Origin of the sequence: Mycobacterium sp. 1482292.6 (assembly GCF_001672995.1) — a bacterium.
GTDB lineage: Bacteria > Actinomycetota > Actinomycetes > Mycobacteriales > Mycobacteriaceae > Mycobacterium > Mycobacterium europaeum_A.
Window position 1 is genome coordinate 1 of sequence record NZ_LZKV01000099.1, and the last position, 55,785, is coordinate 55,785.

General features: G+C 67.6%; 60 protein-coding genes and 1 pseudogene (1 of these 61 only partly in view). 26 read left to right on the forward strand and 35 right to left on the reverse strand.

Translation table 11 applies throughout. From position 1 onward, the window contains the following. Nucleotides 1-262, reverse strand: a pseudogene (locus A5624_RS09975) (MFS transporter); the annotation flags it as partial. 139 nt (nt 263-401) lie between these two features. Next, nucleotides 402-2,021 carry a DHA2 family efflux MFS transporter permease subunit gene (locus A5624_RS09980; RefSeq protein ID WP_066865394.1) on the reverse strand — a complete coding sequence of 540 codons (1,620 nt, stop codon included), beginning with the start codon at nt 2,019-2,021 and terminating at the stop codon, nt 402-404. 146 nt (nt 2,022-2,167) lie between these two features. Between A5624_RS09980 and A5624_RS09985 the strand changes: the two genes are divergently transcribed. Both A5624_RS09985 and A5624_RS09990 read left to right on the forward strand, forming a co-directional pair. Then, nucleotides 2,168-2,872 (forward strand): DUF2334 domain-containing protein, encoded by a 705-nt coding sequence (locus tag A5624_RS09985; protein ID WP_066865397.1) that lies wholly within the window; start codon nt 2,168-2,170, stop codon nt 2,870-2,872. A gap of 47 nt (nt 2,873-2,919) precedes the next feature. Beyond that, nucleotides 2,920-4,587: an FAD-binding dehydrogenase gene (locus A5624_RS09990; protein ID WP_066865400.1), complete on the forward strand. Its 1,668-nt coding sequence runs from the start codon at nt 2,920-2,922 to the stop codon at nt 4,585-4,587. A 21-nt stretch (nt 4,588-4,608) separates the two neighbouring features. Here A5624_RS09990 and A5624_RS09995 read toward each other — a convergent pair whose 3' ends face one another. Further along, on the reverse strand, nt 4,609-5,247 hold the full coding sequence (locus tag A5624_RS09995; RefSeq protein ID WP_066865403.1) for an MBL fold metallo-hydrolase: 639 nt from the start codon (nt 5,245-5,247) through the stop codon (nt 4,609-4,611). Here A5624_RS09995 and A5624_RS10000 point away from each other — a divergent pair. The 3 genes from A5624_RS10000 (at nt 5,224) to purQ (ending at nt 6,933) form a co-directional block, all read left to right on the forward strand. Beyond that, the gene (locus tag A5624_RS10000) at nt 5,224-5,958 is read left to right on the forward strand and encodes an ATPase (protein WP_197499378.1); all 735 of its coding nucleotides are present in this window, start codon (nt 5,224-5,226) and stop codon (nt 5,956-5,958) included. The genes A5624_RS09995 and A5624_RS10000 overlap by 24 nt on opposite strands. A 64-nt stretch (nt 5,959-6,022) precedes the next feature. Further along, on the forward strand, nt 6,023-6,262 hold the full coding sequence (gene purS, locus A5624_RS10005) for a phosphoribosylformylglycinamidine synthase subunit PurS (protein WP_044487430.1): 240 nt from the start codon (nt 6,023-6,025) through the stop codon (nt 6,260-6,262). Next, a complete protein-coding gene (gene purQ / locus A5624_RS10010; protein ID WP_066865409.1) occupies nt 6,259-6,933 on the forward strand; it encodes a phosphoribosylformylglycinamidine synthase subunit PurQ in 675 nt (224 codons plus the stop codon). Before purS ends, purQ begins: the two co-directional genes overlap by 4 nt. On the opposite strand, the gene A5624_RS10015 is transcribed toward purQ, so the two are convergent. Together A5624_RS10015 and A5624_RS10020 are read right to left on the reverse strand one after the other, a co-directional pair. Next, entirely contained in the window at nt 6,900-8,315 is a 1,416-nt protein-coding gene (locus A5624_RS10015) for a wax ester/triacylglycerol synthase family O-acyltransferase (protein WP_197518941.1), read from the reverse strand. The genes purQ and A5624_RS10015 overlap by 34 nt on opposite strands. 28 nt (nt 8,316-8,343) lie before the next feature. Then, nucleotides 8,344-9,159, reverse strand: coding sequence for a lysophospholipid acyltransferase family protein (locus tag A5624_RS10020; protein WP_066865412.1), 816 nt, complete (start codon nt 9,157-9,159; stop codon nt 8,344-8,346). A 148-nt stretch (nt 9,160-9,307) separates the two neighbouring features. On the opposite strand from A5624_RS10020, the gene A5624_RS10025 reads away from it, so the two are divergent. Beyond that, complete coding sequence (locus A5624_RS10025) at nt 9,308-10,381, forward strand: NAD(P)-dependent oxidoreductase (RefSeq protein ID WP_066865415.1); 1,074 nt, start codon at nt 9,308-9,310, stop codon at nt 10,379-10,381. Nucleotides 10,382-10,393: 12 nt separating this feature from the next. On the opposite strand, the gene A5624_RS10030 is transcribed toward A5624_RS10025, so the two are convergent. The 3 genes from A5624_RS10030 to A5624_RS10040 all read right to left on the reverse strand — a co-directional run bounded on the left by A5624_RS10030 (nt 10,394) and on the right by A5624_RS10040 (nt 12,236). Then, complete coding sequence (locus tag A5624_RS10030) at nt 10,394-10,861, reverse strand: YbjN domain-containing protein (protein ID WP_066865418.1); 468 nt, start codon at nt 10,859-10,861, stop codon at nt 10,394-10,396. Between the two features lie 90 nt (nt 10,862-10,951). Continuing rightward, on the reverse strand, nt 10,952-11,779 hold the full coding sequence (locus tag A5624_RS10035; protein ID WP_066865421.1) for a GntR family transcriptional regulator: 828 nt from the start codon (nt 11,777-11,779) through the stop codon (nt 10,952-10,954). A gap of 55 nt (nt 11,780-11,834) precedes the next feature. Further along, the gene (locus tag A5624_RS10040) at nt 11,835-12,236 is read right to left on the reverse strand and encodes a nitroreductase/quinone reductase family protein (RefSeq protein ID WP_156748971.1); all 402 of its coding nucleotides are present in this window, start codon (nt 12,234-12,236) and stop codon (nt 11,835-11,837) included. Between the two features lie 69 nt (nt 12,237-12,305). On the opposite strand from A5624_RS10040, the gene A5624_RS10045 reads away from it, so the two are divergent. Together A5624_RS10045 and A5624_RS10050 are read left to right on the forward strand one after the other, a co-directional pair. Beyond that, on the forward strand, nt 12,306-12,896 hold the full coding sequence (locus A5624_RS10045) for a TetR/AcrR family transcriptional regulator (RefSeq protein ID WP_066865841.1): 591 nt from the start codon (nt 12,306-12,308) through the stop codon (nt 12,894-12,896). Between the two features lies 1 nt (nt 12,897). Next, on the forward strand, nt 12,898-13,296 hold the full coding sequence (locus tag A5624_RS10050) for a VOC family protein (protein WP_066865424.1): 399 nt from the start codon (nt 12,898-12,900) through the stop codon (nt 13,294-13,296). Here the strand turns inward: A5624_RS10050 and A5624_RS10055 are convergent. From A5624_RS10055 to A5624_RS10100, 10 genes are all read right to left on the reverse strand, one after another. Then, complete coding sequence (locus A5624_RS10055) at nt 13,293-13,757, reverse strand: cupin domain-containing protein (RefSeq protein WP_066865426.1); 465 nt, start codon at nt 13,755-13,757, stop codon at nt 13,293-13,295. The genes A5624_RS10050 and A5624_RS10055 overlap by 4 nt on opposite strands. Before the next feature lie 3 nt (nt 13,758-13,760). Next, a complete protein-coding gene (locus tag A5624_RS10060; protein WP_066865429.1) occupies nt 13,761-15,218 on the reverse strand; it encodes an NAD(P)/FAD-dependent oxidoreductase in 1,458 nt (485 codons plus the stop codon). Between the two features lie 54 nt (nt 15,219-15,272). After that, nucleotides 15,273-15,956, reverse strand: coding sequence for a haloacid dehalogenase type II (locus A5624_RS10065; RefSeq protein ID WP_066865432.1), 684 nt, complete (start codon nt 15,954-15,956; stop codon nt 15,273-15,275). 2 nt (nt 15,957-15,958) lie between these two features. Continuing rightward, the gene (locus A5624_RS10070) at nt 15,959-16,552 is read right to left on the reverse strand and encodes a TMEM175 family protein (RefSeq protein WP_231998426.1); all 594 of its coding nucleotides are present in this window, start codon (nt 16,550-16,552) and stop codon (nt 15,959-15,961) included. A gap of 34 nt (nt 16,553-16,586) precedes the next feature. Beyond that, nucleotides 16,587-17,018, reverse strand: a complete 432-nt coding sequence (locus A5624_RS10075) for a VOC family protein (RefSeq protein ID WP_066865438.1) — start codon at nt 17,016-17,018, stop codon at nt 16,587-16,589. After that, nucleotides 17,015-17,890, reverse strand: coding sequence for a DUF427 domain-containing protein (locus A5624_RS10080; RefSeq protein WP_066865843.1), 876 nt, complete (start codon nt 17,888-17,890; stop codon nt 17,015-17,017). The genes A5624_RS10075 and A5624_RS10080 overlap by 4 nt, the downstream gene beginning before the upstream one ends. A gap of 46 nt (nt 17,891-17,936) precedes the next feature. After that, complete coding sequence (locus tag A5624_RS10085) at nt 17,937-18,983, reverse strand: zinc-binding alcohol dehydrogenase family protein (protein WP_066865441.1); 1,047 nt, start codon at nt 18,981-18,983, stop codon at nt 17,937-17,939. A 120-nt stretch (nt 18,984-19,103) separates the two neighbouring features. Beyond that, entirely contained in the window at nt 19,104-19,775 is a 672-nt protein-coding gene (locus A5624_RS29000; RefSeq protein ID WP_066865445.1) for a TetR/AcrR family transcriptional regulator, read from the reverse strand. A gap of 24 nt (nt 19,776-19,799) precedes the next feature. Beyond that, nucleotides 19,800-20,495 carry a TetR/AcrR family transcriptional regulator gene (locus tag A5624_RS29005; protein WP_066865450.1) on the reverse strand — a complete coding sequence of 232 codons (696 nt, stop codon included), beginning with the start codon at nt 20,493-20,495 and terminating at the stop codon, nt 19,800-19,802. 58 nt (nt 20,496-20,553) lie between these two features. Then, nucleotides 20,554-21,423 (reverse strand): alpha/beta fold hydrolase, encoded by an 870-nt coding sequence (locus A5624_RS10100; protein ID WP_066865453.1) that lies wholly within the window; start codon nt 21,421-21,423, stop codon nt 20,554-20,556. A 229-nt stretch (nt 21,424-21,652) separates the two neighbouring features. On the opposite strand from A5624_RS10100, the gene A5624_RS10105 reads away from it, so the two are divergent. Further along, a complete protein-coding gene (locus A5624_RS10105) occupies nt 21,653-23,368 on the forward strand; it encodes an MOSC and FAD-binding oxidoreductase domain-containing protein (RefSeq protein WP_066865456.1) in 1,716 nt (571 codons plus the stop codon). A gap of 3 nt (nt 23,369-23,371) precedes the next feature. Here A5624_RS10105 and A5624_RS10110 read toward each other — a convergent pair whose 3' ends face one another. The 3 genes from A5624_RS10110 to A5624_RS10120 all read right to left on the reverse strand — a co-directional run bounded on the left by A5624_RS10110 (nt 23,372) and on the right by A5624_RS10120 (nt 25,986). Next, nucleotides 23,372-24,112: an SDR family NAD(P)-dependent oxidoreductase gene (locus tag A5624_RS10110; RefSeq protein ID WP_066865458.1), complete on the reverse strand. Its 741-nt coding sequence runs from the start codon at nt 24,110-24,112 to the stop codon at nt 23,372-23,374. A gap of 69 nt (nt 24,113-24,181) precedes the next feature. Next, nucleotides 24,182-24,979 (reverse strand): family 1 encapsulin nanocompartment shell protein, encoded by a 798-nt coding sequence (locus A5624_RS10115; RefSeq protein WP_066865461.1) that lies wholly within the window; start codon nt 24,977-24,979, stop codon nt 24,182-24,184. Next, nucleotides 24,976-25,986, reverse strand: coding sequence for a Dyp-type peroxidase (locus tag A5624_RS10120; RefSeq protein WP_066865464.1), 1,011 nt, complete (start codon nt 25,984-25,986; stop codon nt 24,976-24,978). Before A5624_RS10120 ends, A5624_RS10115 begins: the two co-directional genes overlap by 4 nt. A gap of 166 nt (nt 25,987-26,152) precedes the next feature. Here A5624_RS10120 and A5624_RS10125 point away from each other — a divergent pair, with 166 nt between their 5' ends. Then, the gene (locus A5624_RS10125; RefSeq protein ID WP_066865846.1) at nt 26,153-27,415 is read left to right on the forward strand and encodes a M18 family aminopeptidase; all 1,263 of its coding nucleotides are present in this window, start codon (nt 26,153-26,155) and stop codon (nt 27,413-27,415) included. Between the two features lie 12 nt (nt 27,416-27,427). Here the strand turns inward: A5624_RS10125 and A5624_RS10130 are convergent, their stop codons facing one another. Next, complete coding sequence (locus A5624_RS10130) at nt 27,428-27,784, reverse strand: DoxX family protein (RefSeq protein WP_066865468.1); 357 nt, start codon at nt 27,782-27,784, stop codon at nt 27,428-27,430. Nucleotides 27,785-28,130: 346 nt separating this feature from the next. On the opposite strand from A5624_RS10130, the gene A5624_RS10135 reads away from it, so the two are divergent. The 3 genes from A5624_RS10135 to A5624_RS10145 are packed head-to-tail and all read left to right on the forward strand — an operon-like array spanning nt 28,131 to nt 30,475. After that, nucleotides 28,131-28,553, forward strand: coding sequence for a hypothetical protein (locus tag A5624_RS10135; protein WP_066865471.1), 423 nt, complete (start codon nt 28,131-28,133; stop codon nt 28,551-28,553). Continuing rightward, on the forward strand, nt 28,550-30,079 hold the full coding sequence (locus tag A5624_RS10140; protein WP_066865474.1) for a multicopper oxidase family protein: 1,530 nt from the start codon (nt 28,550-28,552) through the stop codon (nt 30,077-30,079). Before A5624_RS10135 ends, A5624_RS10140 begins: the two co-directional genes overlap by 4 nt. 48 nt (nt 30,080-30,127) lie before the next feature. Next, nucleotides 30,128-30,475, forward strand: a complete 348-nt coding sequence (locus A5624_RS10145; protein WP_066865477.1) for a VOC family protein — start codon at nt 30,128-30,130, stop codon at nt 30,473-30,475. A 7-nt stretch (nt 30,476-30,482) separates the two neighbouring features. On the opposite strand, the gene A5624_RS10150 is transcribed toward A5624_RS10145, so the two are convergent. Further along, nucleotides 30,483-30,878, reverse strand: a complete 396-nt coding sequence (locus A5624_RS10150; RefSeq protein ID WP_066865480.1) for a nuclear transport factor 2 family protein — start codon at nt 30,876-30,878, stop codon at nt 30,483-30,485. 124 nt (nt 30,879-31,002) lie between these two features. Between A5624_RS10150 and A5624_RS10155 the strand changes: the two genes are divergently transcribed. The 3 genes from A5624_RS10155 to A5624_RS10165 all read left to right on the forward strand — a co-directional run bounded on the left by A5624_RS10155 (nt 31,003) and on the right by A5624_RS10165 (nt 34,799). Then, entirely contained in the window at nt 31,003-31,788 is a 786-nt protein-coding gene (locus A5624_RS10155) for a helix-turn-helix domain-containing protein (protein WP_066865483.1), read from the forward strand. 64 nt (nt 31,789-31,852) lie between these two features. Then, complete coding sequence (purL, locus tag A5624_RS10160) at nt 31,853-34,150, forward strand: phosphoribosylformylglycinamidine synthase subunit PurL (RefSeq protein WP_066865487.1); 2,298 nt, start codon at nt 31,853-31,855, stop codon at nt 34,148-34,150. A gap of 19 nt (nt 34,151-34,169) precedes the next feature. Continuing rightward, nucleotides 34,170-34,799 (forward strand): CPBP family intramembrane glutamic endopeptidase, encoded by a 630-nt coding sequence (locus tag A5624_RS10165; RefSeq protein ID WP_066865490.1) that lies wholly within the window; start codon nt 34,170-34,172, stop codon nt 34,797-34,799. 3 nt (nt 34,800-34,802) lie between these two features. Here the strand turns inward: A5624_RS10165 and A5624_RS10170 are convergent, their stop codons facing one another. Further along, complete coding sequence (locus A5624_RS10170) at nt 34,803-36,017, reverse strand: MCE family protein (protein ID WP_066865493.1); 1,215 nt, start codon at nt 36,015-36,017, stop codon at nt 34,803-34,805. Nucleotides 36,018-36,036: 19 nt separating this feature from the next. Here A5624_RS10170 and A5624_RS10175 point away from each other — a divergent pair, with 19 nt between their 5' ends. The 3 genes from A5624_RS10175 to purM all read left to right on the forward strand — a co-directional run bounded on the left by A5624_RS10175 (nt 36,037) and on the right by purM (nt 39,255). Further along, on the forward strand, nt 36,037-36,426 hold the full coding sequence (locus A5624_RS10175; RefSeq protein WP_066865497.1) for a sterol carrier family protein: 390 nt from the start codon (nt 36,037-36,039) through the stop codon (nt 36,424-36,426). A gap of 137 nt (nt 36,427-36,563) precedes the next feature. Next, a complete protein-coding gene (purF, locus tag A5624_RS10180; protein WP_066865500.1) occupies nt 36,564-38,090 on the forward strand; it encodes an amidophosphoribosyltransferase in 1,527 nt (508 codons plus the stop codon). Nucleotides 38,091-38,160: 70 nt separating this feature from the next. After that, nucleotides 38,161-39,255 carry a phosphoribosylformylglycinamidine cyclo-ligase gene (gene purM / locus A5624_RS10185; protein ID WP_066865503.1) on the forward strand — a complete coding sequence of 365 codons (1,095 nt, stop codon included), beginning with the start codon at nt 38,161-38,163 and terminating at the stop codon, nt 39,253-39,255. A 67-nt stretch (nt 39,256-39,322) separates the two neighbouring features. Here the strand turns inward: purM and A5624_RS10190 are convergent, their stop codons facing one another. Together A5624_RS10190 and A5624_RS10195 are read right to left on the reverse strand one after the other, a co-directional pair. Beyond that, the gene (locus tag A5624_RS10190) at nt 39,323-39,508 is read right to left on the reverse strand and encodes a DUF3073 domain-containing protein (protein WP_066865508.1); all 186 of its coding nucleotides are present in this window, start codon (nt 39,506-39,508) and stop codon (nt 39,323-39,325) included. Nucleotides 39,509-39,654: 146 nt separating this feature from the next. After that, complete coding sequence (locus tag A5624_RS10195) at nt 39,655-40,749, reverse strand: folate-binding protein YgfZ (protein ID WP_066865511.1); 1,095 nt, start codon at nt 40,747-40,749, stop codon at nt 39,655-39,657. Nucleotides 40,750-40,922: 173 nt separating this feature from the next. Between A5624_RS10195 and A5624_RS10200 the strand changes: the two genes are divergently transcribed. Then, on the forward strand, nt 40,923-41,792 hold the full coding sequence (locus A5624_RS10200) for an aminodeoxychorismate lyase (RefSeq protein WP_082990536.1): 870 nt from the start codon (nt 40,923-40,925) through the stop codon (nt 41,790-41,792). Between the two features lie 243 nt (nt 41,793-42,035). On the opposite strand, the gene A5624_RS10205 is transcribed toward A5624_RS10200, so the two are convergent. The 9 genes from A5624_RS10205 to lmeA all read right to left on the reverse strand — a co-directional run bounded on the left by A5624_RS10205 (nt 42,036) and on the right by lmeA (nt 50,182). After that, nucleotides 42,036-43,571: a sensor domain-containing protein gene (locus A5624_RS10205; RefSeq protein ID WP_066865517.1), complete on the reverse strand. Its 1,536-nt coding sequence runs from the start codon at nt 43,569-43,571 to the stop codon at nt 42,036-42,038. 141 nt (nt 43,572-43,712) lie between these two features. Next, nucleotides 43,713-46,088, reverse strand: coding sequence for a hypothetical protein (locus A5624_RS10210; protein ID WP_066865520.1), 2,376 nt, complete (start codon nt 46,086-46,088; stop codon nt 43,713-43,715). 91 nt (nt 46,089-46,179) lie between these two features. Continuing rightward, nucleotides 46,180-46,836 (reverse strand): FABP family protein, encoded by a 657-nt coding sequence (locus tag A5624_RS10215; RefSeq protein WP_066865849.1) that lies wholly within the window; start codon nt 46,834-46,836, stop codon nt 46,180-46,182. Between the two features lie 252 nt (nt 46,837-47,088). After that, nucleotides 47,089-47,391, reverse strand: a complete 303-nt coding sequence (locus tag A5624_RS10220; protein ID WP_066865523.1) for a DUF1416 domain-containing protein — start codon at nt 47,389-47,391, stop codon at nt 47,089-47,091. Nucleotide 47,392: 1 nt separating this feature from the next. Continuing rightward, nucleotides 47,393-48,226, reverse strand: coding sequence for a sulfurtransferase (locus A5624_RS10225; RefSeq protein ID WP_066865526.1), 834 nt, complete (start codon nt 48,224-48,226; stop codon nt 47,393-47,395). Nucleotides 48,227-48,262: 36 nt separating this feature from the next. Continuing rightward, nucleotides 48,263-48,733 (reverse strand): DUF4395 domain-containing protein, encoded by a 471-nt coding sequence (locus tag A5624_RS10230; RefSeq protein WP_066865529.1) that lies wholly within the window; start codon nt 48,731-48,733, stop codon nt 48,263-48,265. 101 nt (nt 48,734-48,834) lie between these two features. Further along, nucleotides 48,835-48,948: a putative leader peptide gene (locus tag A5624_RS29480; protein WP_369827468.1), complete on the reverse strand. Its 114-nt coding sequence runs from the start codon at nt 48,946-48,948 to the stop codon at nt 48,835-48,837. A 5-nt stretch (nt 48,949-48,953) separates the two neighbouring features. Then, entirely contained in the window at nt 48,954-49,373 is a 420-nt protein-coding gene (locus A5624_RS10235) for a thioredoxin family protein (protein ID WP_066865532.1), read from the reverse strand. Next, nucleotides 49,370-50,182 (reverse strand): mannan chain length control protein LmeA, encoded by an 813-nt coding sequence (gene lmeA, locus A5624_RS10240; protein ID WP_066865536.1) that lies wholly within the window; start codon nt 50,180-50,182, stop codon nt 49,370-49,372. The genes A5624_RS10235 and lmeA overlap by 4 nt, the downstream gene beginning before the upstream one ends. Nucleotides 50,183-50,359: 177 nt before the next feature. On the opposite strand from lmeA, the gene A5624_RS10245 reads away from it, so the two are divergent. From A5624_RS10245 to pstB, 6 genes are all read left to right on the forward strand, one after another. Next, nucleotides 50,360-51,136 carry a response regulator transcription factor gene (locus A5624_RS10245; RefSeq protein ID WP_066865540.1) on the forward strand — a complete coding sequence of 259 codons (777 nt, stop codon included), beginning with the start codon at nt 50,360-50,362 and terminating at the stop codon, nt 51,134-51,136. Continuing rightward, on the forward strand, nt 51,133-52,068 hold the full coding sequence (gene mshD / locus A5624_RS10250) for a mycothiol synthase (RefSeq protein WP_066865543.1): 936 nt from the start codon (nt 51,133-51,135) through the stop codon (nt 52,066-52,068). Before A5624_RS10245 ends, mshD begins: the two co-directional genes overlap by 4 nt. 165 nt (nt 52,069-52,233) lie before the next feature. Further along, on the forward strand, nt 52,234-53,358 hold the full coding sequence (gene pstS / locus A5624_RS10255; RefSeq protein ID WP_066865852.1) for a phosphate ABC transporter substrate-binding protein PstS: 1,125 nt from the start codon (nt 52,234-52,236) through the stop codon (nt 53,356-53,358). 51 nt (nt 53,359-53,409) lie between these two features. Next, entirely contained in the window at nt 53,410-54,453 is a 1,044-nt protein-coding gene (gene pstC, locus A5624_RS10260; protein ID WP_066865546.1) for a phosphate ABC transporter permease subunit PstC, read from the forward strand. Further along, a complete protein-coding gene (pstA, locus tag A5624_RS10265) occupies nt 54,450-55,364 on the forward strand; it encodes a phosphate ABC transporter permease PstA (protein WP_066865552.1) in 915 nt (304 codons plus the stop codon). Before pstC ends, pstA begins: the two co-directional genes overlap by 4 nt. Nucleotides 55,365-55,377: 13 nt before the next feature. Continuing rightward, nucleotides 55,378-55,785, forward strand: the 5' portion of a protein-coding gene (gene pstB, locus A5624_RS10270) for a phosphate ABC transporter ATP-binding protein PstB (protein ID WP_066865555.1). The gene runs 369 nt beyond the window's last position; the window shows 408 of its 777 coding nt (coding positions 1-408); it begins with the start codon at nt 55,378-55,380; its stop codon lies beyond the right edge, outside the window.

Below are 55,785 nucleotides of genomic sequence, written 5' to 3' on the forward strand. Positions count from 1 at the left end.
CGAGCATGTAGCCGGCGATCGTCCATGAGACGACGGCCTGCGTGGACCCGAACTGCGCGATGAAGGTGCGCTGCGCGACGGCGACGACGGTGCTGTCGAGGACCGCCATGATGCAGGCGAGCCCACACACCCCGGCGATCCGGAACAGCGCCGCGTCCAGCTTGTCGGGATATTCGTCGGCGCGCAGCGACGGCCCCGGAGCGGTGGGCAACGGGACGTTGAAGGCTGCGGAACGGGTCTTCTGCATGGCGCCGCTGAGCATATCCACAGGGTTGCCCCGGCTGAAGCGTTTTTACGCGTATTCGCCTATTCGCACGGGTGTAATTCGCGGCGCGCGGATTGCGTCGCGACCGTGGTTAAGCGATAAACGGGCTGGTGGCGGTCCTACCTGGGCGAACAGCTTATTCGCCGGCGGTTTCGCTCGCGGGTTTTTTGGGCAGAAACCACGCCGGAATGAAGGTGCAAACCACCAGCACGACGGCAATCACGAATACCGCCGTATACGCGTGGGAAAGGTCGTGAGCCACATTGCTCCAAAAGTCCGGGGCGAGCGCCGCACGGGGTATCGCGGTCTGGTCGACCGGCACCCCGTCGACCGCCGCCTTCTGGTTCAGCGCGGCGAGCTTGTTTGCTGCGCGGATGTCGGGGCTCCGATTGAACTGATTCGTCAGGATCATCGACATCAGCGCCGTTCCCACCGAGCCGCCCACCTGGTGGCTGACGCTCATCAGCGTCGTTCCCCGGGCGATCTGGTGGGGCGCCAGCGCCTGCACCGAGGCCACCGACAGCGGCATCATGGTGCAGCCCATGCCCAGGCCCATGATCGCGAGCCCGACCAGCAGCGTCGGCAGATAGTGGGCCTGGGTGGCCACCCCGAAGGCGAAGGCGCTCAGGCCGGCGGTGATCAGCGCGATGCCGACCAGCACGATCTTGCCGGGGCCCTGCCGGTCCACCAGCGGACCGGTCAGCCGCATGGTCAGCATGGCGCCCAGCCCCTGGGGGATCATGTGCACGCCCGCCTGCATCGGCGTGTGGTGCAGCACCTGTTGAAAATAGCTCGGCAGCAGCAGGCCGGCGCCGAAGAACGCCCCGGCGAACACCAGCATCGTCACGTTGGCGTGGGTGAGCACGGGATTGCGGAACAGCCGCAGGTCGATCAGGGGATGATCGGCGTGCTGCCAGGCGTGCGCGACGAAGCCCGCGATCAACGCCAGGCCGATCGTCGCCGGTATCACCACGTGGCGGTCGGCCACGGTGCCCCGGCCCGGGACGGAGGACACCGCGAACAGGAACATCGCCAGGCCCGGCGACAGCAGCAGCACGCCGATGGCGTCGAAGGTTTCCGAGCGCGCGGGATGATCGCGCGGGAACACGATGGCGGCGAGTGCGACCGTGAGAAATCCGATCGGCACGTTGATCAGAAAGATCCACCGCCAGCTCGACGTGTCGATCAGCCAGCCGCCCAGGATCGGCCCGCCGATCGGGGCGAGCAGCATCGGGATGCTCAGGATCGACATCAGGCGCCCCAGCCGGCCCGGGCCCGCTTCGCGGGTCAGGATCATGAATCCCAACGGCAGCAGCATGCCGCCGCCGATTCCCTGTACCATGCGAAAGACGATGAGCTGCAAGATGTTCGACGCGATCGCGCACAGCAAGGAGCCCAGGATGAAGGCCACCACCGAACCGATGAAGAGGCGCTTGGTGCCGAACCGGTCGGCGGCCCACCCGGTTATCGGGATCACGGTCGCCAGGGCGAGCGTGTAGCCGGTCATCGTCCAGGCCACGACGGCCTGCGAGGAGGCGAACTGATCGATGAAGGTTCGTTGGGCGACGCTGACGACCGTGACGTCCAGGATCGCCATCACCGTGGCCAGGATGCACACGCCGGAGATCCGCAACAGCGCGGCATCGAGCTTGTCGGGATATACCCGTTCCTCGACGCCCGGCTGCCCGGTCGGGTGGTGGGACGGCGGCGTCTTTGCCGCCGCGTACGACGCCTCATCCATGGCGTTGCTTAGCATATCGAACTGATCACCTGGTCCGACGTTTGCGGCCTGCGCGGGTTCGCCCTACCGCCGAATCAGTGAGCACGCATGGGCGCCTGCATATCGCCTGCTGTCTGCGTGTCCTTCACCGTTCCGACACTTGGGATCGGCAAACTGCTGGTGTGTCTGGAAAATTGATCGTCTCGGTCTCGGGGATCGGTGAACGCACCCTGCCCGACGTCGAGGCGTTCTGCACGCAAATGGATGCCCGCAAGGTGCCGGTGTCGTTACTGGTGGCTCCCCGCCTGTCCGGCGACTACCGGCTCGACCGCGACCCGGGAACCGTCGAGTGGCTGACCACCCGTCGCGCGGGCGGCGACGCCATCGTGTTGCACGGCTACGACGACGCGGTCACGAAGAAGCGCCGTGGCGAATTCGCGATCCTGCGGGCGCACGAGGCCAACCTGCGATTGATGGCCGCCGACCGGGTGCTCGAGCACCTCGGGCTGCGCACCCGGCTGTTCGCCGCACCCGGCTGGGTGGTGTCGCCTGGCGTTGTGAAAGCGTTGCCGGACAACGGGTTCCGCTTGCTGGCCGATCTGCACGGGATCACCGACCTGGTCCGTCACAGCACCGTGCGTGCCCGGGTGCTCGGCATCGGCGAAGGCTTCCTCACCGAGCCGTGGTGGTGCCGGATGGTGGTGCTGTCCGCCGAACGGATCGCTCGGCGCGGCGGCGTTGTGCGGGTTGCAGTCGCGGCACGTCACCTTCGCAAACCCGGGCCGCTGCAGGCGATGGTGGACGCGGTCGACCTGGCGTTGATGCACGGCTGCACCCCCGGCGTGTACCGCTGGGATCAGGCCAGGGCCGTGCTCGACGCCGCCTGAGGCAGCGACCGCCTGACCTGCTCGTCGGGGCACTACCCTGGTCCGACATGAGCGATTCTTCGGTTTCGGGGTTCCACGCCGATGCCATCGTCGTCGGGGCGGGACTGGCCGGCCTGGTCGCGGCTTGCGAACTGGTGGATCGCGGCTTGCGGGTGCTCATCGTCGACCAGGAGAGCAGCGCCAACCTGGGCGGGCAGGCGTTCTGGTCTTTCGGTGGGCTGTTCTTCGTCGACAGCCCCGAGCAGCGCCGGTTGGGAATTCGCGACAGCCATGAATTGGCGCTGCAGGACTGGCTGGGCACGGCGGCGTTCGACCGGCCCGAGGATTATTGGCCACGCCAATGGGCGCACGCCTACGTCGATTTCGCCGCGGGGGAGAAGCGCAGTTGGTTGCGTTCGCGGGGGCTCAAGCTTTTCCCGTTGGTGGGCTGGGCGGAGCGCGGCGGGTATGGCGCACAGGGGCACGGCAATTCGGTTCCCCGCTTCCACATCACCTGGGGTACCGGGCCCGCACTGGTGGAGATTTTCGCCCGTCAGTTGCGCGACCGCTCATCCGTGCGGTTCGCGCATCGCCATCAGGTCGACGAGTTGATCGTCGAGGGTGAGGCGGTGACGGGCGTGCGGGGCACCGTGCTGGAGCCCTCCGCCACGCCGAGGGGCGTCGCGTCGTCGCGAAAAGCGTTAGGACAGTTCGAATTCCGTGCCGACGCGGTGATCGTCACCAGTGGCGGCATCGGGGCCAATCACAAACTGGTGCGCAAGAATTGGCCCAAGCGCATGGGCCGCGTCCCCGAGCAACTGCTGAGCGGGGTGCCGGCCCATGTCGACGGCCGAATGATCGGCATTGCGCAGCGGGCCGGGGCGCGGGTGATCAACCCCGACCGCATGTGGCACTACGTCGAGGGCATCACCAACTATGACCCCATCTGGCCGCTGCACGGCATCCGCATCATCCCCGGCCCGTCGTCACTGTGGCTCGATGCGAACGGCAATCGGTTGCCGGTGCCGCTCTATCCGGGCTTCGACACGCTGGGCACCTTGGAATACATCACCCAATCGGGGTTGGACTACACCTGGTTTGTGTTGAACGCCAAGATCATTGAGAAGGAGTTCGCGCTCTCCGGCCAGGAGCAGAATCCCGATCTGACCGGGCAGAGCATAAAGGAGCTGCTGCGCAACCGGGCCAGTTCCGGGCCGCCCGGACCGGTCCAGGCGTTTGTCGACCGGGGCGTGGACTTCGTCAGCGCGAACTCATTGCGCGACTTGGTGTCCGCCATGAACAAGCTGCCCGATGTGCAGCCGCTGGACTACGCGACGGTGGAGGCCGAGGTCACGGCGCGGGACCGGGAGGTCGCCAACAAGTTCAGCAAGGATGGACAGATCACGGCGATCCGCGCCGCCCGAACCTATCTGGGTGATCGGCTGGGACGGGTGGTGGCCCCGCACCGGCTGACCGATCCCAAGGCGGGGCCGATGATCGCGGTCAAGCTGCACATCCTGACCAGAAAAACATTGGGCGGCATCGAAACCGACCTGGCCTCGCGGGTGCTGAAGGCCGACGGCACGCCCCTGACCGGGCTGTACGCCGCCGGCGAGGTGGCCGGATTCGGGGGCGGCGGCGTGCACGGCTACCGCGCGCTGGAGGGCACCTTCCTGGGCGGCTGCATCTTCTCCGGCCGCGCCGCCGGCCGCGGCGCCGCCGACGACATCACCTAGCGGGGCGGCGCCAACCGGCCGCTAGAACGTGACGGCGTCTTCTTCGGGGAGCACCTGGAAGTCGGTGCTGGTCATCTCGGTGAGCCGGCCGTAGTAGATGCCCCGCGCGTCCGGGGCGATGATCCCCTGGTGAATCGGGACGGCGCGCTGGGGGGCCACCGCGCGCAGGTAATCGACCGCCTCGGACACCTTCATCCACGGCGCGGCCGCGGGCGTCGCCAAGACGTCCACCGGTTCGTCGGGCACGAACAGCGCGTCCCCGGGATGCATCAACCGGGCGCGATGGTCGGCATCGCCCACCAAGAACGAAATGTTCTCTATCACAGGGATTTCCGGGTGGATGACCGCGTGCTTGCCGCCGACGGCGCGGACGGTCAGCTCACCGATGTGCAGCTCGTCGCCGACATGGACCTCCCGGCAGGGCGCGCCCAGTTGCGCGGTGGTCTGTGGGTCCGCGTAAAGCGCCGCGTCCGGGTTACCCTCGAGCAACGCCGGCAGCCGTTTGGCATCGACGTGGTCGGGATGCTGATGGGTGATCAAGATGGCGGTCAAGCCGGTGATTCCCTCGAAGCCGTGCGCGAAGGTACCGGGGTCGAAGAGCAGGCGGGTGTGGTCGAACTCGGCAAGTAGGCACGAATGGCCGAAATGCGTCAGTTGCATATCTACGATTGTGCCTTGATGGACAAGCTGCCGATGCGCGTGATCCTGGCCACGATGCTGGTCGCCGGCGGTTTCGCGGTTGCTCTGGTGGTCGTCATTCCTGCGCACGCCGAACCCGAGACTTGCCCGGGGCTGTGCGACCGGATCCCGAACACCGCGTGGATCGATCAGCACGCCGTGCCGCTGGACGCGGTGTATCACTGGCCCGCGCTGGCCGGCCAGGCGGTGCAGACGACCGGTTCGGCGCCGGGGCCCCATTTCCGGTTCGAGGAGCTGTGCGCGGCGCCGGCGATGCCGCAGGACCCCCGCGACTCGGCCGTCGCGGCTCGCGCGACGGTCCAGCATCCCGACGGGCAGTGGCAACTGCAGGCCCAGGTCCTGCACTGGCGTGGGGACACCGCCCGCGGTGGTGCGACCGTGGCCACGGCATTCAGCAATGCCGTCGCCGCGCTGCGGGCCTGCCAGCAGCGCGCACCGCAGGAGTCTCCGTCGCTGACCAGCGACGAAACGACCCGGATGGCCGCCGTGATCAGCGGCCCGGTGGTGATGCACACCTATCTGTTCGCCCACCCGGCCAGCAGCACGATCAGCGAGGTCACGCTCTGGTCAACGGCGCCGCCGCAAGTGTCCTGGCCGGCCATGGGCGACGATGCGGTGCTGGGCGCGATGAGCGCACCGCTGTGCGAGGCCTACATTGCCTCGTGCCCGTAACCCCGAGCTGCGCTTTCGCCGGTAGAGTTGGCGCCGAAACGCCAACTTCTCAGGAGGACCGCCGGTGGCCCGGGTGATCGTGAGCGTGATGCCCAAAGCGGAGATTCTCGACCCGCAGGGTCAGGCGATTGTCGGTGCGCTCGGTCGCCTCGGACATCCGGGAATCTCGGAAGTGCGGCAGGGCAAACGTTTTGAGCTCGAAGTCGACGACAGCGTCGATGATTCGGCGCTCGCCGAGATTGCGGAATCGCTGCTGGCGAACACCGTGATCGAAGACTGGACCATCAGCCGGGAGACACAGTGACGGCACGCATCGGCATCATTACCTTTCCCGGCACGCTCGACGACGTCGACGCCGCCCGGGCCGCGCGCCGCGTCGGGGCGGAGCCGGTCAGCCTCTGGCACGCCGACGCCGATCTCAAGAGCGTCGACGCCGTGGTGGTGCCCGGCGGTTTCTCCTACGGCGACTATCTGCGGGCCGGTGCGATCGCCAGGTTCGCCCCGGTGATGACCGAGGTGGTGGAGGCCGCACGGCGTGGCCTGCCGGTGTTGGGCATTTGCAACGGTTTTCAGGTGCTCTGCGAGGCGGGGCTGTTGCCCGGGGCGCTGACGCGCAACGTGGGTCTGCACTTCATCTGCCGCGACGTGTGGCTGCGGGTGGCTTCGACCTCGACGGCGTGGACGTCGCGCTTCGAGCCCGACGCCGACCTACTGGTCCCGCTGAAATCCGGCGAGGGACGCTACGTGGCGCCCGCCGAGGTGATCGAGGAGCTCGAGGGCGAGGGGCGGGTGGTGTTCCGCTACCACGAAAACGCCAACGGCTCGCTGCACGACATCGCCGGGGTGAGCTCCGCCAACGGCCGCGTGGTGGGTCTGATGCCGCATCCCGAGCACGCCATCGAAGCGCTGACCGGGCCGTCGGATGACGGCCTGGGCCTGTTCTATTCGGTGCTCGACGGCGTGCTCGCCGGCTGAGCGGAAACGCCTGCGGCATCGCGTAATTCGGCAAAGGACGCGCCGATGGCGTCGGTGGCCTCGTGCGGGTCGTGGAAAGTTTGATCGTCGGTGAGCACCGCGACGCCGAGCCGGTCCACGTAACTCCACACGGTGATGTTGACCGGGGCGCCGGGAGACAGCACGCCGGTGGAGTAGATCTCGCTGACGGCCGCGCCACCGAAGTGGCCCCGTTCGCGCGGGCCCACCACGCTGGACACCGCGACGTTCATCAGCTTGTTCGGCGCGTCACGCAGGCCCAGCCATCGAAACGCGGCGGGCGCCAACGCGGTCGGCAGGTAGGCCATCATCTTCCCGTACAGCTCCGGACCCAGGACTTCGTGGTCTTCCTTGGCGATCTTGGTGGCCAGGGCGACCAGTCGGGCCCGTTCCACCGGGTCGGCGACGTGGACCGGCAGCGAGATCATCAGCCCGCTGATCTCGTTACCGGTGATCCGGTCCGACTTGTCGGTGGCCGTCGGCACCGAGGCGATGATGGGGCGATCGGCCGCGCCGTCATAGGCCAGCAGCAGCGTGCGCAACCCGCCGGTCGCCATCGCCAGCACCACGTCGTTCACCGTGATGCCCAAGGCTTTTGCCGTCGCCTTGACCTCGGGCAGCGACAACGAGGTACTGGCGAACCAGCGCCGGGGCGAGACGACGTGGTTGAGGAAGGTCGGCGGTGCGTCGAACGCGTCGGCCAGGTCGGGGTGATCGCCGCGCTCGCGGGACCGGCGGCGCACCCGCATCATCCCGACCGCCGCGTCCCTGAGCAGCCCGGGCAGTTCGCCGATCTGGCGGACGTGGTCGCGCGCCGCCGCGCGCACCAGGTCGGCACTGGACATCGTGACGCCGGCTTCGTCGTTGTCGCGCTCGTCGGTGCGCCCGTCGCGCAGGTCCATCGCGCGGGCCAGCAGGTTGACCGAGGCGACTCCGTCGGCCAGCGCGTGGTGAACCTTGCCGATCAGGGCGAATCGCCCACCGGCCAGCCCCTCGGCGAAATGAAACTCCCACAGCGGACGACTGCGGTCCAGGGGGGTGGATGCCACCTCACCGATCACCTGATCGAGCTCGCGCCGCCCACCCGGGGCGGGCACCCGCACCCGGCGCAGGTGATAGTCGAGGTCGACCTCGCAATTCTCCTGCCACATCGGGTGATGCAGATGCCACGGGATGTCAACGAGCTTGTAGCGCAACGGTTCCAGCAGATGGAGCCGGCGACGCACGTGGCGGCGGAAGGCCTCGAATCCGAATTCGCCGTCGGCGTCGGTCGGGTCGATGACGGCCACCTTGAGGGTGTGCGTGTGCAGGTTGGGCGTCTCGATGTAGAGCAGCATCGCGTCCATGCCGTTGAGTCGCTTCACAGGTCACCTCCAGCGGCCCCGGGCGCCGTCAGCCCAGGATCGGGAACCGGCGCTGCCCGGCCAGCCGCTTGAGCGCGGCCTCCATGACGGCGCGTACGTGGGCGTCGACCTCGTCGACGTCGGGGTCGTCGCCGAACTGGGCGGTGATGTCGATCGGCTCCAGAACCTCGGTGACGATCTTTGCCGGCAGGGGCACGTTGGGCGGGAAGATCACGCTGAGCCCGAACGGGAACCCGACGCTGATCGGCAGGATGTCCATCCGCGCCTTGGTTAGCCCCAGCTTGCGGGCGAACCAGTTGCCCCGGGTGAGGAACAGCTGGGTCTCCTGGGCGCCGATGGACACCGTCGGCACGATGGGCACCCCGGCTTCGATGGCGGTCCGCACGTATCCGGTGCGGCCATTGAAGTCGATCGTGTTCGCGCTGAAGGTCGGCCGGTAGGAGTCGTAGTCGCCGCCCGGGAACACCAGTACCACCGCGCCGGAATGCAGGGCGGTGGCGGCGTTTTCGCGGCTGGCCTCGATGACCCCGAGCCGGCGCAGCCAGCCGTCCAACGGGCCGATGAACAGGCCGTAGTGGCCGAGGGTGTACACCGGCCGGTCGTAGCCGAAGTGTTCGTAGAAGGCGGGGGAGAAGATCAGCACGTCCGGGGTCAGCATTCCCCCCGAGTGGTTGGACACCACCAGGGCGCCACCCGAGGGCGGGACGTTGTCGATGTGTCGCACCTCGGCCCGGTAGTACCGTTTGATGGCCGGCCCGAGCACTCTGGTGACCTGTTCGGTGAAGGCCGGGTCCCATTTGGCGGTTTCGTGGTTGTCCGCCGCGTCCACACCGTTGCCCGTCATGGCTCCCCGCTGTCTGTTCTGCGCTCTTTGCTATTTGTTGCCGGTGTGACGCCGGCCTCAAACCTGGAACCCTGGCTAGCATATGCTACTCTCCATTTAGGAGAATGTCATATCCGTTTGCTGGGGAGCGAGCGAGCAGTGGGGGAGCATGTCCGAAAAGGTTCTGGTAACTGGGGGTTTCGGCCTCGTCGGGTCCCAGACGGTGCGGCGACTGGTTGCCGACGGCCATCGGGTCGTCGCGGCCGACCTCGGCACCGCCGCCCAGCGCAAGGCCGCGAACTCGCTGCCGGTGGGCGCCGAGGCGCACTGGGCCGATCTGACCGACCCGGCTCAGGTTGATCGCCTGCTCGCCGACACGTCGCCCTCCGCCATCGTTCACCTGGCCGCGGTGATCCCGCCGGGAATTTATCGCCAGCCCGCGCTGGGCCGCCGCGTCAACGTCGACGCGACAGTCTCGTTGCTGCGCGCGGCGCAATCGCGGCCGCATCCGGGGCGGTTCATCCAGGCGTCCAGCAACGCCGTCTACGGCGCGCGCAACCCCCACCGCCACGCCGAGCTGCTACGCCCGGATTCGCCGATGAACCCGGCCGACCTCTACGGCGCCCACAAGGCCGAAGCCGAACGCCACATCCGATCCGCGGATCTCGAGTGGGTCATCTTGCGCCTCGGCGGGGTGATGAGCGTGGAACCGGACGCGATGCCGTTCAGCGTCGATGCGTTGTACTTCGAAAGCGCCCTGCCGACCGATGGTCGCATCCACACCGTCGACGTGCGCGACGTCGCGCGCGCGTTCGCCGCGGCCGTCACCGCCGACGTCGCCGGTGAGACGCTGCTGATCGCCGGTGACGAGTCGCACCGCCTTCGGCAGGGTGAGATCGGCAAGGCGCTGGCGGCCGCGCGTGGTCTGGTCGACGTCTTGCCCGGGGGCCGGCCGGGCGATCCGGACAGCGACGACGGCTGGTTCGTCACCGACTGGATGGATACCGCTCGCGCCCAGCAGGTGCTGGAGTTCCAGCACCACTCGTGGCCGGACATGCTCACCGAGATGCGAGCCACCGCGGGGTGGCGGCGCTACCCGATGCGGCTGATCTCCCCCCTGGCGCGGCGGTTCCTCAAGAGCCGTGCGGCCTACCGGGATGCGCCCGGACGCTACGCAGACCCGTGGGGCGCAATACGCGCCAAGCTGGGTGAGCCGCGCCCGGATGCCCCGTCGGCCGACTAGCTCGGCGGAACTTCAGCCGGCCTCGCGCAGCAGTGACCGTTCCGTCGAAGGCAATTCGGCGGACGGACTCAGTTCCTCGAAGAGCTCGGTGGCGTCGGCGATGGTTCGGTCGACGAACGACGCGAAATCGGTGAACGAGACGTCGCTTCGGACCCATTGCGACTTGCGTGCCACCACGCCGATGCGCTGCGGATCCGACGAGCCGTGCACGATCGCGGTGACGTGGCGGTCAAGGCGGTTCCACCTGTCGGCGAAGTAAGTCAGCCAGGGGCGGTCGGCCGCCGGGAAGTAGCACCCCGGGCTGACCCGGATGATCAGCACGTCGTCATGCGCCGGCGAGACCTCGAAGTGAATGTGCAGGCGCCGCGGAGCGCTGGTGACGAAGAAGTATTCGCCGTCGTGGTGGCCACGAAAATAGCGCCGCCCGCGGGTGCGCAAGTAACGTTCGATCAGGTTCGCGCACAGCTGCTCATTCGTCATGAATAGATGTTGCGGCCGACATCTTTGTAGATGCTTGGAGCCAAGCGATGCGGCACCGAAGAATTCGTTGAGAATTCGCTGAGTGGCGGGCTACGCCTGGTCGCGCCGTTCCACGATCCCGGCGCCCGGACCCGGGACCGTACGCGGCAACGTGACCGAAAATCTGTATCGCTCGGGGCGATAGTGGAACTCCACCACCTCGAGCGGCTTGCCATCATGGCCGTAGCTGGTGCGTACGAGGACCAGCACGGGTGAACCCAGCGGCAGGTTGAGGGCGCCGGCCACCTCCAGCGATGCGCCGGCCGCGTGAATCTCATAGTTGGCCCGCGCGACGGGAATCTCGAGTCGGCGCTCCCACATGGTGTAGGTGCTTTCCATCGCCTGCGCGGTCTGCTCGTCGGTCGCGCTCCTCAGCAAGGGCTCCACGGCCTTGCCCAATCCGGTTGGCAGGTAGGCGATCATCAGGGCGAGGGGTTGCTCGCCGTCCCGGAACCGCCTGTGCACACAGAGGACTTTCGACAGGCCGAGAGTTTCCGCGATTCGCTGCGGCGCATCTTCGACGCGGTGCGACAAGACGTCGACGTTCGGTGTGATCCCGGAGCCGGCCAGAACCTCGGTGATGGTCCGCACGCCGGGTCCGAGTTCTTGTTTGACCGGGTTGGCCACGAAGGTGCCCAGGCCCTGCTTTCGCACCAGCCATCCTTGGCGTTCGAGCAGCCCGACGGCCGCGCGCACGGTCACCCGGCTCACGCGGCTGCGGTCGATGAGTTCTCGCTCGGTGGGCAGTCGCGCGCCGCGGGGCAGGCGCTGTTTGACGATCGCCGCCTTGAGGGCCTCGGCGAGCTGGGTGCTGGCCGGCACGCTGCCGCGCGATATCCGCAGATCGGCGGCGTCGAGATCCAGCGCGTCGGGGGCCACGAGATGTATTAAAACGTCTCGTCTCGGCGGGGTAAAGGCGGTACTGATCCGGTCGCTACGGCCGGTCGAGATCGATCCGCAGCGTCAGCAGATCGGTGCCCAATGCGCGCACCAGCGAGCTGTTGAACCGCGGCAGGACGGCCAATCGGGCGACCGGGTCATCCTCGGGTAGCAGCACAGCAGTTCCCGATCGCCAGCGGCCGCGAATTCGGATGCGAATCCGGTTGTCGGCCTTGATGTTTCGGACGTAATCCGAGGAGTCGCCGTGGTCGGATACCAGCCAGAACGTTCCTTTTTCGAGCCGTCCTCCCACCGGGGTGCGCCGTGGCCGTCCGCTGACCCGGCCGGTTGTCTCCAGCAGTACCTGGGTGGGCAGACGCCGGGTGACCGGGTTGGCTACGTACCGATGAAAGCGGCTGACCCAGCGGCGTTTGCGGTCGGGGAGGGGTCCGTTCATGCTCATGGCTCCCAGCATTGCCGAGACTGGCGGTCTCGTCAATAGGAGCGCTAGCCTGCAGCTGTGACGGTGAACCGGCGGGCGCATACGGGCAGCCGACGCAATGAAGCGGCGGAGCGGGCAATCCTGGATGCGGCCGCGGACTTGTTAGCCGCCGCGGGCGGAGACGTTCAGATCACTGTGTCCGCCATCGCCGAGCGGGCAGGCGTAGGCAAACAAACGATCTACCGCTGGTGGCCATCGAAAAGCGCGGTGCTGCTCGATGCGATGGTGCACCGGGCGCAGCAAGCCGCACCGATACCCGACACCGGGCACCTGGACGGCGATCTGCGCGCGTTTCTCAGCTCCACCTTTTCCGCCGCGGCCGTCCATCGCACGCTGCTGATGGGCGCGCTACGCGAGGCGCTGGGCGACGTTGCGACGATGGAGCGGCTGGCGGCCTTCACGGCGACGCGTCGCGAAGAGTTGGCGCGGATAGTGCACCGGGCCGAAACCCGCGGTGAGATCGCACCGATGGACCGGCCCGAAATCGTGGTCGACCAGGTTTTCGGATTACTCTGGTACCGAATGGCTTTCGCTCACCAGCCGCTCGATGAGCAGGCCGCCGATGATCTGGCGGCCGCGGTGGCGGCCCAGCTTCGCACGACCCGGGAGGATTGACGTGCCGTTCGCCGTGGAGAGGTTCGACCACATCGTCTTGAATTGCCGCGACGTCGAAGCCACCGCCGCATGGTACGAGCGGGTGCTGGGCATGCGGCGTGAGACGTTCGGGCCCTCGCGCAGAACGGCGCTGCGCTTCGGGAAGCAGAAGATCAACCTGCGACCGGTCGGGGCGTTGGTCGACGACCCCGACTGGTTCACCGGGTCCGTCGAGGCGGCCGGTTCCGAGGACCTGTGCTTTGTCACGCGCGCCAGTCCGGATGACGTGCGCGCCCATCTCGGCGCGTGTGGGGTGGAGGTGATCGCCGGACCGGTGACCAAAGTAGGGGCCCTGGGCGAGATGACCTCGCACTACTGCCGTGACGTCGACGGAAACCTGATCGAGATCGCCGTCTACTAGGAGTCGGCCAGCGGATACAGCGCGGGAAGGTTGATCACGATCGCTTCCTGGGTGCTGCGGGCGATCACCACCTCGGCGGTGGTGTCGGGGTCGGGGTTTTCCTCCCGGTGGGGCAGGTACGGCGGGATGAAGACGTAATCGCCGGGTGCGGTGGCGATGCGGACTTCCTCGTTGCCATCGTGAAAGACGAACTCCGGGTTGCCACTTCGCACATAGATGGCGGTTTCGGATTCACCGTGGTGGTGGTTGTCCGAGGCCGATCGCGGCGACGCGTGCGTCTCACCCATCCAGAGCTTCTCCGCGCCGACCGACCGGCCGGACAGGGCGGCGAAGCGCCGCAGCCCCTCGGATTGTGCGGTATCGGAGCTGATCTCGGATGCCTTGATGTGGCGTACCCGGTTGCGTGCGACCGGCGTCGCTGTGTCGTCGAAGTCTGGATGGAACCCGTCTGCGGTGGCCATCGGTCAATTATCGTCCGTGGCGTCCCGATACGCCTCGAGCAGTCTGAGCCACAGCTCGCTGATTGTCGGGAAGCACGGCACCGCATGCCACAGCCGGTCGACCGGCACCTGGCCGGCGACGGCGATGGTCGCCGAGTGTAGGAGCTCGGTCACGCCCGGGCCGACGATGGTCATGCCGAGCAGGTGACCGCGATCCGCCTCCACCACCATCCGCGCGCGGCCCGTGTAGCCGTCGGCGTAAAGCTTGGCCCCCATCACCACGTCGCCGATTTCGACGTCCACCGTGCGGACCCGGTGCCCGGCCCGTTCGGCTTGCGCAGCCGTCAGTCCGACGGCGGCGGCTTCGGGATCGGTGAAGAAGGCCTGCGGCACCGCATGATGGTCGGCGGTCGTCACATGCGCGCCCCACGGTTTGGTGTCCAATGGCTTTCCCGCCGCGCGGGCGCCGATGGCCGCACCGGCAATGCGGCCCTGGTACTTGCCCTGGTGGGTGAGTAGGGCCCGGTGGTTGACGTCGCCGGCCGCGTAAAGCCAGCCATCCTCCGCGGCGCCGTGGACCAGGCAGGTGTCGTCCACCTCGAGCCAGCTGCCCGGTGTCAGTCCCACAGTCTCCAAACCGATGTCGTCGGTCAGCGGGGCGCGTCCGGTGGCGAAGAGCACCTCGTTGACCTCCAACCCGGTGCCGTCGTCCAAGTCGAGGACGACGTGGGATTCGTCCGGTCGGCGCAGCGCGCGAACCGACACCCCCACTCGCACGTCGACGCCGCCCTCGGTGAGGCCCCGCCCGATCAGCTCACCCACGAAGGGCTCCATTCGCGGCAGCAGTCCAGAGCCTCGCACCAGCAGGGTCACCTGGGAGCCCAATCCCTGCCACGCCGTGGCCATTTCGACGCCCACGCCGCCGGCGCCGACGACCGCGAGCCGTTCGGGGACCGCGCTGCTATCGGTGGCCCGCCGGTTGGTCCATGGCCTCGCCTCGGCGAGGCCGGGCAAGTCGGGCAGCGCCGACCGGCTTCCGGTGCAGATGACCACCGCATGCCGTGCCGTCAGTGCCAGCCGTTCGCCGGCGCCGTCGGTGACGACGACGCGGCGCGCGCCGTCCAATCGCCCGTGCCCGCGTATCAGGGTCGCGCCGATCCCACTCACCCAGTCGGCCTGGCTGCTGTCGTCCCAGTCGGTCACGTAACGGTTCCTTCGCCCAAAGACGCCCTCGGCGTTCAGCGGCCCGGTGACCGCATCCCGCGCACCGTCGATTCTGCGGGTGTCGGAAAGCGCAATCACCGGGCGCAGCAACGCTTTACTGGGCACGCATGCCCAATACGAGCATTCACCGCCGACTAGTTCCCGCTCGACCAGAGCAACACGCAGTCCTGCGGCGCGGGCGCGTTCGGCGGCGTTCTGGCCGATCGGCCCGGCGCCGAGGACTACGACGTCGAACGCTGCTGCCCCAGCTGCTGCCATGCTCGACGATCCTTTCGCTTGGTGGCCACGGCGCCGAGGGTGCACGCTGTGTTTTCATCGGAGCTCGATCAGCCGCTCGGCGAGCTCGCGTAGATCTCTGACGACGATGTTCGGCTGCGGCAGGCCGTCGACCGGCAGCGGTGCGTTGCCCCGCCGGGTGATCAGAGCCCCACCGAATCCGACACTCTGCGCACCGATGGTGTCCCACACATGTGCGGCGACCATCATGCAGTCAGCCGGGGCGATCCCGATCGTCTCGCATGCGTACTGATACACGGCGGGTGAGGGCTTGAAGACGCTGCGCGCATCGACGCTCAGTTGGTGTTCGAAGTAGCCCGCTAGCCCCGAACTCTGCAGAGCCGTCGGGCCATCCGGGTTGGGCGGGGAATTACTCAGGGTTGCCAGCCGAAAACCGTTGTCACGCAGCGCCGCAAGCCCCTCGGCGACATCGGAGTGTGCCGGCATGGTGAGCAGTCCTACCTTCAGGCGGTCCAGATCGTCGTCGGTGACGTCCACCCGGTGGATGTCGCCCAACATGCGCAGCACCCCCTGGGCGAGCACCGGAAACGTCACGTAGTGGCCAGCCAGCGTGATGGCCGTCGAGTACATGATCAACTGCGCAAACCATTCCCGCAGGACGCCGTCGTCGCCGAACAACTCGCCGAAAAGCGGTGCGATCGACTCGATATCGAGCAACGTCTCGTTGACGTCGAAGATCAGGACGGACGGTGATGCCATCGCTAGCGCTCGACGTTCTTTCGTTGGGGGATGTCCGGTCGGAGATACCCCACGAGGCACAACACAATCAACGACATCGCCGCCACCGGCCACCACAAAGCGAGCAGCGCCGCCGTCACGAACACCCCGAGGGTGATGAACGACCGCATTTGCAGCATGCGGCGCATCCGCGCTGAAACGTCTTGGTGGGAGGGCCGATCCACCGCTTCCCAGCACAGCGCCAGGTAGGTGATGTTGACCAGGACGAAGACCGCGGCGTACAGCGATACCGGCGCCGGCGCCAGCCTGCTGTCGGCTATCCACTCGGTGGTGAACGGGATCAGCGACACCGAAAACAGGTGCGCGAAGTTCGACCACACCAGCCGCGGGGTCGCTACCTGGGCGTAGTTGAACAGGTGGTGATGGTTGACCCAGACGATCGCTATGAACAGATAGCTGACCACGTAGCTCAGCCCGGTGGGCCACAGCGGAAGCAGGGCGCGAAAGCCATGGGCGCTCGGTGGTCTGAGTTCCAACACCAGGATGGTGATGAGCACGGCGAACACGCCGTCGGAGAATCCGCGCAGCCGTTCAGGACTGGAGTCTCGTTCTGCCACCGCTACCTCCCGCTGCCCCATGCCTGAGCCGCTGTCAAGCCGACTGATGGTTCCGCTCCTGCACCACCCAGGCATTGCCGTCGGGATCGCGGAAGTCGGCAAAGCTCGCATAGTCACCCCGATGCGGGTCGGTACCCGGGAGGAATCTGCCGCTCCAGCCGCCGTCGGTGTCCTTGTGACGTATCTCGCCGACGGTTATGCCGCGATCAGTCAATTCCGCGCGGCAGGCCTCGATGTCGGAGACCACGAGATAGAGGCCCCGCACCGAGCCACTCGGCGCATCGGTCAGGCCCACACCGAATTGGATTGAGGTGCCCGAGCCTTCGGGCGTCAATTGGATCACCCGGAACTCGGGGGTGGGTGCGTAATCGACGTCGAGGTTGAAGCCGACCTGGTCGCGGTAGAACCGTAGTGAGCGGTCGGGATCCGCGACGGGCAAGACAACGACTTCCAGGGACGCCCTCATGTGGCGCTCCGGTTCTGTCCTGACACCTCGTCCGTGTCGAGCCCCCGGTCGACGCCATGTGGGATGACCGTCTGCCCGGGTTCGAGCTGAAGTTGCTTGCCGTCGAGGTGCACGTCGATCTTGTCGGGTTCGAAGGACACCAGATTGCGGACCCGCGCGACCTCCGTCCAAGCGTCCACGTAAGACCATGCCGCGCGCTGGTGGGTTCCGATGTCATAGTAGGAACAGATTCCCTTGTACGGGCAAAACGTCTGGATATCAATGGGTCTCAGCGCGGACTCGTCGGTGTCTTCGCGCGGCACGTACCATCTGGGCGCAAAGCCTGACTCGTACAGCGCCAACGGGCGATGAGTGTCGGCGACCACCCGGTCGCCATCGCGGACAACCAGATGCCTTGCGGTAGAACGAATGTCGATACGGTGATAGGCGTCCGCGGCGTGCCCGACGATCCGTTCCTCTTCCTCGTAGAACGCATCCATGGCGCGCCAGGCAAACGCCACCCGGCCCTCGAGAACGGCGGCATACGCCGGTAGCCCGGTGTGTTCCCACGCGCTGTGATTGGTCTCGCGCCCCGATGCGGAGACGGAGAACCACTGGGTGGCCCCGAGATCGCGGTGTTGCGTCACCCGGTCCTCGGCGCGCAGCGTTTCGTCTTCGATGTCAGCGCGGGGAAAGTAGGCGACTGGATATCGGCCCGGTTCGTGTAGCAGGATCACGTCTTCGCTGTCGACTATCCATCTGTCCGCGAAGCGTACTTTCATCCGTCGCCGCAGCGGCTCGGCGAAGAGCAGCCGCGCCGGCAGTGGCTGCTCGGTCAGGAAATGCCCCACCGATCCCGTCGCAAGCGGGCCTTGCTGCCATGCGAGCCCCATGATCGTGTCCCTTCGTCGCGAAAACTTTTCGGCGTCCGCGGTCACGTCACTGCATGACGACGACCATCTTCCCGCCGGCTTCTCCCGCCTCCATCACGCGGTGCGCCTCTCGGATCTGCTCGAAAGAGAAGATGTGTGACGGCTTCGCATCCAGTTCGCCGTCGGCAACCTGCCGGGCGATGTCTTGCAGGGGTACGTCTGAGAGCGGAAAGCCCGGTGTCCCAAAGACGAAGCTCCCGAAGAAGTTCCAGTTCACGCCGCTGGCCATGCGCAGCAGCGGGTTGAAATCGCCAATCGGGTCGAGTCCGCCCAACCATCCGGCCAGGCACGCCGTGCCGCCGCGCCGCAACATGTCGAGGGAGTCGAGGATGGTGCTGTTGCCCACCAGGTCCAGGACCGCGTCAATGTCTTTGGTTTCGGGGATGTGGGAGGCCAGGTCGCGCCTTTCCAGTTCGACGCGCGAAGCGCCTAACTTTTCCAGCATCGGCAAGCGATCGCTGCTTCGCGCCGTGGCGATGACCCGCGCGCCGGCGGTGACCGCCATCTTGAGTGCGGCTTGGCCGAATGAGGAGGTCGCGCCCCGTAAAACCAACGTTTGTCCGGATCTCAGGTCGAGGTTGCGGAACAGGCATGTCCAGGCGACCGCGTAGGTCTCGGGCAGGGCGGCCAAATCCGACCAGGGCAGGTCCGACTCAATGAGGGCGACATTGGCGGCGCGAACCCGCGTGTACTCGGCGTAGCTGCCGTTGATGGTGCGCCCCAGCCCGCCCATCAGCGCCGCCACCTTGGCTCCGACCGGGAATTCGCCGCCCGGGCACGAGTCGACGATGCCGACGCATTCGATCCCGCTGACCTCGGCCGCCTCAGCCCATTCACCGCGACGCATGTGCATCTCGGCGTGGTTGATGCCGAAACCCTTTACCGCAATGACGACTTCGCCATCTTTCGGCAGGGGCTTGGGGATGTCGGTGTAGACCAGACTGTCCAGACCGCCAAACTTTTCCAAGATGATCGCCCGCATGGTTTCGCCGCCGGGTTGCTCGCGTACGACCGCCGGTGCGGTTGGCAGCTGAGGTGACTCGAGCACGGACATCGGCTGCCTCTTTCACCATCGTTGGCGGCGACGGCGCCCGGCGGCGCGACGCAAATATTGGGCCAACTGACCCATTATTATGGGCGTCCACACCGACCATGTCCAGCGAAAGGTCAATACTCAGGCCTCGCGCCGACCGCGAGACGACACGGCTCGACGCTTACGCCGCGGCGGGTGCGCCGCAAAGGAGCGCACATAGTCGACCGCGGCATTGACGGCGACCCGCAGCGGTTGCGGATCGCCGGTGACGTGGGTGAGCATCGCGCCGCCCTGGTGCGCGGCGACCAGCGATACGGCCAGATGCCGCGCGTCGGCCTCCGGGCGCAAATCTCCGCGCTCGCGCATCGACTCCAGTCCGGCCCGAAACAGGTCGATCCATTGGTCGTATCCCGCGGCCAGGTCATCGTGGACCTCGCGGTCGCCCTCGATCAGCTCACCGGCCAGGGACCCATAAACGCAACCGCCGACGCGGTACACGGCGTCGATGTCGGCCACGCAGGCATCGGCCCACGCCCGCAGGGCATCTAGGCTGTCGAGTCCGGCGAACTGTGGCCGAGTGTGAAAGTCCCGCACGTCATTACGGCGCGCATCGATGACGTGGCGGGTCAGGTCGCGCTTATCGCCGAAGTAGTGCGAGATCTGGGATCCACTCACAGCGGCGGCGCGGCGAACCTGGTCGACGCTCGTGTTGGCGACGCCCCGCTCGAACATCAGCCGGGCGGCGACCTCGATGATGCGCGCGCGTGTCGCCAGTCCCTTGCGGGTGAAGCGCGATGGGTTGCGTTCGGTCACTTCACCACCTTCGGCACCAATCGCTCAGCCGGCCCGTCGCGCCGGGCGACGCGCGCTGGACCGGCGCGGCGGACGGGGTGCGCGCTCGGCGGGGTCGGTGGCGAACAGACGCAAATAGTTGATTGCGAAGCGAATGGCGTCGGCGTGGGGCCACTCCTCTCGGTAAGTGAAGGTCAGCACGCCACCGCCCTGGTGCGCGGCGACGATCACCAACGCCAGCTGATGTGGATCGGCATCGCGAACCAGCAATCCGTCGTCTTTCATCCGCGCAATCGCCTGTTCCAGCAAGTCAATCCACTGCCGGTACCCGGCCGCCAACGCCTCGCGCGTGGCGTCGTCTGACTTCGCCAACTGGGCGGTGAGCGCGTGATAGGTGGGGGTGCCGAAATAGCCGATGCGCCGCAGGTAGCGCATGTTCAGGTCGATCCACCGCTCGAAGTCGTCAAACGAACCCAGGCCGCGAAGTGTGGGCTGGCGGTGAAAGTCCAAGACGACGCCGATCTGGCGCCTGATCACCGCGCGGATGAGCGTCGCCTTATCGGCGAAATAGTGGGCGAGCTGTGAGCCGCTGACGGAAGCCGCCCGGCGAACGCCGTCCATGTTGAACGCGGACAGGCCCTTTGTGACGATCAGCTCGGCGGCGGCCTGCACGATCCGGTCGCGGGTGGCACGCCCCTTGGCGGTCAACCGTTGTTCACCATGAACATCGGGATGGGCCATCGCGTCAGGCTAACCTGGTAGCGCCCCCATTTATGGGATCTCCAGCCCATACATCGGCTCAGGCGCGGCCTTGCCTGGCGAGGAAGTTCCGGATCAGGTGCGCGACGTCGTCGCACGCCGACTCCAGCAGAAAGTGTCCGCCGTCGAGCAGATGGATCTCGGCGTCGGGCAGGTCGTCGGCGAACGCCTCGGCGCCGGCCGGGCCGAAGATCTCGTCGCCGCGGCCCCAGACGGCCAGCAGCGGCACCCGGGTGGCCCGGAAGTAGTCGTGCAGGCGCGGATAAAGGGGCGCATTGGTGGCGTAGTCGCGAAACAGCTTGAGCTGCACCAGGTCATTGCCCGGACGGGAGATCAGGGCGTAGTCGTGTTGCCAGGATTCGGGATCGATCAGCGTCTCGTCGGCCACGCCGGTCACGTACTGCCAACGGGTGGCCTCCAGGGTGAGGAACTGGCGCACGGCCGCCTCGGTACCCGCCGTCTGCTCCTGTTGGTATGCCTGCACGACCTTCCAGAAGCTCTCGACGAATCCCGCGTCATACCCATTGCCGTTCTGGCTGATGATCGCGGTGATCGCGGCCGGGTCGCGCAACGCGAGTCGCCAGCCGATCGGCGCGCCGTAGTCCTGGACGTACATGGCGTACCGGTCGACGCCCAGGGTCCGCAGCAGGTTTGCGGTCAGACCGGTCAGCGCGTCGAAGGTGTAGTCGAAGTCGTCGACCGGTGGCGCGTCGGACAGCCCGAAGCCCAAGTGATCCGGCGCGATGACGTGGTAACCGTCGGCCAGGGCCGGGATCAGGTGACGGAACATGTACGAGCTGGTGGGAAAGCCGTGCAGGAGGAGCACCGTGGGACCGGCCGGGTCTCCTGCCTCGCGGTAGAAGAGTCGATGGCCGTCGACCGTGGCGTAGCGATGGTGAACAGCAGGCATGACGTTCCTCCTGACTCAGCGCATTTCACCGTGGTACGCCGCCGCGGCGTCCGACGGAAAATCCGCGAACCCATCTCAAGTTTCTGGGTTATCCGACCCATTATGCACCGCCGCCGAGGTGAGCGACAGCCCTGCGGAGCCGATGTATTGCCGTGCGGACTGGCCTGCCATATTCTGGGCCAATCATCCCAGTTGGGCTCGCTACGGATACGAGCTGGTTCGAGGTGACATGGTCGACAGGCTTGTTTCGGTGAACGTGGGCATGCCCAAGAACGTCGAATGGCGCGACAAAACCGTCTACACGGGGATATGGAAGGCCCCGGTCGAGGGACCGGTCATGGTGCGCCGCCGCAACGTCGACGGTGACGGTCAGGGCGACCTCGCCGGTCACGGCGGTGAACAACGCGCGGTGATGGTGTACCAGAGCGAGTCCTACGACTTCTGGAAGAGCTACCTGAAGCGCGACGACTTGCGAGCCGGGCACTTCGGGGAAAACTTCACCGTCACCGGGCTCGCCGACGACGACGTCTGCATCGGCGACCGCTATCGCATCGGTGACGCCGAGTTCGAGGTGACCCAGCCGCGCGTCACCTGCTTTCGGGTCGGTCTTCGCCTCGACGAGCCCGACATGCCCAATCTGTTGGTGGCCCAGCATCGCCCGGGCTTTTACTTCCGCGTGATCACCGAGGGCCACGTGCGAGCCGGTGACGACATCGTGCGGACCCGCCGCGGCCGCCACGAACTCAGCGTCGCCGCTGTGGACGCGCTGCTTTATCTACCCGACCGCAACGTCGAGACGCTGCGCAAGGCCGTCGACATTCCGGCGCTGAGCCCGGGTTGGCAGCAGTCGTTTCACGAGCTGCTGGCCGCGCACGATGGAGCCACTTCCGCGGTGGCGCCGCCCATCGGAGTCGAACCGGGGTGGCAGGGCTTTCGTAGCTTGCGGGTCACCGAAACATGCTGGGAGAGTCCAGAAGTGCTCTCGATCCGGCTCAAGGCCGACGACCAGGCTCCGCTGCCACCGGCGCTGCCCGGGCAGTACTTGACGATCAAGATCGCCGGCGCCGGCTTGCCCGCGCCGCTGCGCAGCTATTCCCTATCGGACGACTCCTCCGCCGGCTATTACCGCATCAGCGTCAAGCGCGAGGACCACGGCGTGGTGAGCCGGTGGTTGCACACCCACATCAAGCCGGGGTCGGTAATCGCGGCGGCCGCTCCGCGTGGCGACTTCTGCTTGACCGAGGACGAGGGCCCGGTCGTCCTGTTCTCCGCCGGAATAGGCGCGACGCCGGTGCTGGCGATGCTGCACGCCCTGTCCGCGGCCGGAAGCCGGCGCGACATCTGGTGGTTGCACACCACCCGCAACCGGGAAACGCAGGTGTTCGCAGCCGAAGTCGAGACGCTGATCGGATCGTTACCGCACGCCCGGCAGCGGGTCTTCCTTACCGAAACGCAGGGCCGGCTGCGCCGGGAGTCGATCGCGGGACTGGGCCTGCCGACCGACGCCACCGTTTACCTTTGCGGTCCAACCCAATTCATGACGGATATGCGCGACGCCTTGACAGGAATGGGATTCGACCCGTCCCGGATCCACACCGAGCTGTTCGGCGCGCTGCCCGCGATCAACCCGGGGGTGGTCGATGCGGGCGAGCGCAAGCCGCCCCACCTGCCCGCCGGCCCACTGGGTGTCGGACCGGCGATCACCTTCACGCGCAGCGGATTAACGGTCAACTGGTCACCCGCGTACCGCAGCATCCTCGATCTCGCCGAAGCATGCGACGTGCCAACCCGCTTCTCCTGCCGCAGCGGCGTGTGTCACGTGTGCGTCACCGGAATCGTCTCCGGCGCAACCACTTACGTTCAGCGGCCGCTGGATCCGCCGGGTGACGGGTCGGTACTGATCTGCTCGGCGGCGCCGGAAACCGACGTGGTGCTCGATCTGTAGTGCTCAGGCGACGATTGCTTGCTGCCCTCCGGTCGCATGCAAGACTGCGCCGTTGACGTAGCTGGCCTCCGGCGAGGCGAGAAAGACTACGGCACTGGCGATTTCGATCGCGTCGGCCACCCGCTTCAGCGCCGTGATGGCCGCGATGGTCTCGAGGGCGCCCGGAAGCGCCGCGGCCCCAGGCGTTTCCGTCGGCCCCGCGGCCACCGCGTTCACCCGCACGCCCGACTCGCCGAATTCATCGGCCCATACGCGGGTCAGCTGCTCCAAGCCGGCTTTGGTGGCTCCGTAGATCCCCGCCCCGCGCGTTGCGAACGACGCTGCGAGGGTGCTCACGTTCACCACCGCACCGTGGCCCCGGGCGGCCATGGCCGGCACCAACTTCTGCACCAGGATGTAGGGGGCGTGCAGGTTGACGTTCACGTGTTCGTCGAAGGTCGCGTCGTCGGTGTCGGCGGTCGGCCCGAATTCATAGATACCGGCGTTGTTGACCAGGATGTCCACCGGCCCGGCCTCGGTGGCCAATCGCCGCACCTCGTCGGCGACGTTGAGATCCGCCGCGACGAAACGAGCTGTACCACCGGCATTTTCGATGTCGCGGACGGTTTTTGCGCCGCGTTCGGCGTTGCGGCCCTGCACCACGACCTCGGCGCCGCGACGTGCAAGCTGCAGTGCGATTTCCCGGCCGATACCCGATGTAGCACCGGTCACCAACGCGGTCGATCCGGCCAATGATGTTGCCATCGAAATCCTGCCTCCAGGAGAGAAGTTCAATTGCTCTCCCGGTAAGCAGCGGTTGGTCGGCGTTTATTCCTAGGGGTTCAGCGGGACGGACGCCTCGGCGGTGTAGCACAGGAAGGTCAGCGTCTCCTGCAGGTACAGCTGCACGGTGTCCGCGTCGTGGCTGGTGTATCCGATCGACACGTCGGTGCCGAGCTGCAGGTCGAAGTCGCCGCCGCGGGTGGTCAGCACGAACGCGCCGTCGATGGCCGGTGCCCAGATGATGTCTCCGGGAACCAGTCGGTCGATGTGTTCGAGGATCGGATATCCGTGTTCGGTGGTCTCGCTGACCCGGGTGTAGACGTCGGCGGACAGCAGCACCGAGTACGGGCCGTCAACACCGGCCAGCCGGAGTTCGGAGATCGCCTGGGTGATGACGTCGGGGATCTCGCGCGGATCGGCCGGCAGGGTCAGCGATTTGTTCGAGCTGGCCGAGCGGATGCCCTCGATCGACGCCGCGGCGTAGCCCTCGAAGATGGCCCGGTCTTCCACGAACGCCAGCTTCTTGGCGGCCTCCTTGACCGGATCCCAGTCGGAGTCGTTGGCGCCGCGCTCGACGTTGTCGATCTCGTAACGAGACAGGGTGAACGGAACCCGCAGGCGGACAAGGGGTTTGCTCTCCCGCAGATGAGCCTCCACACCCTCGGTGGGCGACGCCACGTTGGCGAGCCGACCGGTGCTGACGGCGGCGGCGACTGGTCCGCCCGGCTCGCTGACGTCGACGACCCGGCGCCCGGCGATGTGTCGCTTGAAGGTGCGGGTCGCCTCCGTTTCGATCTCGTGCCAGGCGGCGTCGGTGACCGGTGCCAGGTCGCGGTAGAGGTTGTTCATAAGGAGGTTCCTTTCAGGCTGCCGATCGAAAGTGAGCCGTTCTGTGCAACAGGCGTTTCCGCCACCGGCGCTGCGGGCAGCGGCGGTGGATCATCGAGAAAGTCCAGGGTGGGGGAGAAGAACATTCCGCCGGTTACGGCGGTGGAGAAGTCGAGGATGCGGTCGGTGTTGCCCGGGGGATCGCCGAGGAACATGTTGCGCAACATTCGTTCGGTGACTTGGGGTGTCCGCGAATAGCCGATGAAGTAGGTGCCGTATTCGCTCTTGCCGAGTTCGCCGAACGGCATGTTGTGGCGCACGATTTTCAGTTCCGTGCCGTCGTCGTCGGTGATCACGTTGAGCGCGATGTGGGAGTTGGCCGGCTTCACATCGTCGTCGAGTTCGATGTCGTCCAGCTTGGTCCGGCCGATCACCCGCTCCTGCTCGGTGACCGAGATCGAATGCCACGACGACATGTCGTGCACGTACTTCTGCACGTGCACATAGCAAGAGCCGGCGAAGTCGGGGTCCTCGTCGCCGATCGCGGTGGCACTTTCGGCCAGCGCGCCGTCCGGGTTCTCGGTGCCGTCAACGAATCCGAGCAAGTCGCGGTTGTCGAAGTAGCGGAAGCCATGCACCTCGTCGACCACGGTGACCGCGCCAGCCATTGATTTGAGGATCCGGTCGGCCAGCTCGAAGCAGACGTCCAAGCTCTCGGCCCTGATATGGAACAACAGGTCCCCGGGGGTGGCGGGGGCGGTGTGCCGCGGTCCATTCAGCTCGGTGAACCGGTGCAGTTCGGCGGGCCGCGGTCCGGAGAACAGGCGGTCCCACGCGTCGGAGCCGATCGAGGCGATCGCCGACAACCGCTTCTGCGGTTCGCGGAAGCCGATCGCGCGCACCAGTCCCGGAATCTCGGGCAGCGCGTCGTGCACCGTCGCCTCTCCGCCGTCGTCGATGGTGACCACCAGGAAGATCGCCGCGGGCGTCAACGGCGCGAGGATCGGTTGCGGCTGGACGGGGGGCACTCTGAGGACCCTAGCGTGGCGACGGTGAGCGCCGAAAGCGGAGCGAGCAAGGAGCGCGCAATCGGACCTAGCGTGGCGACGGTGAGCGCCGAAAGCGGCGCGAGCAAGGAGCGCGCAATCGGACCTAGCGTGAAGTCCGTGACCGCGGACAGCCATGATGATCAACATGTCGGCCAGCGCCGCAGGCCTCTGCGATTTCATCGACGCTTCCCCCTCGCCATTTCATGCCTGCGCCACGGTCGGCGCGCGGCTGACCGCCGCCGGGTTCACCGAACTGAACGAGGCTCAACGGTGGCCGGAAGAACCGGGCCGCTACTTCGTGGTCCGGGCCGGCTCGCTGGTCGCGTGGAATTCCGACGGCGCCGACGGCCCCTTCCGGATCGTCGGCGCACACACCGACAGCCCGAACCTGCGGGTCAAACAACATCCCGACCGGATGGTCGCCGGTTGGCGGGTGCTCGCCTTGGAGCCCTACGGCGGCGCGTGGCTCAACTCCTGGCTGGACCGCGACCTGGGCATCAGCGGGCGGTTGTCAGTTCATGACGGCAGCGGGATCGAGCACCGGCTGGTCCGAATCGACGACCCGATCCTGCGGGTGCCGCAGCTGGCCATTCACCTGGCCGAGGACCGCAAATCGCTGACACTGGACCCGCAGCGCCACGTCAACGCCGTCTGGGGTGTCGGCGCAGCAGCGACGTCCTTCCTCGACTTCGTCGCGGAACGCGCCGGGGTGGCGGCGACCGGCGTGCTGGCCGCCGACCTGATGACCCACGACCTGACCCCCTCAACGGTGATCGGCGCCAACGCCGACCTGCTGAGCGCTCCCCGGCTGGACAACCAGGCCAGTTGCTATGCGGGCATGGAGGCTATGTTGGCCGCCACGCCCCGGGCGTTCGTACCCGTGCTGGTGCTCTTCGACCACGAGGAGGTCGGTTCGTCCTCCGACCACGGTGCCCAGTCCGACCTGTTGGGCACCATCCTGGAGCGCATCGTGCTCACGGCCGGCGGTACCCGAGAGGACTTCCTGCGCCGTCTGCCCGACTCACTGCTGGCCTCGGCGGACATGGCGCACGCCACCCATCCGAACTATCCGGATCGGCACGAGCCCGGCCACCTGATAGAGGTCAACGCCGGGCCGGTGCTGAAGGTGCACCCCAACCTGCGTTATGCCACCGACGGACGCACGGCCGCGGCCTTCGCGCTGGCCTGCCGGCAGGCCGGGGTCAACCTGCAGCGCTACGAGCACCGCGCCGACCTGCCCTGCGGGTCGACGATAGGGCCGCTCGCTGCCGCCCGGACCGGCATCCCGACCGTCGACGTCGGCGCCGCGCAGCTGGCGATGCACTCGGCGCGCGAGTTGATGGGCGCGCACGACGTGGCCTCGTACTCGGCCGCGATGCAGGCCTTCTTTTCGCCCGAGTCGTTCTGAGGTTCGACAGGGCTACACGAAAGCCAGAGTCAGCGCGAAGGTTGCGGCGTTGAGGGCGAGCAGGAACCCGGCGAACGCGAACTGACCGGAAATATCGTTGGCGAGTACGTGGGTGTACATCGCGCAAATGAAGAAGATAGTCAGCCCGGCTGCCGCGGCGACGCCGATTGCCGGAATCCACAGGCCGACGATAAGCCCAAGGGCGCCTAAGGTTTTCAGGGTGCCGATGGGGAACCGCAGCCAGGACAGCGGCACCCCGGCCCGGCGCATGGGCCCCATGATGGGCGCGAAGTGGAGCAGTGCGCTCACGCCCGAGAAGCCGTCGAAGGCTATGGCAATTGCCGTCACGATGAGGTATGCGGTGCGCATGTTGGGGTCTTCCGTGGTTGGTCGAATGAGAGCAGAGTCGTCTGTGTCACCCCGTCGGGGCAGCCCTGACGCACCAGGCCAGAGCGCTTCGGATAGCGACCACCGACCGGCTCTTCGATCGGGTATCGCCGCATTAGGGGTCCATCGCTTCTCCTATTGCGTATTCCGTTGCGGTGGCCCGCAATCGGCTGATCCAGTCCGGGTGGAGTAGCCGGCCGCTACCAGCAACTCGTATCCAAGGACGGATCGGCGGGGCGCAAAGTTACACGCGCGCGTAACTTTTCGCCGCCGCGCCTCGTCGTCACTTCGTGAGGCGGCAATCCTGACGCCACGACGAGGAGGATCGATGACAGCGGAGAGCTGGTACGGCCCGCGCTGGCCGCGGGTGACCGCCCGTGCCACCAGTGCAACGTTGGCAATTCTGGCGGTGGCTCAAGCCGCATTCGCCGGCAGTTTCCTGGGTGGGCAGTACGACGCACTGGGGCTGCACTCCGCGGGTGCGAAAGTGACCACGGTGCTTTCCGTCGTTCAGGTGGTGGTGCTGGTGATCGTGAGCAGGACGGGCGGGCCGCGCTGGCCGATAGCGGTCGCGACGCTGGTGACCATCCTCCTCATCGCCGAGTTTGCCTCGGGGGAATTGCGGCTGACAGCGTTACACGTTCCGCTCGGGGTGCTGTTGATCGTGGGGATCGTTCAGCTGACCGCATCGGTGTGGCGGTGGCCGCTGGCCGCACGCTCTCGTCCAGCACACCAGGATGTGATTCGGTGAACCGGCGTAGCGCGCTGCGGGTGGGCGCTGCCGCGGCTGGAATCGGCTTGGTCGGTGCCGGCTGGCCAATGGCGGGCGCACTGCTGGGATCGGCAGAATCGGGACGGCTCGTGCGCAGTCAGACCAAACTGCCCGACCGCTATCAAGTCCCGTTGCCGATCCCGGAGCAATTGGCACCGGTCAGCAGCGATGCCGGCACCGACTACTACGAGATCACCCAGCAGATCTCGCACTTGCGCATACTGCCCGAGTTGACCACTGCGGCATGGACGTACAACACGACTTTTCCCGGCCCCACCATCGTTTCCCGGTCCGGCCGACGAGCCGTGGTGCGGCATCGCAACGCTCTGCCGGTGCCGGTCGTGGTGCATCTGCATGGCGGGCACACCCCGCAAGACCACGATGGATACCCCGTCGACTTCATCCTGCCCCAAGGCGATCAATCCAGTGCGGATGGCATGACGCGCAATAGCGTTGTCGGACAGCGTGAATACGTTTATCCGATGAACCAGCGGGCCGCTACCTTGTGGTACCACGATCACCGCATGGGGTATACGGGCGCCGCTGTGTGGCACGGCCTGGCCGGTTTTCACGTGATCCATGACGATGAGGAAGACGCATTGCCGCTGCCTCGCGCCGAGCGCGACATTCCGTTGATGATCACCGATCGTGCCTTCGCCGCCGATGGCTCCTTTCGGTACCCCGCCGCGGACGGCGGCGGAGTAACCGGCGACTACATGAATGGCGTCCTCGGTGACGTCATCCTCGTCAACGGCGCGCCGTGGCCGGTGTTGGAGACCGACCCCGCCCGCTATCGCTTGCGGCTACTGAACGCATCCAACGCCCGTCGCTATCGACTCCAGTTAGACCCACAGCCGCCCGGCGGGTCGGCGCTGGTGCAGATCGGCAGTGATGGCGGATTGCTCGCGCGACCGGTCGGCCACGATTTCATCGACATCGCTCCGGCCGAACGCTTTGATGTTGTGGTCGATTTCAGCCGGTACCGGCGCGGCACAAGCGTGCGCCTGGTCAACCTGCTGGGTACCGAAAACGCCGGTGAGGTCATGCGATTCGACATCGTCGGCGCCGACCGCTCCGATGAGTCGGCCATCCCCGAACTGCTCAGCAGTAGCGCAGCGGGTCTTAACCGACACGATGCCGTGGCCACCCGCACGTTCCTCTTCCGCCTCGGAAGAGGGGGCGCGTGGACGATCAACGACCTGTCGTATCAACCGGGCCGGGCGCTGGCGCGTCCCAAGCTCGGTACCGCAGAGATCTGGCGGTTCATCACCGAATTCCACCATCCCGTCCACGTGCACCTCAACCCGTTCCAAGTGATCTCACGCAACAATCGCGCACCGGGACGGTTCGACATGGGCTGGAAGGACACCGTCGACGTCCGGCCGGCCGAGGCGGTCGAAGTTCTCATCCGATTCACCGACTACACCGGTTCCTACCTTCTGCATTGCCACAATCTCGAGCACGAAGACATGGCCATGATGGCCGACTTCGTGACGGTGGATTAGCCGCGCGTTCCTTCCGCCCGGGCCCCATCACGCCTAGGGTCTGGCGTTATGGCGCTCAACGTGGAGATGCTGACCTTTGACTGTGACAACCCGGCGAAGCTGGCCGCCTGGTGGGCCGCCCAGTTCGGCGGCTCGACGCACGATGTGCTCGCCGGCGAGTTCACCGCGGTGACCTTTCCGGAAGGGCTGCGGCTCGGATTCCAGAAGGTGCCCGACCCGACGCCCGGAAAGAACCGCGTGCACCTCGATTTGAGCGCGGCCGACGTCGACGCCGAGGTGTCCCGACTGACGGCGGCCGGAGCGACCGAGGTCGGCCGGCACCAATTCGGCGACAACTTCCGGTGGGTGGTGCTGGCCGACCCCGAGGGCAACGTGTTCTGCGTCGTGCGTCAGTAGCGCTCGCTCAGCGCTGACCCAGGAAAGCCGGCTCGTAGCGGATCACGTTCTCCACCACGATCCCGTCGCGGGTGCGGACCCGGTCGATGCCCCGGATCTGAAACGGTCCGTCCGGGCCGGTGCCATGACCGACGTAGTGCAAGAACACGAGTTCCTCACCTTCGGCCGCAGCAGGGACGGTAGCGCTGTCGATCACCTCGAGTCGCAAATCGGGTGCAGCCTCCAGCAATTCGGCGATTTTCGCCGTATACGCCTCGATTCCCCGGACCGGCTCCGCATCGCCGGGCCAGTAGCCGACGATGTCCTCGGCGAGGATGTCGAAGCCGCGCGACATGGTGGGTGCGGCCCAGTATGCCGCGAAGACCTCGGCGCTGAACTTCGGCGCGGATTGGACGTCCGTCATGGTTCCTCCTTGGATCGGGCGCTCCGATCGAGCGCGTGCTGCAAGCGTGTCGCCGCGCAGTGCGGCATCGCAATTACCTGAGAGGTCATCGCCGTGAGCGCGCAGACGTGGTTACCGTGGCCTGGTGAGTCAAGCGGCGGTCGGTGCCTTGTTGCGCGAATGGCGGACGCGACGGCGCGTGAGTCAGCTCGATCTTTCGCTGAGCGTCGGCGTCTCGGCGCGGCACCTGAGTTTCATCGAGACGGGACGCTCGCGCCCCAGTCCGGAAATGGTGCTCACCCTCGCCGACGGACTCGATATACCACTGCGGGAACGCAACACGCTGCTGCTCGCCGCAGGTTTCGCGCCGCGTTACCAATCGCGCCCGCTCGAGGACCCCGCCCTTTCCCCGGCTCGCGAAGCGGTGCAACGCCTGCTCGATGCGCACGACCCCTACCCGGGCATCCTCATCGACCGCTGCTGGAACATCGTGGGGACCAACGCCGCAGCCTCCGCGCTGACCGCCGGCCTACCCGAGGAGCTGCTGGGGCCGCCGGCCAACGTCTACCGGTTGTGCCTGCACCCCGACGGCCTGGCCGGACGCACCCTGAATTTCCCGGACTGGGCCGGCTACCTGCTGAACCAACTGCGGCGCACCGTCGCGCTCACCGGCGACCTGGGATTGGCGGCGCTCGACAAGGAGGTGCGCGACTACCCGGGTGTCGCTGCCGCGGCCGAAGCGCGGCGCACGCCGGAGAGCGCGTCGCTGCTCATTCCGTTCATCCTCGACGTCGGCGGGGGCCGACGGTTGTCCATGTTCACCACGCTGACGACCTTCGGGACGCCGCTGGAGGTCACCCTCGCCGAACTGGCCGTCGAATTGTTCTACCCCGCCGACACCGAAACCGCAGACCTGCTCCGCGGCGTCTAGGTCCCGCTATGCCTGCTGGGGCGGCGAGAGCGCCTGCACGCCGCCCAGCCCTAGACTGTCTGGCGTGACTGTCCCCGGGACCAGCGCGCCCACCCAGGCCATCGACACCGTCGAGCACGCCGCCACCACTCCCGACGAGCCGCAACCGTTCGCCGAGCTGGGCCTCAAAGACGACGAGTACCAGCGCATCCGCGAGATCCTGGGCCGTCGCCCCACCGACACCGAGCTGGCGATGTACTCGGTGATGTGGAGCGAGCACTGCTCCTACAAGTCATCCAAGGTGCACCTGCGCTACTTCGGCGAGACCACCACCGACGAGATGCGCACCGGCATGCTGGCCGGGATCGGCGAGAACGCCGGCGTCGTCGACATCGGCGACGGCTGGGCCGTCACCTTCAAGGTCGAATCGCACAACCACCCGTCCTACGTCGAGCCCTACCAGGGTGCGGCCACCGGCGTCGGCGGCATCGTCCGCGACATCATGGCGATGGGCGCGCGACCGGTCGCGGTGATGGACCAGCTTCGGTTCGGCGCGGCCGACGCGCCGGACACCCGCCGCGTGCTCGACGGCGTGGTGCGCGGCATCGGCGGCTACGGCAACTCGTTGGGCCTGCCCAACATCGGCGGCGAAACCGTCTTCGACGCGTGCTATGCCGGCAACCCCTTGGTGAACGCCATGTGCGTCGGCGTCTTGCGCCAAGAGGACCTGCATCTGGCCTTCGCCTCGGGCGCCGGGAACAAGATCATCCTGTTCGGGGCCCGCACCGGGCTGGACGGCATCGGCGGGGTGTCGGTGCTGGCGTCGGACACCTTCGACGCGGAGAACTCGCGCAAGAAGCTGCCCTCGGTTCAGGTGGGCGACCCGTTCATGGAGAAGGTGCTCATCGAGTGCTGCCTCGAGCTGTACGCCGGTCATCTGGTGGTCGGCATCCAGGACCTGGGTGGCGCTGGATTATCATGCGCCACTTCGGAATTGGCCTCTGCCGGCGACGGTGGCATGGCGATCCAGCTGGAGACTGTGCCGCTGCGCACCACCGGTATGACGCCCGCGGAGATCCTGTGCAGCGAGTCCCAGGAGCGGATGTGCGCGGTGGTCACCCCGGAAAACGTCGACGCCTTTCTGGCGGTGTGCCGCAAGTGGGACGTGCTGGCCACCGTGATCGGCGAGGTCACCGACGGCGACCGGTTGCGGATCACCTGGCACGGCCAGACCGTGGTCGACGTCCCGCCGCGCACCGTCGCCCACGAAGGCCCGGTCTACCAGCGACCGGTCGCCCGCCCCGACACGCAGGATGCCCTGAACGCGGACAGGTCGACCCGGCTGCCACGACCGTCCAGCGGTGACGAACTGCGCGCCACTTTGCTTGCGCTGCTGGGCAGCCCGCACCTGTGCAGCCGCGCCTTCATCACCGAGCAGTACGACCGATACGTGCGGGGCAACACGGTGCTGGCCGAGCACGCCGACGGCGGCGTGCTGCGCGTCGACGAGTCCACCGGCCGCGGCATCGCCTTGTCGACCGACGCCTCCGGCCGCTACACGAAGCTGGATCCCTACGCCGGAGCCCAGCTCGCGCTGGCCGAGGCCTACCGCAACGTCGCGGTCACCGGAGCGGCCCCCGTCGCGGTGACCAACTGCCTGAACTTCGGTTCACCCGAGGACCCCGGTGTGATGTGGCAGTTCTCGCAGGCCGTCAAGGGACTCGCCGATGGCTGTGTGGCACTGGGGATTCCGGTCACCGGCGGCAACGTCAGCTTCTACAACCAGACGGGCTCGGCGGCGATCCTGCCCACCCCGGTGGTCGGGGTGCTCGGCGTCATCGACGACGTCGCCCGGCGTATCCCCACCGGCCTGGGCACCGAGCCCGGGGAAACCCTCATGCTGCTCGGCGAGACCCGCGACGAGTTCGACGGCTCGATCTGGGCCCAGGTGACCGCCGACCACCTGGGCGGTCTGCCGCCCCAGGTGGACCTGGCCCGCGAGAAGCTGCTGGGTGAGGTGCTGCGCTCGGCATCGCGCGACGGCCTGGTGTCCGCGGCGCACGACCTGTCCGAAGGCGGCCTCGCGCAGGCCGTCGTCGAAGCGGCCCTGGCCGGTGAAACCGGTTGCCGCATCGTGCTTCCCGAGGGCGCCGATCCGTTCGTGACGTTGTTCTCCGAGTCGGCCGGCCGCGTGCTGGCGGCGGTGCCGCGCACCGAGGAGAGCCGGTTCCGGTCGATGTGCGAGGCGCGGGGGCTGCCGGCGGTGCGCATCGGCGTCGTCGACCAGGCCTCCGACGCGGTGGAGGTGCAGGGCCTGTTCACGATCACCCTGGCCGAATTGCGCGAGACGTCCGAGGCGGTGTTGCCGCGGCTCTTCGGATGAGTGCTCGCGGCGAATCCTGATGTCCGACATGGCTTTTCGTCGGATCCGCGCCCTGTCGCTGGCCGCCGCCCTGGTCGGCTGGAGTTTCGTCAGCCCTAGGCTGCCGGCCAACTGGCGGACAGCGCTGCAGGCCGCGGTGGGTGGGCTGCTCGTGTTGGTCACGCGCGCTCCGCTGGGCCTGCGGCCGCCCCGGCTGTGGGCCGGCCTGCGCCTGGGCTCCCTGTTCGCCTGCTCGGCGGCGGCCACCGTGGCCGCGACGACTCAGCTGGCGCCGGTGCGCCGATCGATGGCCGGCCGCGAGCCGCCGGCGGCATACCCGGAGTGGCTGTTGCTGCGGATACCCGTGGGCACGGTGTGGTCGGAGGAGTCCGCCTTTCGCGGTGCGCTGGCCACCGCCGGCGCCGTCGCTTTCGGCGCACGCGGTGGGCGACTGTTGCAGGCCAGCGCCTTTGGTCTGTCGCACATCGCCGACGCGCGGGCGACGGGTGAGCCGGTGGCCGGCACCGTGCTGGTGACCGGGATCGCGGGCTGGCTGTTCGGTTGGCTGGCCGATCGTTCCGGCAGCCTGGCCGCACCCACGCTGGCGCACCTGGCCATCAACGAAGCCGGGGCGATCGCGGTGCTGGCGGTGCAGTCGTCGCGCCGCTGATGGTCAGGGATTGATGGTGTAGTCACCGAGTTGGCGGCCCCACACGAATTCCACCGCGAGCGGCGAGCCGACCTCGAAGTGGTTGTAAGGAGCCATGCTTGCGCCGGTGTCCATCACCAAAAACGGCGCGGGCCACAGTTCCCGGGTGATCTTCTGCCAACAGCCCGGCCGTCCGCCCGGGCCGCCCCTGGCGTTGGTGCGGGGCAGGTTCTCCGGCCAGATATAAGGATTGGGCGCCCCCGCGATGGCGCCTGAGGCGTGGGCGCCCAGCGAGTAGCCGTTATCGCCCAGCGCGTTGTGGATTCTCGGCGCGACTTCGTCGAAATTGTGTATGGTGCAGTAGATTTCGGGACTGTATTCGTCGAGCAGCTGGCTGCTGGGAACCAGGTCGACGGCGCCGCGGACGAAGAATGGCCCGCTGCGGCCCAAGACGTCGGCGCCGGCGTTGCCCAGCCCGGCCGCGGCCAGCAGTGCGGCATCGAGCTCGCGTTGGCGCGAGTCGAGTGTGCGCGCGGTCGTCACCGCGTGGTCCAGCGCGTCCCACAGTTCGGGAGAGGCGTTCGCATAGGCATCGCCCAGAGCCGCCAGCCGCCGAATGTCGTTGCGCAGGGCCGGCATCCGGGGGTTCAGGTCGTCGAGGACGGCATTGCCGTCGGCGAGCGAGGCACCGAACCGCTCGCCCATTCCGCTCAGCGCCTGGGCGGCGGCGCTGAGTGTGAGGTTCAGTTTGACCGGATCGACCTTCTCCGCGATCGAGGTGAGTGTCTCGAAAAGGGTGTTGAACTCGGTGGTCACCGATGTTGCATCTATCACCATAGACGGTGTGATCGTCTGTGCTGCAGGCTGTTTCGGTGCGCTTAAGGCAACATATTTGTTGCCGAACACCGTGGTCGCCTTGACGTCGGCGACCACGTTGGCCGGGATCCGCTTGATGTATTTCGGGGCGACGTCCAGGACTATCTTGGCGGCCGGCCTGCCGCCATGCGTGGTCTCCGAAATGCTGGACACTCGGCCGATCTGCACCCCGTTGTAAGTGACCTTGGAACCGGGATCCATCACCAGACCCGCCCGGGCGGCCACCATGGTCAACTTCGTGGTCGGCGTCAGGGCGCCGCGAAATTGCAGGTACAGAAGCGACCCGAGCAATCCCATGATCACGACCGTCACCAGGCCGGCGGTACGGTACGGCGGCCGCGCCCTTGGGCGACGGGGCTCCATGGTTTTGAGACCCTAGGGTATGGCCCCCCGCGACAAAGCCGATCCGGCCAAGGCCCGGCAGGCCGTGTTGGCGGTCGCGGAGTGGCTGCGCGACGAATCCGGTCCGCAGCCCGAGCGGCAGGAATTGGCGACGGCCGTCCGGCTCACCGCCCGCACCCTGGCCGCGGTGGCGCCCGGGCGCAGCGTGGAGTTGCGCGTCCCGCCGTTCGTCGCGGTGCAGTGCATCACCGGGCTCACGCACACCCGCGGAACACCGCCCAACGTGGTGGAAACCGACCCGCGGACCTGGCTGCTGCTGGCCACCGGGGAGTTGCCGTTCGGCGAGGCGCAGCGCACCGGTGCGCTGCGCCTTTCCGGCTCGCGAGCGGGTGAGATTGAACACTGGCTGCCGCTGTTCGATCTCGGCTGAACATAACCCTGAACTGCAGGTTTAGGTATTCGCGCTGGCATTTTGTCGCGCAACACGCCCGGCGGATTCGTCGGCGCGGCGGCGCTGCCCGTAGACTCCGTTACGTCACCAACCGTTCCCCGGGGAGCTGCCTAATCGTGACCGTCCAAGAACCCGAAGAGGACTTCAACGCACCCCGCGAAGAATGCGGTGTATTCGGAGTCTGGGCCCCCGGCGAGGACGTCGCCAAACTCACCTATTACGGCTTGTACGCGCTGCAGCACCGCGGCCAGGAGGCCGCCGGCATCGCCGTCGCCGACGGTTCCCAGGTGCTGGTCTTCAAAGATCTCGGCCTGGTCAGCCAGGTGTTCGACGAGCAGACGCTGGGCGCCATGCAGGGCCACGTCGCCATCGGGCACTGCCGCTACTCGACCACCGGCGACACCACCTGGGAGAACGCCCAGCCCGTGTTCCGCAACACCGCGGCCGGCACCGGGGTGGCGCTGGGACACAACGGCAACCTGGTCAACACCGCCGAGCTCGCCGCCCGCGCCCGCGACGAGGGGCTGATCGCCAAACGCGCCCCCGCACCGGCGACGACCGACTCCGACATTCTGGGCGCGCTGCTGGCCCACGGCGCGGCGGACGCCACCCTGGAGCAGGCGGCGCTGGACCTGCTGCCGACCGTGCGCGGCGCGTTCTGCCTGACCTTCATGGACGAGAACACGCTGTACGCCTGTCGCGATCCCCATGGGGTGCGGCCACTTTCGCTGGGACGGCTGGACCGCGGCTGGGTGGTGGCCTCCGAAACGGCGGCGCTCGACATCGTCGGCGCCTCGTTCGTCCGCGACATCGAACCGGGCGAACTGCTGGCGATCGACGCCGACGGCGTCCGCTCCACGCGTTTCGCCAACCCCACCCCCAAGGGCTGCGTCTTCGAATACGTCTACCTGGCGCGACCGGACAGCACGATCGCCGGACGGTCCGTCCACGCGACCCGGGTGGAGATCGGCCGCCGGCTGGCCCGCGAACGTCCGGTGGAGGCCGACCTGGTGATCGGCGTCCCCGAGTCGGGCACGCCCGCCGCGGTCGGATACGCCCAGGAGTCGGGCATTCCCTACGGCCAGGGGCTGATGAAGAACGCCTACGTCGGGCGCACCTTCATCCAGCCGTCGCAGACCATCCGCCAGCTCGGCATCCGGCTGAAGCTCAACCCCCTTCGCGAGGTGATCCGGGGTAAGCGACTCATCGTGGTCGACGACTCGATCGTGCGCGGCAACACCCAGCGCGCCCTGTTGCGGATGCTGCGCGAGGCCGGCGCCGTCGAAGTGCACGTGCGGATCGCCTCACCGCCGGTCAAATGGCCCTGCTTCTACGGCATCGACTTCCCGTCACCGGCGGAGCTGATCGCCAACGCGGTCGAGGACAAAAAGGAGATGCTCGAGGCGGTGCGGCATGCCATCGGCGCCGACTCGCTGGGCTACATCTCGCTGCGCGGCCTGGTCGCGGCCTCCGAGCAGCCGGCCTCGCGGCTGTGCACCGCCTGCTTCGACGGCCAGTACCCCATCGAACTGCCCGGGGAAACGGCGTTGGGCAAGAACGTCATCGAGCACATGCTCGCCAACGCCGCCCGCGGCGCCGGGCTCGAGGAACTCGCGCCCGACGAAGTGCCGGTCGTGCACTGAGGAACTCGGTTGCGCTCCTTCACCGACGTTTGATACCGGCCGTCGGCGCCGCCCGGTAGCCTTTATCGCGATGACGGATCCCGGAAAGAGTCCAGGACGCCACCAAGGCAGTCAGGGCATCACCTACGCGTCGGCCGGGGTGGACATTGAAGCCGGCGACCGCGCCGTCGAATTGTTCAAGCCGCTGGCGACGAAAGCCACGCGACCCGAGGTCCGGGGCGGCTTGGGCGGATTCGCCGGCCTGTTCGCGCTACGTGGCGATTATCGCGAGCCGCTGCTGGCGGCCTCCACCGACGGCGTCGGCACCAAGCTGGCGGTGGCCCAGGCGATGGACAAGCACGACACCGTCGGGCTGGACCTGGTGGCCATGGTGGTCGACGACCTTGTGGTGTGCGGCGCCGAGCCGCTGTTCCTGCAGGATTACATCGCGGTGGGCCGGACGGTGCCGGAACGGTTGAGCGCCATCGTCGGCGGCATCGCCGAGGGATGTGTGCGGGCCGGCTGCGCGCTGCTGGGCGGCGAGACGGCCGAACACCCCGGCCTGATGGAACCGGACCACTACGACATCTCGGCCACCGGCATCGGTGTCGTCGAGGCCGACGACGTGCTGGGGCCCGACCGGGTCAAGCCCGGCGACGTCATCATCGCGATGGGTTCGTCGGGTCTGCATTCCAACGGATATTCGTTGGCGCGCACCGTGTTGCTCGAGATCGACCGGATGAACCTCGAGGGATATGTGGAGGAGTTCGGCCGCACGCTCGGTGAAGAGCTGCTCGAACCCACCCGCATCTACGCCAAGGACTGCCTGGCGCTCGCGGCCGAAACCCACGTGCGCACCTTCTGCCACGTCACCGGCGGTGGGCTGGCCGGCAACCTGCAACGCGTCATCCCGCACGGCCTGGTCGCCGAGATGGATCGCGGGACCTGGACGCCCGCCCCTGTCTTCGCCATGATCGCCCAGCGCGGGCGGGTGACCCGCGAGGAGATGGAAAAGACGTTCAACATGGGCGTCGGCATGATCGCCATCGTGGCCCCCGAGGACACCGACCGGGCCCTGGCCATCCTGACCGCCCGGCACCTGGACTGCTGGGTGCTGGGCACCGTGGGCAAAGGCGGAAAAGAAGGCCCACGGGCCAAGATGGTCGGTCTGCACCCGAGGTTTTAGAAAGCTTGTGCTCCGGCAGAACTAACGCGGCGCCGGTGCACTACGCATCGGCGCCGGGGCGTTGGTCTTAGCGACGCCAGCTGTCCTGGTCGTCCCAGGATTCGTCGGATCCGTCGCTGTCCAGGTCACTGGAGTCGTCCGAACCCGATCCGGACAGCTCTTGCTGAAGCCGCTGGAAGTCGGTCTGTGGAGAACTGTATTTGAGTTCTCGAGCAACCTTGGTCTGCTTTGCCTTAGCCCGGCCGCGGCCCATGGGGGAACCCCCTCGCGCAATAACGGAGCGGCCTAACGAGTAGGCGGCTCCGATCTCCTGGTGTCGTATTGTCCTGCCAACAGTTTACCGTGCCCCGCCACCGGGCGTTGGCGCCCCCTACTTGCTGTGGCGGACGTTACCGTTCATTATCCCGCACCGCCCCGCAACCGTTCAACAGCTAGCCGCCCCGCGCCGATTTGTTCGGTTGCGGGCAGCGAATCGGCGTCGATCACCGCGGCGACCGAGGCGTCCGGTCCGGTCGCCAATTCCGTCTCGGCCGGCAGCCCGCGCTTGAGCAGCGCCAGCGCTATCGGCCCGAGATCCACGTGGTCGACCACCGTGCCGAGACGGCCGACGGTGCGGCCGCCGGCCAGCACCGGGTCACCGGTCGACGGCCGGTCGACCGAGCCGTCGAGGTGCAGCAGCACCAGCATCCGCGGCGGCCTGCCCAGGTTGTGCACCCGCGCGACCGTCTCCTGCCCGCGGTAACAGCCCTTGTCCAGGTGGACGGCCCCCGAACCGGGGCCACCGATCCACCCCACCTCGTGCGGAATCGTGCGCTCATCGGTGTCGACGCCGAGGCGGGGCCGCAGGCCCGCCACCCGGTGGGCTTCGTAGGCCCACACCCCGGCGGGACGCACTCCGGCCTGCGTCAGGCGCTTGCGCCACTCGTCGACCGCGGCGCGCGGAATCAGCAGGTCAAGCTCGAGCCGGCCGGCGGGGCTGCCCGGCATCCGACGCACGAAGCCGTCGCCGGTGGGCACCGCCGTCAGCTCGGCGGGCAGCGCATCCACCCCGAGCGCGTCGAGAATCGCTCGGTCGGCAAGTTTCGGGCCGAGCAGCGACAGCACGGCCAGCTCCGCACCGGCCGGGGTGACCTCCGACCAGAACACCATCTTGCGCAGGTATCCCAGCAACGGCTCGGCCCGCCACGGTTCGGTGTCGAGGTAGGTGGTGCCGCCCAGCTCGGTCTGGATCCAGTGGTCCTCGACGCGGCCCTGCCCGTCGAGGCTGAGATTCTGCGTACTGGCGCCGTCGGGGAGGTCGCTGACGAATTGCGTCGAAATGCTGTGCAACCAGGTCTGCCGGTCCTTGCCGGTCAAGGTGAGCACGCCGCGGTGCGAGCGGTCCACCACTATCGCGTCGGTGTCGGCCGCGCGCTGCTCGCCCAGCGGATCGCCGTAGTGCCAGACGGCACCGGCGTCGGGTCCGGTCTCGGGTGCGGCGACGGGGTGGGTCACGAGTCAACTCTACGGACCGCCGCACGTCCCCAACGAGTGTGAAGCTGGCTTCACACTCGGAGCCGAATGTGCGGCTAGCTTCACGTTCGCGAGGTCCCACGTGGACGCGGTCGCGACGCGGGCCCCCTTGGCCGCATTGGATAGGCTTTTCGACCATGGCGGGCCAGACGGGTGTGATCGTCACGCTGGACGGCGAAATACGTTCGCCCGACGCGCCGCTGCTGCACGCCGACGACCTGGCGGCGGTCCGCGGTGACGGTGTGTTCGAGACGCTGTTGGTCCGCGACGGCAGGGCCTGCCTGATCGAGCCGCATCTACAGCGGCTGACCCAGTCCGCCGCGTTGACCGATCTGCCCGCACCCGATCTGCCGCGGTGGCGAAGCGCGATCGAGGCGGCCACCCGGCAGTGGTGCGCGGACAACGCCGAAGAGGGCGCGATGCGGTTGATCTACAGCCGGGGCCGCGAGGGCGGGTCGGCGCCGACGGCCTACGTCATGGTCAACGCCGTCCCCGACCGCGTGACGGCGGTCCGGCGGGGCGGGCTGGCGGCGATCACGCTCGATCGCGGGCTAACCGCCACCGGCGTCGACGCGATGCCGTGGCTGCTGGCCGGCGCCAAGACCCTGTCCTACGCGGTGAATATGGCGGCCCTGCGCCATGCCGCCCGTCAGGGCGCCGGTGACGTGATCTTCGTCAGCACCGACGGTTACATCCTGGAAGGCCCTCGCTCGACTGTGGTGATCGCCACGGCCCCCGAGACGCCGGAGGATCATCCGCTCCTGCTGACCCCGCCGCCGTGGTATCCGATCCTGCGCGGCACCACCCAGCAGGCCCTGTTCGAGGTGGCCAGGGACAAGGGCTATGACTGCGACTACCGGGCGCTGCGCGTCGCGGATTTGGTTGCCGCCCAAGGCGTTTGGTTGATCTCCAGCATGACCTTGGCCGCCCGTGTGCACACGCTCGACGGCCGCGCGCTGCCGCCGGCGCCGATGGCCGCGGAATTCGCCGAACTGATCGACGCCGCCATCGTCAGCGATCGCTGAGCGCTGAATTCTGTTGTCGGCTGGCCGATCCGCGGGTACGGTCGGCCGTACACAAGGAAGGAGGTGGTCCGCGAAATTGATAGCTTCATGGACATGTGAGGTGGCTGCGCGCTAGCAGCACCTGCTCGGAAGAGCTGGCGTCACGCGTGCGCTAGCGAATTCCCCGCAGTCACCCGGCCCCCGAGCTTCCGGTTTGTCCAACCTGGAATACGGCTCGGGGGCCGATCCATGTCGGGGGGGCGGCTACTGGTTCACCTTCGCGGCGATCTCCCCGGCGAGCTTGCCGGCCTGACCGGTGCCGGCATCCGGGCCGCACACCAGCAGGTCGACGACGACGCTGGACGCCGCGTGCAACGCGTGGTGGCAGACCCGGGTCCCGTCCGCTTCCGTTCTCTGCTGATAGACCTTGGGCGGGGCGCCGGTGACCTCACCGAAAGCCCAGCCCGACGACTTGCCGTTGAAGCTCATGGTGATCGATTGACCCGCGCAGGCCCTCCACTTCTCGGCCGTCGCCGCCACGAACGCCGCGGCCTTCTCGGGCGACGAGAACGCCGCGACCGCTTCGTACACCCGATGCGGCGGGTTCTCGCCGGCGGTGTGTACGGCCTGCCCACTCACCGCGGTGTAGCCGTCGGCTCCCTGATAGACCGAGCTCTCGATGGGCTCCCAGGCGTTTTTGCAGTTCGGGTTGGACAGCGTCGCCCTCAGGTTGCGAAGCTGCCCGGCCTTCTCGGAGACCACCAGGTTCTGGTCGCCGATGATGGCGCCGACCTCGGCGGGGCCGAGCAGATAGGAGTCCAGCTTCGCGCCGTTCGCGGCCGTCGGGCCCGAACCGGCTGCCGCCGCTGATCCGGCGTCCGTGGCCGAGTTGGGGCCGGCCTTGGGTGCCTTGGTTTTGCCGCCCTGCGTTGCCAACACGACGACGATCGCGATCGCGGCGATCACCGCGACGGCGGCACCGCCGATGATCAACAGCCGCTTGTTCGACCCGGTGCCCGCCGCGGGCGGGACGGGGGCCTTCGCCGACGGCCCGGCGGAGGGCGCGGGCCCGGCCGGCGCTTTCGCTGCGGTCGCCGCCGCCTGCTCCGTGGCGCCGGTTGCCGGTGCGTCCGCCGCGTTGTTCTTGGCCTCGATTTCGGCCAGTACGTTGTCGATTTCGGTGCGGGTGCGGTAGGTGACATCGTGACGCAGGCGCAGCATGCGCAGCAGCTGGCCGATGTCACCGCGGGCGCTGGGGTCGTCACCGTCCTCGTCGAGCCCGGACCGCAGTTCGATCAGCAGTTGCGTCTGTTGCTGCGGGCTGAGCTCCTTTTCGGCGAGGATATTGCCCAGCCGCGTGATGTACCCGAACGGCACCGGTGGCTCTTCGGGCAGCGGATCCGGCAACGGCACCGGCTTGCTCTGCAGGGCGTGCACCGCGGTGACCAGTTGGATGCCGGCGTCGACGGTCGGCTCGCGGTAGTCGATGATCTGCAATGCCGCAAGGGGATTCACGCGCATGCTGTCGACGTCGCCGATGCGCACGGGAAGGATCGGCCGGTTCAGGGCCCTCGCGTAGCGCAACTCGGCCTGACTGGGCTTGGACTGCACCCAGTTGTTCGACAGCGCGACGATGAACACGTCGCACGAGCGGATCTGCTCCAAGATCTTGTTCCACCAGGAATCCCCGCCGCCGAGCTCCTGGTCGAACCACACCTGCTGCTGCCCGCGCCGCAGCGCGGTGGTCAGGGCGTCGACCGTCGACCTGTCTTGGCTCGAGTAGCTGATGAACAGCGCCATCGAAGTCTCCTTGGGTGAGGCGGAGCGAACTAACTCGGGCGAAGCCTCGTCGGCTACTGCACGTGCGCCGATACCGTATCAGTGTTGGGTCCGGTCAGAAGGCGCAAATTCAGGGCCATTTGGCACGGAGGCGGGCTGAACTCAGCCGTTGCCCCGATCGAGAACCTGGGCGTCGTCGGACGACCGGATCTCGGCGTAGCGTCGCGCGAATTCCTCACCCGGAACCGGCCATTGCTCGCCGCCCTGCCCGCGGACGACCCAGTCGCCGTCGGCCGCCGCCGCGGGTCCCTCCAGGGTGTTGACGACCTCGCCGGGCTGCGCCGGGCGCGCCTGGACCCGTCCCTTGCGACGCCACCGCCCGTCGCCGGCGGGTTCGTAGGTGTCGCGGAAGATGTCGTCGCGCACCGACCAGACCTTGCCGTCTTCGGAAATCGCCCAGTCCCCGGCGTCGGCCCGCAGCATGTGGCCCGAATCCGATGTCCATGTCCACCCGGTCGCGCGTTGCTCCGCGGCGACCGTGCCCACGCGGGAAAAGGATTGCCACAGCGGGCGTGAGCGAAAGCCCAGCTGCCGCAGGCTCCACAAGGTTCCGGCCAGACTGCGCACCGCGGCGTTGAGCAGCTCCGGGTTGGCTTCGACGGTCGGCCAGTCCACCAACTTGTCGTGAATCTTGCGTGAATCATCGCGTGGCACACCGTATTTCCAGCCGTTGCGGCGGTAGTAACGGCACCAGTCCTCATGCTCTGCCTGGGCCATGCTCATCGCCGCGTGGTGGTCGAACCCCATCAACGCCAGCTGCTCGGTCGGCGCCAAACCCGCCATGTCGCGGCCGGACAACTGCGCCGGGGGGCTGCCCCAGGTGTTCCAGGTATGTCCGGCAATCTGTTCCACCATCCACAAGGCGTTGCGTACCTGGCGGCGGTTGGAGCCGCGGTAGAACTCGTCGAGTTCGGCCCACGGCATCGCGGCGGCCGACCGCGGCGCCCCCGGGTCGATCGTCGAGACGTAGCGCTCGTGGATCAGCCGCGCCGCGCGCTCCCACGCGTCCTGAACCAGCCCCTCCTGGGTGTCGAGCACCAGCGAGTAGGACTGCAGCCGGCCGACGACCTGGATCGAGTCGTCGCTGATGCTGGTATTGAGATCCGAGGCGTGGATGGGCATTTCGGGGAACCGGGCGGCCAGTCGGGCCGCGGTCGTCGCGGCGTGGGCGTCCACGAAGATCACCGCGCAGCCGGCCGGGTCGGCCTCGCCGATCAGCTTCAGCATGGTCGGCACGGTCGGCAGCTGGGCCACGGCGTCGATCTTCGGCCCCTCCGATACGAATCCGGCCTGCCGACGGTAGAACTCGTGATCGGCCAGGTAATCCTCGGCGTCGCGTTCGACCAGCGTCAGCGCGGGCAGCGGCACCGCGTCGGGTGGAGTGTAGAAGTCGCGCTCCAAAGCGCGCTGGGTCAGATTGGCGCACAGGGCAAGGGTCAATTGCGAAGTGCCGCAGACGAACACGCGTCGCGTCCGGCGGGTCGCGCTGATGGCGTCCACGAGCCTGCCCGCCGTCACCTCGTATTTGCCCACAACGTCGGCCGCCCACCGCGTGTCGGAGCCACCGAACTGCTGGGCACGCCACGCCTGGGCCAGCCACGGGTCGTCCATCCGCACGATGAGCGGCAGCCGCCGCTTGTGGGCGACCTCGGAGAGCCGGCGGCTGATCAGGTCGAGCCACAGCAGGTTGATCGCCGGATCGGGTGCCATCAGGTAGAGCCGAGAAAGATTGCGCCACAGTCGAAGTGACACCAGCGTGGATGGGGTGTCGAAGTCCACCAGGACCACCCGGGCGCCCTGTCGGCGGGCGCGCGCCACGCGGTCGTCGCTGGCGCCGGTGACGACCACCAGGGTGCTGCGCCGGTCCAGCGTGCGCGCCACCGCGCTGATCATCGACTGGGTGTCGGCGTCGACCCCGACGATGACCGTGACCGAGTCGGCCAGGTTGGCCCGCAGCCGGTCCACCTGCGACCGGAACACGCCGACCACCACGCCGCCCAATCCGGTGAAAATCGCCGCCAGCGCAGCGATCCGGGCCAGCTCCAGCCCGACGGGCGTGGGGTTCGGGCAGGTTCGCCCGCTCACCGAGAAGTCACCGGTGCTGCCCTTGACCAGGCTGGCCGTCGCCATCAGCGGGGTGAAGAAGGCCGGGTGATTGGCGTCGTGACATCCCCAGTAGGAGGTGAGGCCCAGCACCGCGCCCATGCTGACCAACGCAGCGATCACGGTGAACGAAACCCCCACCACCCGGTGGCTGCTGTCCGATCGGAAGGTCAGCACACACGCCGCGATGAGCACCGTGACCACGATCGCCAGCGTCGGCATCGATCCGGGCCGGCCGAACCATCCCAGCGAGGCCGGCAGCGCGTCAAGGACCGAGGGCCGCAGATCCAGGACGGCCAGATACAGGATCAGAAGCAGGCCGGTCGCGCTGACCGCTCGGCGCACCACAGGCGAGGGTGACCGCTTGGGACGCATCCGACCGACCTCCCTTCCGGGGCATATCGTCGCCCATCGGATGCTCGGAGGTCGAACAGTACACGCAGAAAAAGGCGGCCGCGGGCCGTTGCTAGCCGGCGAACCGGGACAGCCGCGCCGAAAGATGCGGCACCAGACCGCCGTCGGCGTCCACCCGCTCCTCGACGTAGGCCAGGTCGCCGCCCTCGACGATGCCGTAGAGGCGTTTGGCGCCGCCGACCAGCACGCCCGACCGGCTGCGGGCCAGCGCGTCGGTGACGAGCTCCCAGGACGACTGGGTCAGGGGGCGGCCGTAGAACAGTTCGACGTAGCCCGCCGAATGGGCCAACAGCAGTTCGATCGCGTGGGATTCGCCGGGATCGTCGGGATCACTGACGAAGCGCCAGAAACCGGTCTCGCGCAAACCGCGTTCCTCATAGTCGCCGGTCTCGCTGAGCCGCCACGAGCGGGCTTCCCAATTCAAATAGTCGCCGCCGTCGTGCGAGACCACGATCTGCTGACCGAACCGATAGTCCCCGTCCTGCCCGCGACCTTCGCCTTCCCCGCGCCACACGCCGACCAGCGGCAGCAGCGCCAGCAGGTCATCGCTCAGATTGGCGCCCTCGCGCAGGTTCGCGGTGTCGGCGGGCAGGGGCAGGTCATCGTAGGAGGGGATGTTGCGGCCGGCGGTCAGCTTGGCGCGCTCAGCGGCCGCGGCCACCGCCCGATCGCCGGAGCCGGCGGAACTGAACGGTTGATCGGGGGTCACGCGCGCCACACCATCCCATCGCTGCGTCGCAGAACGTCGCCGGCTGAGGTCATGCGCGCCGCTCCTCACCATCGCTGCGTGCAGGATCGTCGCCGGCGCGGGTCACGACTCGTCGGTGATGAGCCGGTAGAGGGTGTACAGGGCGAACCATGAAATCACCACGACCGCCACAACCAGCATGATCTCGAAGAACAGCACCACGGGGACAAGTCTATTCGTCCCGCGGTGTCCGCGTCTGGGGCGGCTGGTGAGTCAGGCGATCTTGACGTCGACCTCGTGGATGCCCGCGCCCGACGGAGCCACCACGGCGTCGCCGTTGCCGGCCTTCGACAGGGCGCGCAGGGTCCAGGATCCGGGTGCGGCGAAGAACCGGAAGTCCCCGGTGGCCGACGCCACCACCTCGGCGGTGAATTCGTCGGAGGAGTCCAGCAAGCGGACGAACGCGCCGCCCACTGCCTGGCCGTCGCCGTCCACGACGCGACCGGTGATCACCGTTTCCTTCTCCAAGTCGACGCTGGCGGGCAACGTCACTCCTTGTTTCGGTGCAGAGCACATATCAGCTTCCCAACTCGATCGGGGCGCCCACCAGGGAGCCGTATTCCGTCCAACTGCCGTCGTAGTTCTTCACATTCCGATGCCCGAGCAATTCATAAAGAACGAACCAGGTGTGCGACGACCGCTCGCCGATGCGGCAGTAGGCGATCGTTTCCTTCTCGCCGTCCAGGCCGGCGTCGGCGTAGAGCTTGGCCAGCTCCTCGTCGGACTTGAAGGTGCCGTCCTCGTTCGCGGCCTTGCTCCACGGCACGTTGATGGCGCCGGGAATGTGGCCGGGCCGCTGGCTTTGCTCCTGCGGCAGGTGCGCGGGCGCCAGGATCTTGCCGGAGAACTCGTCCGGGGAGCGCACGTCGACCAGGTTCTTGACGTTGATGGCCGCGATGACGTCGTCGCGGAACGCCCGGATGCTGTTGTCCGGCGCGGCGGCCGTGTACGACGTCGCCGGCCTGCTGACGGGCTCGTTGGTCAGCGCGCGACCGTCGAGCTCCCACTTCTTGCGGCCGCCGTCGAGCAGCTTGACCTTGTCGTGCCCGTACAGCTTGAAATACCAGTAGGCGTAGGCGGCGAACCAGTTGTTGTTGCCGCCGTAGAGGATCACCGTGTCGTCATTGGAGATGCCGCGCTCGCTGAGCAGCTTGGAGAACTGCTGGGCGTCGACGAAGTCGCGTTTGACCGGGTCCTGCAGATCGGAACGCCAGTCCAGCTTGATCGCGCCGGGGATGTGGCCGGCGTCGTAAGCGCTGGTGTCTTCGTCGACTTCGACGAAGACGACGCCTGAGGCGTCGAGATTGCTCTCAGCCCAGTCGGTGGAGACCAGGACGTCGGAGCGTGCCATGGAGTGGATCCTTTCAATCGCTTGTGTTACAGCAGGTCAGGTGGGACGCGCGGGGCGCCGGAAGCGGGCGACCAGCGGGTAGAGCTGGCAGCCCAGGCAGATGCCGAAGGCCGCGTTGAGGAACGCGGCGGCCAGAGCGGCCGCGGTGGCGATGACGCCGACCGGGACGGCGCCGGCGGCGAATCCGGCGACGCCCAGCACGGCGAAGATCAGGCCGACGAGTTGGGCGAACTTCAGCGGTGGGGTCGGTTCGCGGTCCTGCACCGGCCCCAGCCGGGGCGCGACGACGGCGGCGAAGATCCGGCCGTATGGATGCTTGCGCGGCCCCCCGACCGCGCCGATCGCGAAGATGACGGCCTGAACGGCCAGGATCACCGCCGCGGCCGCAGCGCTGGCCGCCGAGACGGCGAGCGCCAGTACCAGGACTGCGGTGGTGACCCAAGCGGCGAATCGTGGCCCGCGCACGTCGACCAGGTCGGGCTGCGCGGTGGTGTTGCTGCTCGGCAAGGTAGGAACTCCTCGATACCCCTATTGCTGACGGAAACGAATGGAGACGTGCCACGGTGTGTATCCCGGGCCGCTCCGAGTGCTACGCAGAACGCGGCTACTCAGCAGCAACAGCAACAACAACAGCCCGCGGTGCGGCACAGTTCAACTGCGCGACGCTGGATGAGCATGGGCTCGAGGCGGGCTGACACGTCGGTCAGCTTACCCAATGACACCGCGGTCAAGCCAACAGCGGTTTCAGCGCGGACCGCAGGTCCGCGGCGTTGGGCACTCCGGAGGTGCGGTAGCGCTGCCGGCCCTCAGCGTCGAAGATCAACGTCGTGGGCAGGGACAGGACCGAATAGCGGCGTGCGGTCTCGGGGTTTGCATCCAGGTCGATCTCGACGTGGGCCACGCCGTCCAGGCCGCCGCAGACCTGCTCCACGACCCGGCGGACCCGATCGCACGGCCCGCACCACGGCGCGCTGAAATGCACCACGGTCGGGCCGCTGCGGGATAGCCCCAGCGCCGCGATGTCGGCGTCGGCGTCGGCGTCCGGCTTGGCGTCGATTTCCCGGATGGTTCCGGAGCGACGGGTCAGCAACCAGCCGGCGAGGCTTGCCGCCGCGAGCACCGCGACGATCACGACAACTGCGGTCATGACTGTTTAAACCCCGCGAGGGTCACGGTTACTCCGCGGGTGATGCCCTCGATGATGACGTCGGATCCGCGGGCCCCCTCGGTGGTCGGCGCGACGCCGAAGGGCAGCCGCTGATCGGGCAGCCGGCCGCTGAACGCATGCAGCACCGCGTCCCGCTTGTCCGCCGGCACCGTCTGGTTGGCGGTGTCGGATCCGGTCAGCACGCCGGTCGGGGTGAAGACCAGCGTCGCCGGGTCGTCCGGGGCGATGGAGAGGTCGACCGAGACGCTGACGCGCCGATCGAAGCCCGCCGATTTGGGTGTCCCGGTGAACACCAGACCGTGGCTGTCCGAGATGCCCGACGCGGTGACGCCGCCGGTGGAGGTGTTGGTCTCCTTGGGCGGCGCCTCCACCATCAGGTCGCTGATGCCCATGAACCGGCCCAGGTGCGTCGAGTCGACGATGATGCGGCTCTCCAGCTTGCCCACCGCGAGCTTCGCGTCCGGGCCGATCAGCCACGACGCCTGCGCCAGGTCCACCGAGTACATCGTGGCTTCCAGCGTGGCCCGGCCGGTCATCGTGTGGTCGATGGCGTTGGCCTTGATCTCCACCTGGCTGTAGTTGCCGCGCATCGCCTGGGGAAGGAAGGGAAACGCCACGATGGCCACGAACGGGTCGGTGCCCAGCCTGGCCGCCTTGCGAACGCTGGACGACAGCCGGTATTCGGCGTAGATGCTGGTCCCGTAATCGACGCCGATCGCGCCGAGGGCGACCACCGCGACCAGGATCGCCGTCGCGGTCAGAGCAATCAGCACCTTGCGCACCCGCATATTGTGGCGCAACGCCCCCGAGCGGGTGGCCGGCGGACCGGTCGTGGCGGGGCTCACACTGGCCCATCTACCACGCGAAAAAAGCAGGTGACACGTTATCGTTAGATGACCTGGTAACTAACGCTTAATGGCGTTGTGAATTTGGGAGATGCCGTTCCCCCGAGCTGGAGGGGCTAGTTGGAGCTACTACTGCTGACCGCGGAGCTGCATCCCGACCCGGTCCTGCCGTCGTTGTCCCTGCTTCCGCACACCGTCCGGACGGCGCCGCCAGAGCCCTCTTCGTTGCTCGAGGCCGGGACCGCGGATGCGGTGATCGTCGACGCGCGCACGGACCTGTCGTCGGCGCGCGGACTGTGCCGCTTGCTGAGCACGGCCGGCCGGTCGGTTCCGGTGCTGGCCGTCGTCACCGAGGGCGGGCTGGTGGCGGTCAGCTCCGACTGGGGTCTGGACGAGATCCTGCTGCCCACCACCGGGCCGGCCGAGGTCGACGCGCGGCTGCGGCTGGTGGTCGGCCGTCGCGGCGGGCTCGCGGACCAGGAGAGCGCCGGCAAGGTCAGCCTCGGCGAGTTGGTGATCGACGAAGGCACCTACACCGCCCGGCTGCGGGGCCGCCCGCTGGATCTGACCTACAAAGAATTCGAACTGCTCAAGTACCTGGCGCAGCATGCCGGGCGGGTGTTCACCCGCGCGCAGCTGCTGCACGAGGTGTGGGGCTACGACTTCTTCGGCGGCACCCGCACCGTCGATGTGCACGTGCGTCGCCTGCGGGCCAAACTCGGCCCCGAGTACGAGGCGCTGATCGGCACCGTGCGCAACGTGGGTTACAAGGCCGTCCGCCCGGCGCGCGGCCGCACGCCGGTCGCCGAGCCCGAGGACGCCGACGGCGCCGAATCCGAAGCCGAATCGCAGGACGTCCAAGATCCGCTGGTCGATCCGTTGCATACGCCGCAGTGACCTCGCCCGACTGGCGTCGCACGCTGACCGTCGAAGAGCAGCAGGGCGTACGCGAACTCGTCAGCGCGGCAACGGAATACGACGGAGTTGCGCCCGTGGGCGAACAGGTGCTACGCGAGCTCGGGCATGACCGCACCGAGCATCTGCTGATCAGTGGATCCGCCGGCGCGATCGTCGGCTATCTCAACCTGAGCCCGGCGCGCGACGGAGAAACCGGCATGGCCGAACTCGTGGTGCACCCGCAGGCGCGCCGGCGCGGTATCGGGTCCACGCTGGCGCGCGCGGCATTGGCCAAAACCGGTGCGGGCAACCGGTTCTGGGCGCATGGCACGCTGGAACCGGCCCGCGCGACCGCATCCGCGCTCGGCCTGACCCCGGTGCGGGAACTGATGCAGATGCGGCGCTCGTTGCGCGATCTGCCCGACACCGTGCCGGCGGTGCCCGGGGTGGAAATCCGCTCCTACGCGGGCCCCTCGGACGACGCCGAGCTGCTGCGGGTCAACAACGCCGCGTTCGCCTATCACCCCGAGCAGGGCGGCTGGACCGACGTCGAGCTGGCAGAGCGGCGGGACGAACCGTGGTTCGACCCGGCGGGCCTTTTTCTCGCGTTCGGCGACGCCCGAAGTGATCGGCCCGGCACGCTGCTGGGCTTCCACTGGACGAAGGTGCACCTCGATCGGCCCGGCCTGGGCGAGGTGTACGTCGTGGGCGTCGATCCGTCGGCACAGGGCCGCGGACTGGGCCAGGCGCTGACCTCCGTCGGCATCGAATGGCTGGCGCGGCGCCTGGCCGACACGGAAAGTTCAGCCGACCCCACCGTGATGCTGTACGTGGAGTCGGACAACGTCGCCGCGGTGCGCACCTATGAGCGCTTGGGCTTCACCACCCATAGCGTCGACACCGCATACGCGGTCGTACCGGCGGCCAACTGACCGCGGGTACGAGCGCCGACGGCCCGGATCGTTAATCTGGTCCTGGTTGCCCAGACGTTGCTGTGGCCGGCGTCGGCGCATAGTTTGGCCGTCGCCTGGCAACCTCACATAAGAATGGCCAGCGACACCCACGTGCGCCCGCAACGCATCAAGAAAGCGAGATCGGTGAGGCTCGACAGGCAGGGCAGGGCGCTGGCCGCCGTGGCGCTGGCGACGGCGCTCGGTGCCGGAGCGCTGACCGCCTGCGGTAGCGATGAGAACCGCCGCGGTGCCACCCCGCCCAGCGTCTCCGGCGTCACCGGAACGCCGCCGTGCGACGGAAAGAACAAACTGACGGCGGAGGGCTCGACCGCCCAAGAGAACGCGATCACGGTGTTCAACCAGGTCTGGGGCCAGTACTGCCCGGGCAAGGCCCTGGCCTACAACCCGACCGGATCCGGTGCGGGCCGTGAGCAATTCATCGCCGGGCACGTCGACTTCGCGGGCGCGGATTCACCCTTGGTCGCCGACCAGATCGGCCCGGCCGCGAAACGCTGCGACGGGAATCCGGCGTGGGATCTGCCGCTGGTCTTCGGTCCGATCGGGATCGTCTACAACCTGCCCGGAAATCCGGGGCTGGTGATCAACAGTGACGCGCTGGCCAAGATCTTCACCGGCAGGATCACCAGCTGGAACGACCCGATCCTGGTGGCCCTCAATCCGGGCACGGCGCTGCCCGACACCAAGATCACGCCGATCTACCGGACCGACTCGTCGGGAACCACGGACAACGTGCAGAAGTATCTGACCGCGGCCGCGCCGCAGAGCTGGTCCAAAGGGGTCGGCACCGAATTCCAGGGCGGGGTCGGGGAGGGCGCCGCGAAGTCGGCCGGCGTCATCCAGGCGGTGCGGGCCACCCCGGGCGCCATCGGATACGTCGAGAAGGGCTTCGCCGACCAGGCCCGCATGCCCTACGCCAAAATCGCCACCCGCGGCGGCGTCATTCCGCTGACCAACGACACGGCGGGAAACGCCGTCAAGGCGGCCAAATTCCTCGCCGAGGGCCATGACCTGGTGCTCGACCTCAACGCCATGTACGGCTCCGAGGAGCCGGGTGTCTATCCGTTGCTGCTGGTCACCTACGAGATCGTCTGCTCGAAGGGCTACGACCCCCAGACCTCCGCGGCCATCAAATCGTTCCTCGCCATCGCCGCCGGTAGCGGACAGGGCGAACTGGCGAGGGCCGGGTACGTGCCGCTGCCCGATAAGGTCAGGGAACGACTGGTTACGGCGATCGATGCGCTGCAGTAGCCAAGTGGATCGGGTTTCGAGGAGCGACAGCAGGACTGTGACGGGATCACAGTGACGGGGTTTTCCGGGGTGAATCCCAATGACGCGGGTTCGGGTGCGGTCGTCGCCGCGCCGTTTCCGGAGTCGCAGGCGACGCCGATCAGCCCCTGGGGCGAGGGCCGGCCCCACGTGGGGGACCGGATTTTCCGCTGGCTGGCGCAGTCGTCGGGCGTGCTCATCATCGTGGTCATCGCCGCGATCGCGGCCTTTTTGCTCGGGCGCGCGATACCGGCGCTGCACCGCAATCGGGAGAACTTCTTCAGCTACGGCGGCACCTGGTCCACCACGGACACCTCGGCGATGCACTTCGGCATCGCCAGCCTGGTGCCGGTCACGGTGTTCGTCTCGCTGTTCGCGCTGATCCTGGCCATGCCGGTCGCGCTGGGCGTGGCCATCTTCATCACGCAGTACGCGCCGCGGCGGGTCGCCACCCCGCTGGCCTACTCGGTCGACCTGCTGGCCGCGGTCCCGTCGATCATCTACGGCGCGTGGGGTCTGTACGTGTTGGCGCCGCAGCTGCGCCCCCTCGCCACCTGGCTCAATCGCTCGCTGGGTTGGTGTTTTCTGTTCGCCAACGGCAACGCGTCGCCGGCCGGTGGTGGCACCATCTTCACCGGCGGGATCGTCCTGGCGGTGATGATCCTGCCGATCATCACCGCGGTCACGCGCGAGGTGTTCGTCCAGACGCCGCAAGACCAGATCGAGGCCGCGCTGGCGCTCGGTGCCACCCGTTGGGAGGTGGTCAAGACGGTCACGCTGCCGTTCGGGCGGTCGGGCTACGTCAGCGGCTCGATGCTGGGACTGGGCCGCGCCCTGGGTGAGACCGTGGCGCTGCTGATCATCCTGCGCGGCACCCAGTCGGCGTTCGGCTGGTCGCTGTTCGACGGCGGCTCCACCTTCGCGACCAAGATCGCCGGCGCGGCGGCCGAATTCGACGACCGATACAAGGCCGGCGCTTACATCGCCGCGGGCCTGACCCTATTCGTGCTCACCTTCGTGGTCGACGCCCTGGCGCGGGGCACCGTCGCCGGGGCGGCGCGAAAGGGGGCGCAATGACCTCGATGTTGGACCGCCCGCTCAAACCGCGGACCTTCTCGCCGGTCAGCCGGCGCCGCCGTATCGCGAATACCATTGCGACGCTTCTGGTTTCACTGTCGCTGCTGGTGGCGGTGACCCCGCTGGTGATGGTGTTGTGGTCGGTGGTCGCCAAGGGACTCAAGACCATTGCGTCGACCACGTGGTGGTCGCACTCGCAAGCGGGGATGACGGCATTCGTCTCCGGTGGCGGCGCCTACCACGCGCTGGTCGGCACCGTGCTGCAGGGATTGATATGCGCCGCCATCTCAGTCCCGATCGGGTTGATGGTCGCGATCTATCTCGTCGAGTACGGCGGCGGGACCCCGCTGGGAAGATTGGCCTCGTTCATGGTGGACATCCTCAGCGGTGTGCCGTCAATCGTTGCCGCGCTGTTCATCTACGCGTTGTGCGTGGCGACACTGGGGATGTCGCGGTCGGAGTTCGCGGTGTCGCTGGCGCTGGTCTTGCTGATGCTCCCGGTGATCGTGCGCGCCACCGAGGAGATGCTGCGGATCGTGCCGGTGGATCTCCGCGAGGCCAGTTACGCGCTGGGCATCACCAAGTGGAAAACCATTGCCCGGGTGGTCATCCCCACCGGGCTGTCGGGCATCGTCACCGGGATACTGCTGGCGATGGCCAGGGTGATGGGGGAGACGGCGCCGCTGCTTATCCTCGTGGGGTACGCGCAGTCGATGAACTTCGACATATTCAGCGGGTTCATGGGGACATTGCCCGGCATGATGTTCAACCAGACGTCGGCCGGTGCGGGCCTGAACCCCATCCCCACGGATCGGTTGTGGGGCGCCGCATTAACCCTCATCCTGGTGATCGCCATCATCAATATCGCGGCCCGAGTGATAGCGAAATTCCTGGGCGCCAGGAAGTCATAGGCAGGAGCACTAAGTGGCCAAACGGTTGGACCTCAAGGGCGTCAACATCTATTACGGATCGTTTCACGCGGTCTCGGATGTGACGCTGTCGGTTCTGCCCCGCAGCGTGACCGCGTTCATCGGGCCCTCGGGGTGCGGCAAGACGACGGTGTTGCGCACGCTCAACCGCATGCACGAGGTGGTGCCCGGTGGACGGGTCGAGGGCAGCGTGCTGCTCGACGACGAAGACATCTACGGCGCCGGCGTCGACCCGGTCGGCGTACGCCGGGCCATCGGCATGGTGTTCCAGCGGCCAAACCCGTTCCCCGCCATGTCGATTCGCGACAACGTGGTCGCCGGCCTGCGGCTGCAGGGGGTCCGCAACCGCAAGGTGCTCGATGAGACGGCCGAGTATTCGCTACGCGGGGCGAACCTGTGGGAC

Bases quoted from the DNA above. Each gene is read 5' to 3' on its own strand.
- A5624_RS09980 (WP_066865394.1), bottom strand. From the start codon at position 2,021: ATGCTAAGCAACGCCATGGATGAGGCGTCGTACGCGGCGGCAAAGACG.
- A5624_RS09990 (WP_066865400.1), top strand. From the start codon at position 2,920: ATGAGCGATTCTTCGGTTTCGGGGTTCCACGCCGATGCCATCGTCGTC.
- A5624_RS10000 (WP_197499378.1), top strand. From the start codon at position 5,224: ATGGCCGAAATGCGTCAGTTGCATATCTACGATTGTGCCTTGATGGAC.
- A5624_RS09995 (WP_066865403.1), bottom strand. From the start codon at position 5,247: ATGCAACTGACGCATTTCGGCCATTCGTGCCTACTTGCCGAGTTCGAC.
- A5624_RS10020 (WP_066865412.1), bottom strand. From the start codon at position 9,159: ATGACGGGCAACGGTGTGGACGCGGCGGACAACCACGAAACCGCCAAA.
- A5624_RS10025 (WP_066865415.1), top strand. From the start codon at position 9,308: ATGTCCGAAAAGGTTCTGGTAACTGGGGGTTTCGGCCTCGTCGGGTCC.
- A5624_RS10030 (WP_066865418.1), bottom strand. From the start codon at position 10,861: ATGACGAATGAGCAGCTGTGCGCGAACCTGATCGAACGTTACTTGCGC.
- A5624_RS10040 (WP_156748971.1), bottom strand. From the start codon at position 12,236: ATGAACGGACCCCTCCCCGACCGCAAACGCCGCTGGGTCAGCCGCTTT.
- A5624_RS10055 (WP_066865426.1), bottom strand. From the start codon at position 13,757: ATGGCCACCGCAGACGGGTTCCATCCAGACTTCGACGACACAGCGACG.
- A5624_RS10060 (WP_066865429.1), bottom strand. From the start codon at position 15,218: ATGGCAGCAGCTGGGGCAGCAGCGTTCGACGTCGTAGTCCTCGGCGCC.
- A5624_RS10065 (WP_066865432.1), bottom strand. From the start codon at position 15,956: ATGGCATCACCGTCCGTCCTGATCTTCGACGTCAACGAGACGTTGCTC.
- A5624_RS10075 (WP_066865438.1), bottom strand. From the start codon at position 17,018: ATGAGGGCGTCCCTGGAAGTCGTTGTCTTGCCCGTCGCGGATCCCGAC.
- A5624_RS10080 (WP_066865843.1), bottom strand. From the start codon at position 17,890: ATGGGGCTCGCATGGCAGCAAGGCCCGCTTGCGACGGGATCGGTGGGG.
- A5624_RS10085 (WP_066865441.1), bottom strand. From the start codon at position 18,983: ATGTCCGTGCTCGAGTCACCTCAGCTGCCAACCGCACCGGCGGTCGTA.
- A5624_RS29005 (WP_066865450.1), bottom strand. From the start codon at position 20,495: ATGGCCCATCCCGATGTTCATGGTGAACAACGGTTGACCGCCAAGGGG.
- A5624_RS10100 (WP_066865453.1), bottom strand. From the start codon at position 21,423: ATGCCTGCTGTTCACCATCGCTACGCCACGGTCGACGGCCATCGACTC.
- A5624_RS10105 (WP_066865456.1), top strand. From the start codon at position 21,653: ATGGTCGACAGGCTTGTTTCGGTGAACGTGGGCATGCCCAAGAACGTC.
- A5624_RS10110 (WP_066865458.1), bottom strand. From the start codon at position 24,112: ATGGCAACATCATTGGCCGGATCGACCGCGTTGGTGACCGGTGCTACA.
- A5624_RS10115 (WP_066865461.1), bottom strand. From the start codon at position 24,979: ATGAACAACCTCTACCGCGACCTGGCACCGGTCACCGACGCCGCCTGG.
- A5624_RS10125 (WP_066865846.1), top strand. From the start codon at position 26,153: ATGTCGGCCAGCGCCGCAGGCCTCTGCGATTTCATCGACGCTTCCCCC.
- A5624_RS10130 (WP_066865468.1), bottom strand. From the start codon at position 27,784: ATGCGCACCGCATACCTCATCGTGACGGCAATTGCCATAGCCTTCGAC.
- A5624_RS10135 (WP_066865471.1), top strand. From the start codon at position 28,131: ATGACAGCGGAGAGCTGGTACGGCCCGCGCTGGCCGCGGGTGACCGCC.
- A5624_RS10145 (WP_066865477.1), top strand. From the start codon at position 30,128: ATGGCGCTCAACGTGGAGATGCTGACCTTTGACTGTGACAACCCGGCG.
- A5624_RS10150 (WP_066865480.1), bottom strand. From the start codon at position 30,878: ATGACGGACGTCCAATCCGCGCCGAAGTTCAGCGCCGAGGTCTTCGCG.
- A5624_RS10165 (WP_066865490.1), top strand. From the start codon at position 34,170: ATGTCCGACATGGCTTTTCGTCGGATCCGCGCCCTGTCGCTGGCCGCC.
- A5624_RS10170 (WP_066865493.1), bottom strand. From the start codon at position 36,017: ATGGAGCCCCGTCGCCCAAGGGCGCGGCCGCCGTACCGTACCGCCGGC.
- A5624_RS10175 (WP_066865497.1), top strand. From the start codon at position 36,037: ATGGCCCCCCGCGACAAAGCCGATCCGGCCAAGGCCCGGCAGGCCGTG.
- purM (WP_066865503.1), top strand. From the start codon at position 38,161: ATGACGGATCCCGGAAAGAGTCCAGGACGCCACCAAGGCAGTCAGGGC.
- A5624_RS10190 (WP_066865508.1), bottom strand. From the start codon at position 39,508: ATGGGCCGCGGCCGGGCTAAGGCAAAGCAGACCAAGGTTGCTCGAGAA.
- A5624_RS10205 (WP_066865517.1), bottom strand. From the start codon at position 43,571: ATGGCGCTGTTCATCAGCTACTCGAGCCAAGACAGGTCGACGGTCGAC.
- A5624_RS10210 (WP_066865520.1), bottom strand. From the start codon at position 46,088: ATGCGTCCCAAGCGGTCACCCTCGCCTGTGGTGCGCCGAGCGGTCAGC.
- A5624_RS10220 (WP_066865523.1), bottom strand. From the start codon at position 47,391: ATGTGCTCTGCACCGAAACAAGGAGTGACGTTGCCCGCCAGCGTCGAC.
- A5624_RS10225 (WP_066865526.1), bottom strand. From the start codon at position 48,226: ATGGCACGCTCCGACGTCCTGGTCTCCACCGACTGGGCTGAGAGCAAT.
- A5624_RS10235 (WP_066865532.1), bottom strand. From the start codon at position 49,373: ATGACCGCAGTTGTCGTGATCGTCGCGGTGCTCGCGGCGGCAAGCCTC.
- lmeA (WP_066865536.1), bottom strand. From the start codon at position 50,182: ATGCGGGTGCGCAAGGTGCTGATTGCTCTGACCGCGACGGCGATCCTG.
- pstA (WP_066865552.1), top strand. From the start codon at position 54,450: ATGACCTCGATGTTGGACCGCCCGCTCAAACCGCGGACCTTCTCGCCG.